Origin of the sequence: Undibacterium sp. TC4M20W (assembly GCF_049340245.1) — a bacterium.
Classification (GTDB): Bacteria; Pseudomonadota; Gammaproteobacteria; order Burkholderiales; family Burkholderiaceae_D; genus Undibacterium.
Window position 1 is genome coordinate 55,429 of sequence record NZ_JBMPPI010000022.1, and the last position, 44,338, is coordinate 99,766.

Sequence of the window (44,338 nt, forward strand, 5' to 3'; positions counted from 1 at the left end):
TCGAATTGCTGGCGTATCTCTGCCGTGCTGATTTCTTCAAACAGACCCAGCTGACCATAGCCCGCATTATTGACCAGCACATCGAGGCTGTCAAACTGTGTGCAGGCTGCCTTGACGGCTGCTTGTGCCTGGGCTTCATCATTGACGTCGAGTGTCAGTGCCAGCACCCTGTCACCATAGCTGGCGAACTGGCTTTGCAGTTTGCTGATATCGCGGCCAGTGACGACGACCTTGTCGCCGGCATCGAGTGCGGCTTTGGCGATGGCTGCGCCTATGCCACGGGTGGCACCAGTAATTAACCAGGTTTTTTGTTTCATGATCTGCCTTTCAAGGATGACCGCTGATTGCGGAATGTAGCCATGATAGGCAGCCTGCGTCATAAGCTAAATGCCGGAAACTTTCTGATTCTTGCCTAATCCTATTTCTGGCAGCAATTCGGCGAGCAAAGTGCCCAGGATTATTGCTATGATGAATGCCTGTTCCTCTCTGGCCATCTTTGAGCACGATATAAGCAAAACATGCAAAACAAGGACGACATCAATCAGCAACTGGCCACCATGGTCGCCACCATGGCGCGGCAGGAAGGTTTTACTGCATCTGCACTCGACTATGTGCATTTCATGCGTAGCGAGCAAGCCTACAGCCGCACGCCGGTGATGTATGAACCCTGCATCTGCATCATCGTGCAGGGGCGCAAGCGTGCCTATCTGGGTGAAGCGATGTACACCTATGATGCGCGGCAATACCTGGTGGTATCTGCCCCCATGCCTTTTGAAGCAGATACTGAGGCGAGCCCCGAGCAACCGATGCTGGGCATACACCTGGGCATACAACAGACGCTGGCTGCCGAACTGGCACTGGCCGTGCAGGAAGCGCAGCAGTTGCAAGCCGATGTGCCTGCCAACGCCACAATTACCCCCACCTTCATGTACGCCACCGAGGTTGACGATACCCTGGCAGCCGCCGTGCTGCGCCTGTTGCGGGCACTGGCATCACCGCTGGAAGCCAGGATACTTGCACCTGCCATCGTGCGGGAAATCTACTTCCGCATCCTCATGGGTGAACAGGGTGCAGCAATGCGGGCGGCACTGAGCCAGGGCAGTCATTTTCAAAAAATCACCCGTGCCTTGCGCAAAATACACGATGGCTTTAGCGACAAGCTTGATGTCGATAGTCTGGCGCGTGAATCGGGCATGAGCCTGCCCGCCTTTCACCTGCATTTCAAGCAGGTCACAAGTACCACGCCTATCCAGTACATCAAGGCCATGCGACTGCACAAGGCGCGCCTGTTGATGATACGTTCAGGCATGAATGCCTATACCGCATCGAATACCGTGGGTTATGAAAGCAGCTCGCAGTTCAGCCGTGAATTCAAGCGCCTGTTTGGCCGCAGCCCGCTGGAAGAAGTCAGGCAAATGCGCAATGTCTTGCGCATGCATGAAGGGGCTGGCTTGTCTTAATCAAAATACAAGGTAAAATAATCCTGTCCCCGAGCCTGTCTATCTTCAGCAAGGAGTTTCCCCATGGCGATTACCATAGTCAACAATACTGGCTACGAAGCGTTTCTCACCATCAACAAAGGCGACCTTGTCATTGCGAACTGGGCGCGTACAGAGAGTGGCCACACGCTGGAGATCCCCACCCATATCATAGGCACCATCCTCGCCAAGGCCAACTTCCAGAACCGGGAATACGTGTCAGACAGGATGCAGTTGAACGACACCGCCGCTTATATCGCCCAGATCGAGCAGGACCTGGAAAACAAATCTTATGTCTTGCGCGTGGTGGAAAGCGGCAGCAGCGCACCACCATTCATGCAGTTGTACAAGACCTGTACACCGCCAGTCAGTTTCATCATCCAGATGCATGGCCTGTTCGAGCAGGAAATCACTCAGTCACGCGGCTTTATTCCCTACAATTTGCGCAGCGGGCCCGCTTATACACTGCAAGCCGTCATCAATGGCATCACCCTGCCGCCCGTGCATTTCAGTGACGAGAATGCGACGATTACAGCAGAGACGGTGCAAAATGGTCCCGCCGCAGGTTTTTACAGGCTGAACGTGGCGCAATCCAAAACTTGAAAACCAGAGGCAAGCCATGAGTACATCCAACGCCTGGTTTTATTGGGCTGCCCTGTCGGCGATGTTTGCAGCGATGACGGCCATTTTTGCCAAGATAGGCATACAGGGCGTGGATTCTGACCTTGCCACCCTGATCCGTACCGCCATCATCATCGTCGTGCTGTCGCTGTTTGTGGTGTATGCCGGTAAATGGGTAAACCCGCTGGAGCTGTCTGGCAAGACCTGGCTGTTTCTGACTTTGTCTGGCCTGGCCACGGGTGCATCATGGGTATGCTATTTCCGCGCTTTGAAGCTTGGTGATGCATCCAAGGTCGCACCTGTCGATAAATTCAGCCTGGTGCTGGTGGCAGTGTTTGCGTTTGCGTTTCTGGATGAACGGCCATCCTTGCGGGAATGGGCAGGTATAGGCATGGTGGCGGGCGGGGTTTTGTTGTTGGCGTTTAAGCGGTGAGGTTGTTGCGAATCTCTGCTTCGTTGCCGGGCATTTGTAGGGTGCGCCGTGCGCACCATTAGCACGTAGGTTGGGCCGAGCCTCGCCAGGCTACGAGGTATCAGCCCAACACTTAGTATTTGCAATACGTGTACGTCATTTGGACGCCGAGTGTTGGGCTGATGAAGCGTAGCCTAGCGAGGCCCGGCCCAACCTAGGTACGATTTTGTAAGGTGCGCCGTGCGCACCATCAGCGCATGTTGCAAGATAAGCGGTGCGCACGGCGCACCCTACAAACCTGGACAAACCATCAAGCTTCTATGAAATGCGAAGCGTCCGGCTCTTACTTCAAACTCGCCTTCAATTCACTACCTGCCTGCAGCATCGCTGAGCGCACTGCCGGTACTTTGGCCAGTACATTCAACAAACCAAAATCATGGATCATGCCCTTGTAGCGCACAGTCGTGACCTTGACGCCGGCGGCATCGAGTTTGCGGCCATAAGCTTCGCCTTCATCGCGCAGGACATCGAATTCTGCGGTTTGTATCAGGGCTGGTGGCAGGCCTGTCAATTGCTCATTAGTCGCACGTAATGGGGATGCATAAATCTCATGGCGTTTGGCTGCGTCGGTCGTGTAATTGTCCCAGAACCATTTCATCATATTGCGTGTCAGGAAATGACCGTCGGCAAACTGCTTATAGGATTCATTATTGAAGTCGGCATCTGTTACCGGCCACAACAGGATTTGTGAACGCAGTTTGGGGCCGCCCTTGTCCTTGGCCATGAGGCTGACCACTGTCGCCATATTGCCGCCTACGCTATTGCCTGCGACAGCCAGTCGGCTGCCATCGACCTGGATTTCCTTGCCGTGTTCAGCGACCCATTTGGTGGCTGCATAAGCCTGTTGAACGGCGACGCCATAACCAGCTTCTGGTGAGGGTGTGTAATTGACGAAGATGGCAACGGCACCGGATTCTGCCACCAGGTCACGCACCAGTCTTTCATGGGTAGGATAATCGCCGAGTACCCAGCCGCCGCCGTGGAAGTACATAAAGCCGGGCAAGGTTTTTTTAACGCCGGCCGGGCGCACGATCGTCAGTTTGATGTCGCCACCATCGACCTTGATGATTTTTTCAGATACATCGGCAGCAGGCAATGTCAGCTTGACGCCAGCCTGTGCACCGACCAGTACGCCACGTGCATCAGCTACTGGCAATTGTTCCAGCGGCTTGCCGCCTCCCGCTTCCAGCGCTTGCAAGAAGGCCTGGGTAGTCAGCTCAACACCGGGGCTGCCTGCTGCAAAGGCATTGCTGATGGAGAGGCTGATGGCTGTTGCAGCGAGCAGGGATTTCAGGTGTGTCATGGTCATTTCCTTTTCATGTTATGGCAGTGTGATTACTGCGTGGTGACTACATTGGGGTGCTACAAACTGGTTTTCTTTCTTCTTGCTAAAATCTTTTTCCAGACTTTTCTAGCCATGAATTTAAATAATTAACTATTAAATAGTGCACTATATATTTACCAAACTGCTGAAGGCGCAACAAATTCCCGGCCATACAAAATCGCCCATGCTTAAAGTGTCAGTAGCCATCTCTTCAACATCAGCCATGTCCCGTAATGTCCCGTAGGAGCGGCTTTAGCCGCGAACATTCAGCCGTGTCGATTATTCATATCGATCAAGCATTCGCTGCTAAAGCCACTCCTACGCCATCAATGCAAATCAGCACAAATAAACATAACAAACTATTAAATAGCACACTATATATTTAATATTCAAAAAATCTCTGAACTACCCTCACACATTCTTCATCAATGCCGCCCTCAGGTTCAATATCTCTTGCTTGAGGTCACGCGCCTCATCGGCTGAACATTCTGTTGCACACAAGACCGAAGTCGGCAAACTGGCTGCCTGCTTGCGCAAATCACTCCCCGCTTTGGTCAGCGAAATGATGACCTGGCGCTCGTCTGCTGCTGATCTGACACGGGTAATCAGTTCCTGCGCTTCCATGCGTTTAAGCAAGGGCGTCAGCGTGGCTGAATCCAGTATCAGGCGCTCGCCTATGTCATTGACGATTTGCTCATCCTGTTCCCACAAGACCATCAGCACCAGGTATTGCGAATAGGTGATCCCCATTTGCTTGAGCAATTTGCGGTACAGCTTATTCATGGCCAGCGAAGTCGAATACAGGGCAAAACAAAGCTGGTCACCGAGTTGCGGCGTTGCGGCTTGCTCTGCTTTTGCTGCTGATTTGACGTTTGCGGTTTTCATGCTTTGCATTTTAAATAGCGCACTACTTATTTGCAAGCTATTTTTAAAAATATTTTTCGATGGAAATCGCAGGACTACATGCAGGCAAGCCTGAGAAATTCTTCTTTCCTCTACGCTAGCCCCGTTGTCTCCACGGCACGGCAGGGGACTCCTGCGGCCAGCGCTGGGTGACATGACACTCGCCGGCGAAACAAACACTGCTTGCAAGAATCAGGGCTCAGGTACGCACGATACGCAAGTCCGGGCGTTTGTGTGACACATGCTCGGTCACCACTGCACTGACCACCTGCAATTGCGACTTCGCCTTGTGTCCTGCGCCAGGTTTGAATCCATTACTCAGGTGCGTCAGATGGCTGGCATGCTGTTCCATTAATTTTGCAGCTGTCATGGCGGTGCCGAGCAGGATAGCGTCCTTGCGGCTGGCATAGTCAAGATCACTGACGGCATGTCTGATCTGCCTGAGGTTTGCTTCCTGTTTTTTGCCTGCACCATCGATTCCTGCCATGAGCTTATTGGCATGCTGCAGGGCGAACAGCAACTTTTCTGCATCGGCATTGTTCTGGCTGGTCAGCCTGCCTGCACGGTCAAGGCTTTCCCATGATTCATTGAGCAGGTTCTTGATTTCATGCACGGCACAGGCAGCGCCTTGTGCAAGGCCGCGCACTTCAGATGCGACGGTGGCAAAGTGCAGATCGCTGCCCTCAACCCGTTCTGCCACCTCAACAGCCTTGCCTTCTACCGTACTCCTGAGCACTGCGGTATCAAGCTGGAAAACAAGTTCATCTATGACCTGGATGTTGGTGTCCAGCTTGTCCCAGGCATGCCGCAATTCTGTCATAGCAGCCATGGCCCCGCTGCCCGCCTGCGCTTTTTTAATGGCAAGTTCGCTGGCCTCGTCAGCAAGCTGCATTGCCTGGCGCGCCTGCTCTGAATTCTGGCGTATGGCTGTACTCAGGTCCCTGGCGGCCAGGCTAATCTGCGTGTGCGAGGCAGACTGCTGATCCATGCGTGAGGACAGTTGCGCATTGCTACTCTGTATTTGCACGGATGTCCTGACAATGCTGCCAGTATGGAGATGCATGTCCTTGCCGATTTTTTCCAGCCCTCTTTGCAGTTGCTGCAGTGAGGCCAGCAAACTGGCATCGTCATGCACATCTGGTGTGATACTGACAGCATAATCACCATCTGCCATTTGTCTGGCTATTTGCGCGGCATACGCAGGCTCACCGCCGAGCTGCTGGTAGATCACATGGATGAGGAAATAAGCCAGTGCTGCTGACAGCGCCAGGCCCAGGACTATGGCGGCCCACATCAGATTGCTTATCCTGGCATAGTCAGCCTCGGCGCTGCCGTATTCTTTATTGAGTGCATCAAGTTGCAGGGTGCGCAAGCTGTCCATGGCGCTGATGACGGGGCCATTGAGTTTGTCTGCAGCCTGGTTGATTTGCCGAAGGCTGGCCATGTCTGCGGCCTGCATGGCCTTGATCGCGGGCAGGGTCACGGCATGCTCAAAGCTGAGCCGTGCTGCACTGAGTTCGTCAGCTTTTTTCCTCGCATCCGTGGACATGGGGAGTGTTGCAACATCCAGCCATAACTGCTCTATGGTACGACTGTCGTGTTCTATGGTATCGGCACCCGTCCTGAGTTTTCCGGCATCCGGCTCTGCCAGCGCTGCCAGGATGGCGTGCCGGTTTGCCAATAATAATTTGTCCATATTGGCGAGTTTATAAAGGCCCAGGCTGCGTTCTTCATGGCTGCTTTTCAAGCTGTCATGCGAGGCTTTCATCGCGTACAGACCTGTCAGCCCCAACAACAGCATGAGTGTACTCATGATACCCATCACCAGCATGAGTCTGGTTTTCAACGTCGTCTTCATTGCCCTGCCCCGGTCGCGAAACTATATAAATAAAATAGCAAAATCAAGTATCAAATGTCCTGCACGCTGAACTCTTGTCATGTTTTCATTTTCTTTAGACACGATGCCCGCCGGAATTTATTTACTGTATTAGACCGAAAGGTATAAGAGAATTGCCTGATGGAAAACCGTATTTAGCAATGTTTGACCGTATGCAATATGAATTCACATTCCTGCAGAATTATCGTCATCAGTATCTGCATAAACTGTGCTCCACGGCTTGTTCTTTCAACAAATTGGCCAGTGAAAGATCAGGTCAAGGACAAGCATGCGAGGATATATTCAAAATTGCTGTCAAAAAGTTCTTCTTATGTGTGCTATCGAACTGTTAAGAATTGCATGAGCGCGCATGCTCTGTTCTCTACTCACCCAGAAGGACAAGATAATGATTGATACTACTTCAAGTACTTACATCCCTAGTGACCCAGCCAATGGTCATAAAGGTCCAGGCCCTGAACTGATGGGTGCCAACACTCTTACGGGTAATAATGTAGTCAATCAGGCCGATGAAAATCTGGGTGACATCAAAGAAATCATGCTTGACATGCGCACTGGCCGTGTTGCCTACGCGGTCGTGGCTTTTGGTGGCATTCTGACCATAGGCGAAAAACTGTTTGCGGTACCGTGGTCAGCACTGACGCTGGACACTATCAACAAACGCTTTGTCCTGAACATAGAAAAGAGCCGTTTTGAAAATGCGCCTGGCTTTGATTCTGATCAATGGCCAGATATGGCAAACCAGGCCTGGGCAGATTCCATACACAGCTATTACGGCATGACAGTTTGACTGCAAGACGAGGCGCTGCATGAACAGATCGCAGGCGTCAGAATGACAACGCTGATGCATGAACAGCAGCATTTCGTTTTTGTGGATGATGAATAGAATAAATGAATAGAATAAATTGGCGCTACAGGCTAAGGCTTTTGTGGCGCCATTTTCGTTAATGAATTACAAATTTTCATTGCAAGACTCATAGATTGTTTCCCACAAGGTCTCTCCTTGCTTATCTCTTTCCGGTAGTTCAAACCGGCGCTAAAAATTTATTTTCTTTGTGCGCTATCGAACTGATCACATCCATTGCCACGCACATACTGAAAGCTCCAATGCTTTGAAGGAAAAGATAATGATTGATATTAATTCCAACATTTACGATACAGGCCAAGGCAACAATGCGCATAAGGGTCCTGGCCCTGGTTTGATGGGCGCACGTACTCTGACAGGTGACAATGTCGTCAACCACGCTGATGAAAATCTGGGTGAAGTCAAAGAAATCATGCTTGATACGCATACCGGAAAGATAGCCTATGTGGTCGTTGCTCACGGCGGCTTACTGGGTATAGGCGAGAAACTGTTTGCCATACCGTGGTCTGCGCTGGCGCTGGATACAGTCAATAAACGCTTCATCTTGAATATAGAGAAAAGCCATTTCGACAGTGCGCCTGGCTTTGATCCCGACCAATGGCCAGACATGGCAGACGAAATTTGGGTGGATTCAGTGCACGCCCATTACAGCACGAAAACATGAAGTGATGATGAGCTAATAAGCTAACAATCAAGAGAACAGGAGAACACCATGGATTACACAGAAATGCAATTTGCCTTCAAGGTATATGAAAAAGCCCTCAACAAGCGCAGCCGTCATCTGATACGCACGCCGGAATCGGTACGCGAAGCAGAAGAAGCAAAATACACGCTGCAAATGGCCGTCAATGATGTGCTGGCCGAGACCCGTGAAGTTGCCAGCATGATCAGGAGCAGCAGGTATTAAATAACTTACTGAAGTAAAGCTGAAGCAAGTTGTTAAAGTAACTTGCTTCCTCCCAAAAAAATAACAGTCTTTTTGCAAAGACTGTTATTTTTTTATATTGATTCCTTGTATTGCAAGCTTAATTCACAGGTTCACTTTTTCGCTGTTTTGAGTAAAGCCTCACAACCGCTGGGCTGATCCGGCCCGGCACTTACCAGGGGCAGTAGCGCGGCAAATGGGGTCAGCAAGGCCAGACCTATGGCACCGCCAGCACGCAAGGCCATCACGCCCTTATCGACCGACACTTGTGGATGCAAGAATGAGCCGCGCACATATAAAGGTGCGCGCAAGGAGAACACACGCAAGCCTTTGCTATTGGGTTTGATGGTCAGGTTCAAGTCTTCCTTTTGCAAATTGACACTGCCGCTGATATCGATCAAGGCTTCGTCCGTATCAATGAGGAAGCTGCGTGCATTCATTTGCCCATCGGTCACGGCAAAATCAGCGAGCATGCAATTCAGTTTGACCTGCTTGTCACCAGACAGGCGGGTCAGGATGATATTGCCTATATTCAGGCCCATTTCTTCCAGCAAGAGTTTGCTGACCGAGCCATGGTCTATCATGCTGCTGAGTTCACCATTCGAAGACCCGAGCAGGACAGCTACGGAATTGCCAGTGGCAGTCAGATTACCGTCAGCATTGATCTCGCCTACTGTTAGCTTCGATGCGGCCAGTGTGGGGATAAATTTTTGCAACTGTATATGCCTGGCAGTGAGCCGCATTTTTGCCCGTATGGCATGCGCCTTGGTCTCTTCACTGTCCTCTTCATTTACTTTGTTCTTGGCACCGCCACTGCCATCAAGGGTAATGAATGCCTGCAATTGGCCACCTGCCAGTTCAAAACTCAGTGGCTGCATGGTGATGACACCATCCTTCAGTATCAACCTGGTTTGCAGTTTGTGTATCGGCAGCTCTTTCTGGCGTATCAGTTTGTTGGCGCTCAGATTGACGTCTGCATCAATACTGCGCCAGCGTTCGGTACGGAAATTTTCTACCGGCAAGATTTTGTCCGTTGGTTGGACCGCAGCCATGCCGCGCTTGGCCTTGCTGGCATTGGAGTCGGCACCGACCAGCGGTCCCAGATCGGCAGATTGCAGTACTTGGGAACTCATATTGCCTTGTAACAGGGGGCGCTGTTTGTCGGCCCTCCTGGTCTGGTAATCAAGACTGCCAGCGAGGTCGCTGGTGCCTACCTTGCCTGTGAATTTTTCATATTTCCAGTGATTGTCGATTTTGCCCAGGGTCGCACTGAGGCGGCCTGCTGTGCTGTATGCCGGGGTCTCAGGCAAGACCAAACCTGTCAGCGGATACAGGCGCGCCATGCTGTTACCGGTGATCTGCAATTGCATATCGACTGCGGCCAGCTCGCTGGGTTTGGTGACACTGCCTTCAACACTAACCTTGGTCTGGCCCATTTGCACTTGCGCCATGATGGGGAAAGGCTGAGTCTGGTGCTGCAGACTCAGGATAGCACCCGCCTTGCCGCTGCCAGTGACGGCTTCACCATATAGCTTACCCTGTAGCTTCCAACTGATACCGTAATTGGCTTCTGTGGCCAGGCTCTCTATATCGACATTGATATCAGCATGGCGGATGGCATCCACATAATGCAGCTTGCCCTTAGCAAGTACCACCCTGCGCAATTCCAGCCGCCATGGAGACGCACTGGTACTTTTTTTGAAGGTCCAGTTATTGCTGCCGTCAGCAAAGCGCTGCAGTGACAGACTGCTGTCCTGAAAGCGCAGCAAGGGTACCTCAAGACGTTTGTCGAGCAGAGCCAATGGGTTCAACGAAAACGAGACCTCATTGATCTGCGCCATGTCTTCTTCTACAGGTGTCACGGCTACGGGTTTTACGTTGTTTTTTTCTGTGACTTTTTCTGTGACTTTTGCCGTGGCCTTTGATGCCGCATCCTTAGCATCCTGGCCATCTGGCGGCTGGCCTATATGGATATCTTGCGCCTGAAGATGTGGCCACGGTATTTTGCCGCGCCAGCCTGTCGCGGTCTCAGGCCCGCTGAGTTGTTTTTCCCAGCTGAGTGCCAGGTTGCCACGTATGCTGAAGGGCCGCCCTAATGCTTCACTGGCGCGCTCATTGAGCCAGGGTTTGGCGCGGTTCCAGTCCATATTGAGCAGGATCACCACGGCAACGGTAAACACGACGACGATGCCAGAAAGTAGCCAGAGGCTTATACGCAATATTTTATTGTTGGATTTCATGGATGATCTTTTTTTTTGCCAGCCTCAAGACTACTGCAAATTGGTATCGCTCTATGTACGCCAGCGTACTGAAATCATCGTGGCACAGGCTTATAAAGTAGGCAAGGCGAAAGAATTTGCTGCAACTAGCTGTCTTTCACATCCTTAATAAACTTAATTCAAGGGTAATTCAAGCTTAATTTAACCGGAAAAACATCATGCATGAAATCAATAGCAATCTACGCAATGGCATGGACACCGCAGCCATCCGCGCAGCAGCCAGGAATCTTGATGACGGTGCAGTGACCGATGGCTATCAAGGCAATCGCGAAGAAGTCATCGCCATGCTCAATGGTGCACTGGCTACCGAACTGGTCTGCGTGCTGCGCTACAAGCGCCATTACTACACGGTGTCTGGCATACACAACGGTCCCGTAAAGGCAGAGTTCCTGGAGCATGCGGCAGAAGAACAGGCACATGCCGATTTGCTGGCAGAACGCATCGTCCAGTTGAATGGCAAACCTGACTTCAACCCGGCTTCACTGACTGAGCGCAGCCATGCCGAATATGATGATACTGAAGACCTGGCATCAATGATCAAAGCCAACCTCATCGCCGAACGGGTCGCCATAGAATCCTATCGCCAGATGCTGGCAAAAATCGGTGACAGCGATCCGACGACGAGGCAGATGCTGGTCGGCATCATGGCAAAGGAAGAAGAACATGCAGATGACATGAGAGATCTGCTGGAGTAAACAGCAACAGGAATATGGCAGCACCCTGGCAACAAAGTGAACAAGCAGTCTCAGAAATTGCATTCCATGCAGTCCAACTTAAGACACTAAACCCTTAATTCCCTCTTAGATAAAGGAAACTATCATGCTCGAATCTGACTTCAAATCTGTCAACAAAGACATCAAAGTATTGCTCAAAGACGCACAAGGCCTGTTTACCGCAGCCGCTGCACTGACCGGCGAAAAAGCCGATGAAATGCGCGCACGCGGCATGAAGATGGTCGATACCGCCATGCAGATGACACAAGATGCACAACAATCCGTGATCGCCGCTGGCAAACAGGTGGCGGTAACCACCGATAATTATGTCAAGGAACATCCATGGGGCACGCTGGGCACAGCCGCCACTGTCGGCCTGCTGATAGGCTTGCTGTGCAGCCGCAAATCCTGAAATCCTGAGTGGGCAAGCTCTGGAGAAATTCCAGAGCCTCTGATCCTGTATTCAAAAGCAGCCAGTTTCAAGGCTGCTTTTTTCTTGTCTGCGCTGCCAGCGTAATCTGTTCTACACAAAATACCCGCAATTGCTGCAAGACCTGAGCTACCGCCTGGTTGCTGGCGAGCACACCGCCATAAGCATCTTCGCTTGTCGTGGCAATGCTGATACTGAATTCACGCCAGGCAATGACCTGTTGACTCTGGCGGTCTGACAAATGCGCACGCAGCTTGAGCTGGACGTGGCTGGGTTTGCTGCTGAAGTCCTGTTGCAGGCTCAACAGCTCCAAATCCAGACGGTAAGTTGTCAGCGTCGCATTGGGGGCCTGCAGAACAGCCTTGAACATGCCGGTCGATTCCAGCGCTGTCGCCACCAGGGGCATGAGCATCGCAGCGGGTGGTTTTTGCCACTGGCTTTGCTGGAATTCTTCTACCTGAAACGGCTGGCGCGTGTAAAGCATGCGGCTCGTGTCAAAGCCAGCTGCCGCACGGATATTGCCAACCAGGATACTGGCCGTGACATTGGCGGGTGCGACTGAGCTGCCGGGTGCGCTTGCCTCAAGTCTATAGACTGCCACAGGCGGCACATTGGCAGGCTGCAGGGCCGAACAGGCAGTCAGGGCGAGCGCCAGGACAGGTACGAGGCTGCTTGCGGGTAAGTGTTTCATGGTGTCGCTCCCTTAGTTTCGCATTTAGTTTTATTTAGCTTCATTTAGTTTCGCCCGGCCCTGCCGGTGGTGCTTGTCGCCCTCTGATCAGGCTGCTGGGATTATGTTCTGTCTGCTCTATGAGACGGGTCATGGAGGCAGACAGTGTAGTCAACTCCGCCATCAATCTTTGCAGGTCTGGCAGGGTATCGCTGCTCAACTGGCGTACGCCGCCACCAAGTTCATCTGCGGCTTTTCTGGTGCTGTCGCTGGCCTGGCCAGCCTTGTCGGCCATGCTGGCAATGGCATCGGCACTCTTGCCTACGCGCTGGAACAAGCCATCGATCTTGGCACTGGCCTGGGCGGTATTGGCGGTGGTGACAGCAGCATTGCTGATGGCCATGCGCATGGCATTTTTTTGCGAAGCCAGGGCATCCATGACGGCTGAGGTGTCATGCAGGATTTTGCCAAAGGCGGCGCGGTTTTCGTCGTTCAGGACAGCATTGACGTTGGCGGCAGTACGGTCAAGATTGGTCAGTACTGCACTCAGGACATTTTCCAGCCTGGCACTCAGGGATGGTTTGGTTGGTATCTGCGGATAAGTCTGGCCTTCCCTGGCCTGCAACAGCGGCGCTGTCGGTGAGCCGCCGCTTAATTCTACATAGGCAATGCCAGTCAGACCCTGGGTTTTGAGCACGGCCAGGGTATCGGTCTTGATAGGAGTACCGGCGATGATGGAGAAAACCAGTTGCACCTGTTGTGGATTACCGGGGTCAAGATTGATATTGCGCACCTTGCCGACATTCACGCCCTGGTATTTGACTGGCGCATCCAGGTTCAGGCCTGCTACCGATTCACTGACGATGGATTGATACAAAACAGTTTGCTGGCGCTTGCCCAGACCGACCGACAGCCACAGCACGGCAGCGATCAGCAACGCGCCCAGGGCCAGGACAAAGGCACCGACGGCGGTATAATTTACTTTGGTTTCCATGGGTTTTCCTGTGTGTGCTGATGTTGATTTTCTTGTTGATTCAGTTGCTTATTTTCCTGTTGAATTCTCTGCTGATTTCCTTCATTCCTGGCATCGTATTTATGGGCAGCTTGCGGTTCACTTTGTTGTTTCGCTTGTGGTTCAGCTTGTGGTTCAGCTTGTTTATCCGCTTGCTGCTGTGCCGCCCGGCCACGGGCGCCATCAAAATAATCGCGTATGACAGGGTGCTGCAATTGCGATAATTCTTCCATGCTGCCTACCGCCAGTACCTTGCCTTCCCCCAGCACGGCCACTCTGTGCGTGACTTGCCATAGTAAATCCAGATCGTGGGTAATCATGACGATGGTGGGCTGGTATAGCTTATGCAAATGACGCAGCAGACTATCAAGCCCGCCGGCACTGGCCGGGTCCAAGCCCGCAGTTGGTTCATCTAGGAACAGGAGTTCAGGGTCCAGCGCCAGTGCCCTGGCCAGTGCCGCCCGCTTCAGCATGCCACCGCTTAATTCAGCGGGATAAAGGCCGGCAGCCTCCGGCTTCAGACCACTAAGTGCCAGCTTCAGGGCGGCGACATCATTGATGCTTTTGTCGTCGAGCTCACTGTGTTCACGCAAAGGCAGACCTATGTTTTCTGCAACGGTGAGGGTGCCGAACAAACCACCTTTTTGAAACATCACGCCGCAGCGCTGTCGTAAAGAACTGGCCTGCTCATCGGTCACACCGGCAAGATCCAGGCCCAGCACTTTGACCGTGCCTGAATCGGGCTTATGCAACAAAATCATTTCACGCAGCAAAGTTGATTTGCCTGATCCGCTACCGCCAACGATAGCGAAAATCTCGCCGCGGCGTATCTGCAGGTCCAGGCCCTGGTGCACGATCTTCTCGCCAAAGCGGGTGCATACCTGCTGCATGTCTATGGCGTATTCATACTCTTGCGCCGGGTTGGTGGACTGGTTTGCGCTCATTAAAGTCCCAGCAGATTAAAGATGACAGAAAACACCGCATCCAGCACGATGACAATAAAAATCGCCTGCACCACACTACGGGTAGTCTGGCGGCCGACGCTGTCGGCATTGCCCTTGGTGCGGAATCCCTGATAACAGCCAATGATGACGATGACAATCGCAAACACCAGCGATTTACCCAGGCCTATGAGCAGGGTCTTGAGCGGGATTTCGGTAGCAAAGCGATCGATAAATTCATGCATGCCGACATCAAGCTGGCTGGCCGCCATCAGCATGCCACCGATGATGCCGATAAGATCAGCAAACAGGGTCAGCAAAGGCAGGGCAAGCATCAGGGCCATCAACTTGGGCAGGACCAGCAATTCCATGGGTTTGATGCCCAGGGTTTGCATAGCATCGATTTCTTCTGTCACAACCATGGTGCCTATTTGTGCCGCATAGGCAGAACCAGAACGCCCGGCGATGATGATGGCAGTGATCAACGGGGCAAATTCGCGCAACATGGCGTAACCCAGCAATTCAACGACAAAGATATTGGCGCCATAATGCTTGAGCTGGTCAGCCCCCTGGTAAGCAATGACTATGCCCAGCAAAAAAGAAGTCACGCCAACGATGGGCAGCGCCTCAAAACCTGCCAGCTGGATATTGTGCAAGATAGCGCGGCCACGCCAGCGCCGCGGGTGCAGCAGCACACCCAGCAGGCTGACAGCAGTTTCACCGATGAAGGCGAGCAGAGCCAGATTGTCCTTGAATACCTCCACCGTGGCCCTGCCGATTTTCTCTAGCCTGCCCGGTGCTTCAACGACGGGACTGGTATCCTGCGGCAGTGGGCCCAGCCCATCCAGCATTTGCTGGTATTGCGCTGGCCAGCCTTGCATGCTGATCTGCACACCGCTGTCACGTAATTTTTTCAAGCGAGCTTGCAAGACCCAGGCCGTGATGCTGTCTATCTTTTGTATTTGTTCTCCGTGCAGCTCGACGCTATCTGGATGCCGCATGAGCAGGCCATCAAGCTGGCGCATGACGTTGCCGAGCTGGCAGACTGTCCAGGTACCAGAAAATTGCAGTACGCCAGGCGCAGTTTGCAGGATGCGTGCAGGCATGCGGGCCGGATCATTGGCAGCCTCACGGCTGATGACTTTGCTTGCCACCTCAGTGACAGGTTGTATGGGACTGGTAGGAGCAGCAGGCATGATGGATTCTTTTTATTTGCACATATCCAAAGCTTGCCGTTTTGCAGCGACTTGATCTGTGCGCTGGCGTACTCAGAGTGAACAGACCATGCACAAACCACGAGCAGGCGATGAACAAACAAGCACTTACCCAAAACCACTCCAGCGACCCATTACAGTATTTGTATGAAGATTTGCATTTTCATGCGCCTACCTTGTGGGCCACCGTTTGTGCTGGAGTGGTCTTGCGTAAATGCTCTTTTTTCATCCAGTTTATTCACTGCGCTTTTTGATCAGACTTTGTCAACAAGCTCATCAGTAAGAATTAACTGACATCATGATGGCAATTTTTCTCCTCTGCGTCCGTGCGCTGGCGAACAGACGTTGAAGTGGCCGTGCATCACGATGCAGATGTGCTTCAGACAAAAAAATAGTGAGCAAATTGTTGAGTGGCAGGAGAATCAAGAACAGCGTCAAGAAGAGCTTAAAAAAGAGCTTCAACACGCTTCAAAACAATTTGTTTATCTGTCTGGATGCAGCATTCTTAAACCCTGTGCCTGAGCATCAAGCTTGCGCACTCTTAAAGGAAAAAATCATGCTCTATACCATCGCTGTTATTTTATTGATCATGTGGCTGCTTGGCATGGTGTCGGCTTACACCATCGGTGGCTTTATTCATATCCTGCTGGTCATCGCTATCGTCATGATACTGGTTCGTGTGATCCGCGGCGAGCGACTCTGAAGCCTTTGCTCTCCACACTCGGGTCGCTGCTGAAACGTGGCATTTCCCTGCCACTGCTATTGCCGGACATCGTCCGTATTCTGCAGCGTACCCTGAGTGAATGGCTACGCCACCGCGCCGCTAGCAAGGGCGCGGCACTGGCTTTCTACACGCTGTTTTCGATGGCGCCTATTCTGATACTGGTACTCGCCATTGCCGGTTTTTTCTATGGCCAGCAAGCAGCACAGGGACAGTTATTCCATCAGTTGCAAGGTCTGGTCGGGCACACCAGTGCTGAAGCCATACAGGCCATGCTGGCGGGTGCACGCAATGAATCCGAAGGACGGTTGGCAACCCTGATCGCCAGTGGATTATTGCTGGTGGGTGCCACCAGTGTCTTTGCCGAACTCAAGGAAAGCCTGGATGAAATCTGGCAAGTGCCACGTAAAACCGACAGCAGCATCTGGAATTTGCTGCGTACCCGCCTGCTCTCATTTGGCCTGGTGCTGGTACTGGCATTTCTGATGCTGGTGTCACTGGTCATCAATGCCGTACTGGCGGCGCTTGAGTATTACTGGAGCGGTAGCCAGATTGCTATTTCCCTGGTGTTCCTGCCCTTGTCTGCGATGACCAGCTTTGCGGTCATTGCCAGCCTGTTTGCGGTCATCTTCAAGATGCTGCCACAGGTGCGGTTGTCGTGGAATGATGTCTGGGTGGGGGCGCTGGGCACGGCCGGCCTGTTCCATGCAGGTAAATATGCGATAGGCCTGTACATAGGCAATAGCGGCGTCGCCAACAGTTTTGGTGCAGCCGGATCAATGATCGCGATTTTGTTGTGGGTATATTACTCGGCCCAGATTTTCTTGCTGGGTGCAGAATTTACCCGTCAGTATGCATATGCGCTGGGCAGTTTGCAGGATCAAAAGCAAACTGCCGCGGCGTAAATATCACACTGAATACCTGCTGTAAGCCTGCCACCTCACTTATTTTGCAGTCACTCGCCAGATGATATTACCGACATCGTCGGCTACGAGCACTGCACCCGCAGTATCCACCGCAACACCAACAGGGCGGCCCCTGGCCTTGCCATCTGCAGTCAGGAAACCTGTCAGCACATCTTGCGGTGTGCCTGCCGGTTTGCCGTTGGCAAATGGCACGAAGATGACTTTATAGCCGCTATGCGGCTGGCGGTTCCATGAACCATGCTGGCCGATGAAAGCACCGCCTGCATAGCGCTCTGGCAGCATTTTCGCGCCATAGAAAGTCAGGCCAAGCGACGCTGTATGCGCACCCAGGGCATAGTCAGGGGCGATGGCTTTGGCAACCAGATCAGGCCTTGGCGGTTTCACACGTACATCCACATGCTGACCAAAATAACTGTAGGGCCAGCCATAGAATGCGCCGTCGGTCACCGAAGTCATATAGTCAGGCACGAGGTCATTGCCAAGTTCATCCCTTTCATTGACTGCTGCCCACAAGGCCCCGCTTTGCGGTTGCCAGGACAGGCCATTGGCATTGCGCAAACCACTGGCAAATACACGCATGCGGCCAGTGGCGATATCAATCTCGTGAATGGCCGCACGGCCTGCTTCTTTGTCCATGCCATTTTCGCCGACATTGCTGTTCGAACCTACCGAGACATACAAGCGCAAGCCGTCGGGGCTGGCAACCAGGTCCTTGGTCCAGTGGTGATTGATTTTACCGGCGGGCAGATCAACCAGCTTGACGCCTTGCGTGGTGATCTGTGTCTGCCCGCGCTGGTAGGGATAACGCATGATGGCATCGGTATTGGCGACATACAGATAGTCAGCCACCAGCGCCATGCCAAAAGGAGAATGCAGGCCTTGCAGGAACACGGTACGGGTCACGGCTTTGCCCTGACCGTCCATGCCGCGCAGCAGTGTGATGCGGTCAGCACTTTTTACCTCGGCCCCGGCAGATCCCTTGACCAGAGATTCTGCCCATTTCTTGACACGCTTGAAGCCGCTGACGGTATCGTGGACTGCTGGTGCATTGCTCTCAGCCACCAGCACATCGCCATTAGGCAAGACATGCAGCATGCGCGGGTGATCCAAGCCATATGCGTAAGCAGAGACAGCCAGGCCATCTGCGGCGACAGGTTTCTCCCCTTCTGCCCAGCCTATGGCCTTGGCAATATTCACAGTGGGCAGCAGTTTTTTATCCGGTTCAGGCAAAGTGGGCTGGCTGCCAAAACCTGGCGCGTCTGCTGCAAACACAGTTGCCAGTACGCAGCTTTGCATACTTAAAAAAACGCAAGTACGAAGGAGATGAGGGTGGTGACGGTGATGCTTCATGGAGTGCTCCTGGACAGAAAACTGTGTTTCAACTATGCCCGGCGATGTTCAACCATGAGCAACTATGAGTAATATAGAAACACCGACCTGTCCTGGATGTCTGTTCGTCATCTCACATTGATGACATGAAGAAAAACTCCTATTGTGTAATCACAAGGCTAGGCGAGCCAGCTACGGCCGAGTCAGGAGAATTTTGCTCATCTCTCATTAAAAGTATAAAAGGAATAACAAATTACCTTTTAGTTATTGAAATTACATTACAGTTGACCAGAATCACAGCTAAATCCCGCCACTATTTGGCTTCCGACATATTTGCTTACAAATGTACATAAAGTGTCACTCAATTAATATTGTTAAACAATGTAAACTTGATAGTATTGCTGCTGGTAAATAGATTTAGAGATGGCGAGCTAGCCAGAAGCTAGGATTTGACCATTTTTTTTGCAAATGAACACAGCATTTCTACACGTAGTAAAAGACCCGGAACTGGCCAGAGATTTGAGCCGGATTGCGGATGATTTTGACATACTCGGTTTTTTCCATCACTTTGGCAGCTCCTGTTTTGGCATGTCAGCCATGCTGGCACAGATACTCACAGCTAAAGGTTATCAAGCCAAAGTACAGGGCTGCTATGGCGAGATCAGGCAGGGTAACGACGTTTTCTACATAGGCTATCAGGGCTTTGCCCATCAGGGACAAAAAGAAGGCCATGCAGTTTGTCTGGTGGAAGATAAATACCTCATCGACTTTGGCCTGGGCTCACTCAAAAAGCACTATGCTGCCAACTTCAAGCCTGCACTGGTCAGCCCGCTGCACAGCAATGCGGGCGGGGCTGGTGTGATTTCCCACCTGTCACTGGACGATGGCAGTGATATGGTCTGGCGCACCGACTGGATTTCCCCCATGGTAGAGACTGAACTGCTGTCGCAGGCGGCGACCGTGCAAAGGGTTGTGGCGGTATTTGATGACTTTCAAAGAAACCGTGTTGCCCATCTTGTCAAAAAGCTGTTTATCGATAAAGATGCTTCTCCGGCAGACCATGAATTGCTGGTCATGCGTCATCCCCATGGAGAAGTCATCAACACACTGACACCACAGCAACGCGTCGCCTGAGCTGCTGTAAATTTCCCTCCGGACTTCCTTTTGAATTGCCAGTGCAACGCAGCACTGACTAAGCACTGACTAAGCACTGACTAAGCACTGGTCAAGCCATGCAGAGATGGCTAAGATGAATACAAAATCATATTCATTAATTCGAATCTTGCCGCAAGTCACCTTTTGAAAAGGATATAGTGACGGCTTCATGTTAAATTATTGATCTCAAACGGTTTTTCATTCCAGACCCTGCAATGTGGAAAGCAAGATGACAGAAACGCGTGAAGACTTACCAGCACCGGCGCAAGCAGCGCCTGCGAGGTCTATACGCAGTTATTTGCTGATGCTGGTACTGGCCATCTCTTTGCCACTGCTGGTGGTGATGGCATTTGGCATTTACTACGATTTCCAGCAATCGACCAATTTCACCAAGACCACCCTGAAGACCATGACCAGTGTCATGATCAAGAATACCCATAACAAACTGGACCAGGCGCACAAGATCATGGCGGGGGTGGCCAGCCTGCCGCTTGTGAAGCAATTGCAGTTACAGGATTGCCCTGAAAAAATGACCAACCTGGCCAGCCTCGACCCCGCCTACTCACGCCTGGCCATCGTCGATCTGCAGGGCACTATCCTGTGTAGTGCCCGCGACATCCCCGCTACCGTGGTCAAGGATATGATCAACGTTGCCGAGTTTGCAGAGACCGTCAAGAGCGGGCACCTGACTATCTCAACACCACACAAGGTACAGGCGTCGTCCCCGTGGAGTACGATCATGAGCCTGCCTGTGCATAATCAGACAGGCCAGATCATCGCCGTAGTGGTCTTGTCGCTGGATGTGAATTTCTATGATCCCGGCATTCCTGACGAGTTCTTGCCAGAAGCCAGCCGCTTTGGCTTTTTCAGGGATGATGGCATTCTGGTCTGGCGCAATTTGGACCCGGATAAGGTCATAGGCACCCGCCCAAATTCTGAAGCCGCCAAGCGTATCGTCGCCACCCGGAAAGGCGAATTCGAGAGCCTGGCAGTAGATGGTGTGACGCGCTTTTTCTCTGTCATGCCCATGCCTGAATATGGCATGATCGCCTTTGTCGGCGTACCGGCAGACACCATCTTTGCCCAGGCCAGGACGCGTGCTGCCGAAGCCATTTTGCTGGCTGTGATGATGATCAGCCTGCTGTGGGCCGTTGCACGCGCTTTCGGTCAGCGCATCACCAGACCCATGACCTCACTGGAAAGGGTTGCCCGTGCGGTGCAACGCGGCAACCTCAGTGCCAGGGCCAGCCTGACAGGGCCTGGCGAATTGCAGGCAGTGGCGAATGAGTTCAACCGCATGCTGGCTGCACAACAGCATAGCGATGAATTATTCCGCGCCTTTCTCGACAATAGCGCCATCGTGGCCTGGATCAAGGATGAAGAGGGCCGCTACCAGTTTGTCAGTGATAATTTCTTACGGCGCTTCTCTTTCCAGGCCAACCAGGTCATCGGCAAGACGGATCACGATATTTTGCCGGCGCAGATTGCCGACAGCTATCGTGCCAGTGACCTGGCCCTGCTCGCCAGTGGCGAACAGAATGAAGCGATCTGGCCGTCAGATAATTCTGATGAAAGCGTCAACTGGTGGCTGGTCAACAAGTTTGTGTTTACTGGCTCGGACGGCAAACGCCAGCTTGGCGGTCTGGCGGTGGATATCACAGAACGCAAGCGCATGACCGACCTTGATGAGCTGATATTGCAAACCGCCATGGATGCCTTCTGGCTGGTCGATAAGAACGGCAATCTGCAAGCTGTCAATGAAACTGCCTGCAGCATGATGGGCTATAGCCGTGAAGAAATGCTGAAACTGAATGTTGATGATGTCGATGTACTCGATGAATATGAGGGCAAACTGGTGCATGACAGACTAGACAGCGTACGCCGCGCCGGTGCCCAGCAATTCGAGGCCAGGCACAGGTGCAAGGATGGACATATCATCGATGTAGAAATCTCGGTGCGCTACCTGCCCGGCCAGGAATTGTTCCCGGCTTTTGTACGTGATATCACGACACGCAAGCAAGCCGAGCAAAGCCTGCACCTGGCAGCCACCGTGTTTGAATCGCATGAAGGCATGTTCGTCACGAGCGCCAACAAGATCATCCAGCAAGTCAACCGCGCCTTCACCGAGATTACCGGCTACAGCCGTGAAGACGCAATAGGACAAAGCCCCAAGATTCTCAATTCTGGCCGCCACGACCAGGATTTTTTTGCCGACATGGATGTGCATCTGGGCATGAGTGGGTCCTGGCAAGGCGAGATATGGAACCGCCACAAGGATGGTCATATCAGCCCGCAATGGCTGGCCATTACCGCCGTGTATGGCCGCAATAATGAATTGCTGCATTATGTCGGCACCCTGGTTGATATCTCCATGCGCAAGGCGGCAGAAGATGAAATCAAGACCCTGGCCTTTTATGACCCGTTGACCCGCCTGCCCAACCGCCGCCTGCTGACCGACCGCCTGCAACAAGCCCTGCTGGCCTGCGCCCGCAGCGACCGCAAGGGCGCGTTGATGTATATCGATCTCGACAATTTCAAAACCCTGAATGACACCCAGGGCCACTACAAGGGCGACCTGCTGTTACAACAGGTATCCGAGCGCCTGACCAATTGCGTACGCGAAGGCGACACGGTGGCGCGCATAGGCGGCGACGAGTTTGTGCTCTTGCTGGAAAACCTTAGCGAATTGTCCCATGAAGCAGCCAGCCAGATAGAAATGGTGGGCAAGAAGATACTCACTGCATTGAACCAACCGTATGACCTCGAAGGCTATGAATGCCATAGCACGCCCAGCATAGGCGCGACCCTGATTGCCGATCACGAGAATGGCTATGAAGAGTTGATGAAGCAGGCTGACCTCGCGATGTATGCAGCCAAGACCGCAGGCCGCAATACCCTGCGCTTTTTTGACCCTGCCATGCAAGCCGTGGTCAGCTCACGTGCCCAGATGGAAAAAGAATTGCGCGATGCCTTGCGCGAACAGCAATTGCGCCTGTTTTACCAACCCCAGGTTGGCCGCGATGGAGAGTTGCTAGGAGCAGAAGCCCTGGTGCGCTGGCAACACCCGCAACGCGGCATGATCTCACCCGCAGAATTCATCCCGCTGGCTGAAGCCACCGGCCTGATCCTGCCACTGGGCCAGTGGGTCTTGCGCACCGCCTGCATGCAATTACTGGATTGGGCCAACGACCCTGCCAGTGCGAAACTGACCATTGCCGTGAATGTCAGTGCCCGCCAGTTCAGGCAGATCGATATCGTTGAACAAATCCTCGGCATATTGCATGAAACCGGGGCCAACCCGCAATTGCTGAAACTGGAATTGACAGAAAGCCTGCTGGTCGATGATGTAGAAGAAACCATCATCAAGATGGAGCAACTGAAAGCCGCAGGCCTGTGCTTCTCTCTTGACGATTTTGGTACTGGCTATTCTTCCCTGACTTACCTGAAACGCCTGCCGTTAGATCAGCTCAAGATAGACCAGTCCTTCGTGCGCGATGTCCTGACTGACCCCAATGATGCTGCCATCGCCAGGACCATCGTCGCCCTGAGCCAGAGCATGGGCCTGTCCGTCATCGCCGAAGGGGTGGAAAGCGCCGAGCAGAGGGATTACCTCGCCAGCCAGGGTTGCTTTGCCTACCAGGGCTATCACTTTGGCAAACCTGTCCCTATTGCTGACTTCACCACGGCCCATCTTGATCAGCCTGGCCTGCCCTGATATTGCGCTAATGGCTTACGTCAATGATAAGTCAGTGAAGTGCGAATGCCACGACTGACGCAGCTGACACGATTTGGCCAGGCTAAGCCGGTTTGCGTAATGCCCGCCCTACTCCAAGGCCCAGCAAAGCAAAATTCAATACAGCAATCAGCGCCGCAAAAAATACAAACACCAGCCAGGGCAAGCCCTGCACGCTGAAGGGTGAAAACAGCGCCGCAAATTCCCGCGCATCTGAATACATGCCATTGCGCAAGGCTTCATACTGGAAGATATAGCTGGTATCACTGAAGGCCGAGTAACACATGACTATGCCCAGACATTGCAAGACCAGCCGCTGCCAGGCGTCTGAGGCACGCATCAGCATGACAGTCATCAGTATCAGGCTGATAGGCAAGATCAGGCCCAGCAAATGCGTGGCATGCCATTGCGCCAGTATGGGATAAGTGCTGCTGCTCATGAATACGGGCTTGATCATGTAATAAGCACCGCAAATAAAGAACAGCAACAGGATCAGGTATGCTATCCGCAACTTCCTGGCCCGGGTCGAGACCATCAGCAAGATGCTGCCAAACACCGCTGGCCCCAATAAACCGCCCAGCAAGACCAGGCTTTGCCAGCCACCGCTGGTAATCGCCGCACCGCCATCGCCATCCATCTGGAACCAGTAAAACGAGCCACCGCTGAGCAAACTGGCCAACCCATGCCCCATTTCATGCACGAATACCCCCAGATAGCGCAGCGGCGCAGTCAGCCAGTACAGTAAATACGCCTGGGCAGGCAATAGCAGCGGTAAGACTATCCACAGCAGAAAAAACACCGCCATCAGTGACAGCAGCATGCGCCTGTGCCCCAGGCCGCGGTTGCTGCCTTCTTGTCGCGGGTCATACGGCGTCTGCTCGGCTGCCATGGGTATTCCTGATGAAAAATATTGGCAATAGTGTAACCGAAGATACTTATTTTCCCAGTGCATCTCCGCCAAGCCATGCATGAAAATGGCAGTAGTTCAGCGAAGACATAATGCTAGGCAATAGAAAAAGCTGCTGAACATAGTAAAATTACGCCATACCTCCTTACTGGAAATTTGCATGCCCAAGAAAAACGAACTTACCCTGCTGATGGCAAAAGTTCTTTTAAAACTCACTTCCGAATCCCCGCAAGCCTGGGATCAGTCGTATTGCCGTTTTTTAGCGCAAGATCAAACCCGGCCCGGCTTTGAGTTCGTCATACGCTGGGGCAGAACCATCTACACCCTGCCGGTACAGCCTGAATACACCGACTTGCTGGCACCGCTGATGCAATCACTGTTTGATGAAATGCAGGTCGAGACCACGCACAGACCCATACTCGCCGTGTTGACGGTAGATTCAGCAAAAGCCTATAAACTCAAACTTGAGTACAACAACCCACAGGCGCATGAAATCAGCGTGCAGGCGCTGGGGACGGCTGCTTCGTATTTTGCAAAAGATGAGGTTGATGTGCCGCCGCGGGATCAATTCAGATTTTAAAATGATGCGTCCTGGTTCAAGGCAGTCATGTAGGGCCGTATTGCAATGCGCCTCCCGTTACGGCTACGAATAATCATTTGCTATCGTCTAAATAAATCAGCTAATGCTAATATGTCATGGCAACACTTTTTATCAAGCCTGACATGCCATGAACAAGAAATTACTGATACTGGATCTGGACGAAACCCTGATCTTCGCAACGAAGAAACAACTCGCGCATGAAGCTGATTTTTGCTTCTTTTCCTATCACGTTTATCTGCGCCCGCATGTCAGGGAATTTCTTGCATTTTGTCTTGAGCATTTTGACTGTGCCGTCTGGACATCTGCATCCGAGAGTTACGCTGCTGTCATCGTCAAGCATCTGTTTGGTGAAGAACCGCCATTAAAATTTGTCTGGGCCAGGCAACGCTGCACGCGTGTGTTCGACCCTGAATACCAGGATTTTGAATGGGTCAAGGATTTGAACAAAGTCAGGCGGCGCGGCTATATGCTGGAGCATGTCATCATGCTGGATGACACACCCAAGAAGCTGCGCCGCAACTATGGCAATCTGGTGCGCATGAACATGTTTGAGGGCGACACTCAAGATGATGAACTGAAGCTGGCCATGGCCTATCTGCAGGAATTGAAGCACGTAGAGAATATCCGCGCCATAGAAAAACGCGGATGGCGCACACGGTTTCTGGAAGCTGATGGGAAGGCGATATCAGGATAGATAAAGCCCTCATCGTCATCTCCGTAACCTAGTGTGCATTGCAAGGCATCCTAGGCTACGGCTATGGTTACGACTACGCCTTTACCATCATCACACCAAATCTCAAGAAAAGCTTACGGCACTATCGTCGTAAACAAATAGACTGCAAAGATCACGCAATGAATAGTGCCCTGCATGATGGTCGTCCGTCCCGTTCCCAAAGATAAAGAAGTAATCATCAGCGACAACAGCAGCAACACCGTCGACTTCGCATCGATGCCAAGGTTCAGTGACCAGCCCGTGGTCAGTGAGATGACGGCAACGACAGGGATGGTCAGGCCTATGCTGGCAAGGGCAGACCCCAGGGCCAGGTTGATACTGGTTTGCAGGCGGTTGGCGCGGGCGGCGCGAAAGGCAGCGACACCCTCAGGCAACAGAACCACGATGGCGATGATAATACCCACCAGCGCCTGCGGTGCGCCGGCAGCAGCAACCGCATTTTCCAGCGTAGGTGCCAGGGCTTTGGCCAGCAACACCACCACGCCCAGGCATAGCATGAGCAGACCAGCGCTGGCCCAGGCCACGCCATTGCTGGGCGGCTCTGCATGTGCCTCTTCATCACCGCTGGATGCAGCGGGCAGGAAATAGTCGCGATGGCGCACGGTTTGCACCAGCACAAAAGTGCCATACAAAACCAGGGACACGACAGCAATAAAAGCCAGCTGGCTGGCGCTATACACTGGCCCCTGTGCAGTCGAAGTAAAGTTGGGCAAGACCAGGGTCAGTATCGCCAGCGCAGCCAGGGTCGCCAGTGAAGTGCTGGCACCGCGCAGGCTGAAGCTTTGTTCCTTGTGCAGGCTGCCTCCGGCCAGCAGGCACAGGCCGATGATGCCATTCAGGATGATCATGATTGCCGCAAACACGGTGTCGCGTGCCAGGCCAGCCGTGACTTCACCACCGGCCAGCATCAAAGAGACGATCAGCGCCACTTCTATGAGGGTTACGGCCAGGGCCAGCAAGAGCGTGCCAAAAGGTTCGCCAATTTTATGCGCGACTACTTCAGCATGATAGACAGCCGTCAGCACACCACCAAACAGGGCGATGGTCAGCAAGATTGCATATAAGGGTGCGGTGATCAGCATGCCGCCGCCAAGGATGACCCAGGCAGCAAAAGGCATGATGATGGACCAGCGTGGCAAGATGTTGGAGATAGTCATGCTTTTCCCTTTGATAATGATTTACTGGCAGTCTAACCCAGGTTTGCCCGTATCTGCTTCGCCATAACGTGTTTGCACTACATGCATGTTCGGTCCCGCAGGCCGTAAAACCAGCATATGACTGAAACTGCTTTCACAAAATTCTTTCATCGCAGGCGCACCCAGCGCAGTGGCAATTGCGGGTACGGTATTGCCATGCCCCACGACCAGCACGGTGCCGCTGCTGGCACGCACGGCATCAGCCACCTCTTTGATATGTTCGGCCCCACGTTTGGCAGACAGCACCTGCGGCGTGATATTCCTGGCCTGCGCCAGCGGCTGTGCCGTTTCGCGGGTGCGCTTGAATTGGGTAGTGAAGATGCTGCTGACACCTGCATGCTGCAAAGCCAGCACCAGTGCCTGCGCACGCGCCTGCCCTGCTGCTGACAGGCTGGGGTCAGCAGGATTTTCTACTGCCTTTTCTGCATGGCGCACGAGGATGATGAGTTCAGGCTCGGCACTGGACATCATGGGGAATAACATCGTACAGAAAAAAGAAAAAGCGATCAGGGATTTTTGCATATAGGTTTCATGAATAAAAGAGGCTCTTCGTCTGCGTCAGTACAGCCATGGGGATTTTACTATGCTGTCATGTTCCGCCAGCGAACAGTACAATAAGCAACAGAATAAGCAGCACAATGCATAGAGTTCATTGCTCAACATATTGAGCAACATGTTGAGCCACCATCCCCATCACCGCTGCCACAGTCTGCTCTACGTTCGCCGCATCATCACCCAGCATTGCCCATAAGTCTGCAAGCACAATTGCTGGCTTGCTGATCTGGACATACGCATCACGGGCGCAAGCGCCTGATCTTGCAATGGGGATGACGAGTGCGCCGTTGCTCAGGGCGATCTGTACTTCATCTGCCGTCGCTGGCCCGCCTTCGATGACGATATACACAGGTGCCATGCGCGCCAGCACGGCGCGGCGTTCCTGCATGTCCTTGCCTGCATGCAAGGTCTGGCCATAATCCCAGGCAGGCATGCCTTGCGGCAGGATGTGGAATACCTGAGGCTGCATTTGCAATTGCAGGCGGCGCTGGTAAAAACTGCGGCCACAGGCCTCGCCTATACCACTGACGCCGCCAGTTAATAACACCAGACCGGGGACAGATGCCAGAGCCTGCCCCAGTAATTGACAAGTCTGTTCACTGTCGGTATGCCAGAAGGCCGTGCTGCCTATGATGGCAATACGCGGGCCAATTGGCAATGTGTGGAGCAGGGTTTGCAGGTTTTGATCTGTTTCGGTTTGCATAAATTTCTTGTCAGCGTTTATTCGGCATGAGCATAATGCTGTATTAAAACACCTCACCGCGCCCCTTGTCCACGCAGTACAAATACATGCGCCTTGCCATCTGCCAGTCTGATATGCGATGCTCTCGCTTTATTCTGCCTGCCTCTCCGTAACACCCATGATCAAGTTCACGCGCATTGCCAATCTGACCCTGATGATATTGCTGGTTCTGATCTCACTGCTTGAGGCAATGGGCAAATTACCTCAGAGACTGGCGGCACTATTTGTCTCCTGGCCCGGATTGCTGGTGCTGGTAGTCATTTCCCTGATCCCCTGGTACGCTCTCCAGGATACGGCTAAACCTCGCTATCTGCGCTTTGCCAGAGGCTTTGCGGCCATCAACCTGATGCTTGCCATCATTTTCTGTACCCGCATAATAATGAGCCCTGAGCTCCTCAAAAACCAGAAAATAATGACGGGTATGTTGCTCATAGCGCTGCCCGCGCTTTTGAATTTCCTGGCATTGAATCAAAAGCAAAAACAACTCCAGCTAGCTGCTGGCGTCCTACCGCAACAGCCTGCCAGGCTGGCGACCTGGGGTGCATACATGATGGCCCACTGGCGTGGTCAGTTGCCGCTAGCGCAATCATTCTGGGTCAATGGCCTTGGCATAGGTCATCTGCTGGCGGCATTGATGGTGACAGGCTTATCGAGATTGCTGGAAGTGACGGATGCCAGTTTGCGCATGCTGTCGGCGATCAGCATAGTGGGTTTCGTGATTTTCGGGATGTTATGGCTGTGGGCCGTCACTGGCATCATACGCTCTGCCGGTAAACATGCTGCACGAGGCGGTTCAGGATGGGTCGCAGGCTTGACAATGCTGATGGTTTTTTTCAGTGTGCTTGCCATGCTGTTCAGCGCCCAGTCGTATTATTTGCCGCAAATAAAAGAGTATGCCTTGCTGGCAACCGGGCATGACAGCATGAAAGCAGTAGAAATCAGCAGCCAGCCAAATGGCCATGTGCTGAACCTGCGCGGTACTCTGGGCGAAGGCAGTATGGCACGCTTTGCCGCTGCCCTGGAAAAAACACCGCAGTTGAAGACAATTTCCCTGAACTCCCCCGGCGGACGATTGCGCGAGGCCAAACAGATGGCAGCCTTGCTCAAATCGCGCCAGCTCAATACCTATGTCGAAGGCGAATGCAGCAGCGCCTGTACTTATGTGTTTTTAGCAGGCAAAGACCGAGCTGCGACACCAAATGCACATATAGGATTTCACCAGCCCAGTTTTCCCGGCATAGGCAGCACTGAGCTGGCGATCGCTGCTTCTGGTATGGAAAAATACTACAGGGCAGCCAATTTGCCGGAAGATTTTATACGAAGAGTCTTGCAGATTCAGCCTGAGGGCATGTGGTACCCAAACCGCGAAGAATTGCTCAAGGCGAATGTCGTTAACCGCGTTTCACTTGGTAATGAAGGCCATACCATGTTTGACCTGGAGTCACGTGAAGAAGTCTTCGCCAGCCTTAATAACAGCGGCATCTGGCGTCATTACGAAAAACGCTCACCAGGCAAGATAGACGAAGTGGCAGATCTGATCTGGAACATGAAACTGCAGGATAAAAGCCGGCCGGAAATACAGGATGCAGTAAAAATGGCGACCAAAGAAGTCTATCTGCGCGCACAAAAAACTGCGCCCGATGATTTGTTAGATGAACACGCACAATTACTCACAGAAATGCTCGAAGCCGCCCGGCAAATCAGCCCGCAAGCCTGTGGTCAGTTGATCAAGGGTACGCTGAACACACATCGCACCATGCCGGAAGAGCTGGTCAAGCGTGATACGGCCCTGATGGAAAAAATACTGGCGAGCAGCCCGCGCAGCGTCAGTCATTACATGGGGTCAAAAGCATTTGCCAGGAGCGCCAGCAAACTGCAGGAGCGCCTGAGCCCACTGCAACGGCAAGTCACTGCCAATCTGGCTGCCTATGACGACCAGCCCATGTTCCAGTGCGATGCCATCCTCAGCATGTACCGTAACATCCTGCGCATGCAAGATACCGACCGGCATATCATCCTGAGCGCACTGATGCAGGCGAAGTAAAGGTGATTTCCGACATACCCCCGACATAACTGCCGGGGCAGATGTTGTGGCAGCTGTTGTGGCAGCTATCAGAGCAGACATCTGGCTTCAGCGCTACAATGTCGGCAGCCATCGCCAAATCTTAGAACTCATTCAGGAGCAGGTGTAAATGAAAACCGATACTACTGTCGCGCAAAGAACAGAGCGCGATACCTTTGGCGAAATCGCCGTCCCCGCTGCCGCCTTGTGGGGCGCGCAAACTCAGCGCTCGCTGCATCACTTTGCCATCTCTACAGAAACCATGCCACCAGAACTGGTGCTGGCGCTGGCACGCGTCAAGCGCAGTGCTGCCCAGGTCAACAGTGACCTCGGCCTGCTCGATGGCAAAGTGGCTGGCGCGATTGCCCAGGCCGTGGAAGAGGTGCTGGCAGGCACGCATGTAGCAGAATTCCCGCTGTCAGTATGGCAGACTGGTTCTGGCACGCAAAGCAATATGAACATGAATGAAGTGCTGGCCAACCGTGCCTCAGAATTTTTGGGTGGCACGCGCGGCATGAGCCGGGTCGTGCATCCGAATGATCATGTCAACATGGGCCAGTCATCGAACGATGTTTTCCCTACGGCCATGCATGTGGCAGCCAGTATTGCCGTCATCAACCAGGTATTGCCATCGCTCGCCAAACTGCGCGCCACGCTGGATGCCAAGGCCAAAGAATTTGCCGACATCATCAAGATAGGCCGCACCCATTTGCAGGATGCCACACCGCTGACACTGGGCCAGGAAATATCTGGCTGGGTCGCACAACTTGATTATGCAGAGCGCGCCATACGCCACACCCTGCCTGCCCTGCAAGAGCTGGCCATCGGTGGCACGGCAGTTGGCACTGGCCTCAACACCCATGCAGACTTTGGCAAACTGGTCGCTGCCAGCCTGACTCTCGATACCGGCATTGCCTTTGACGCTGCACCCAACCGCTTTGCTGCACTGGCCGGGCATGATGCCATGGTCAGCAGCCATGGTGCACTCAAGACCCTGGCTACCGCACTGATGAAGATTGCCAACGACATACGCTGGCTGGCATCCGGCCCGCGCTCTGGCCTCGGTGAATTACAGATACCAGAAAACGAACCGGGTTCATCCATCATGCCGGGCAAGGTCAACCCTACCCAGTGCGAAGCGGTGACCATGCTGTGCTGCCAGGTCATGGGCAATGACGTAGCACTGAGCATAGGTGGTGCCTCCGGCAATTTTGAATTGAATGTTTTCAAACCGCTCATCGTCCACAACTTCCTGCAAAGCTGCCGCTTGCTGGCAAACGGCATGGCCAGCCTGGAAGAACACTGCGCCCGTGGCATGCAGGCCAACCGCACACGCATCAAGGAATTGCTCGACAATTCGCTGATGCTGGTGACCGCGCTCAACCCTTACATAGGTTATGACCGCGCCGCCGCGATTGCCAAGCATGCCCACGCCAAAGGCACGACACTTCGCGAAGCCGCACTGTCTTTGGGTTATGTGACAGCAGAAGAATTTGATGGCTGGGTCAGACCTGAGGATATGGTGTAATCACTGTTTTAAGCATTGTTTTTGATGACCACGCATCGGACTTAAAATCCGATGCGTAATTTTGTAGGGTGCGCCGTGCGCACCGCATTGATTTTCGCATGCCCTAATTTTTGCACACACGACGGTGCGCACGGCGCACCCTACTATCCCCGCCCAACACGAAACACAGAACGGAACCCGCATGTCCGAACAACTCAAACTCGTCATCCTGATACAGACCAAACCAGGCCAGGCTGCCGAACAGATCGCCGCTTTCACCAGACTCGCACCGCTGGTGCGTGCTGAAGCAGGCTGCCTGCAATATGAAATGCATACCGTTGCTGGCGATGAAAACAAATTCGTTCTCATAGAAACCTGGACATCCCAGGCAGCGCTGGATGCACATGACGCCATGCCCTATATGATAGAGGCCGATGCCAACAGCCCCAGCTTTCGCGCCGGGCCAGCAACCGTGCTGTTTTTAGGGCCTGTCATCGCGTAGTAAGACACTGATCTTAAAATGTATCTTGCCACCGCAGGCAAGATACCTTGTGCCAGGCCCCTAGCTATTGTTTATCCCAAGAGTCACCATAATGAAACCATCTTACAAGAAAATCCTGAGCTACGGCTTGCTGAGTCTGACCATCGCTGGTTGCTCTTCCACACAGCGACAATCTGTCAGCAACGCTGAAGACAACTATCATCCCGTCATTCTGGTATCGATAGATGGTTTCAAACCTGACTACTTGACGCGCGGTGTGACGCCAACCCTAAATGCGCTGGCAGCAGACGGTGTGCGTACCGAGGCCATGCGCCCTTCTTTTCCATCGATCACCTTCCCGAATCATTACACCCTGGTCACAGGCCTGCGTCCAGACCATCATGGCATCGTCGGCAACACGATGGAAGACAGCAAAATACCCGGCGTGCGCTTCAAGCTCAGCAATAAAGAAGCCGTGCTTGACAGGCGTTGGTGGGACGGGGCCGAACCTGTCTGGGTTACTGCAGAAAAGAACAAGGTAAAAACCGGCATCATGTTCTGGCCCGGTTCTGAGGCCGCCATACAAGGCGTGCGCCCCAGTGAATACCGTCCTTTTGATGACAAGCTGCCTCCTGCCACACGGGTTGATACCATGCTGAGCTGGCTCGACAAACCTGTGGCAGACCGCCCAGGATTTTTGACCGTGTATTTCGACCAGGTCGATCACGCAGGCCATGATTTTGGCCCGGATACCAAAGAAGTGACGGATGCTGCCGCAGGTGTAGATGCAGCGATTGACCATTTGATGAAAGGCCTGCGCGCCCGCAACATCAAAGCCAATGTCGTGATTGTCTCTGACCACGGCATGGCCGCCACCGGCCCTGAACGCACCATCTTGCTGGACCAGATTGCTGACCCGGCCAGCTATGAAGTCGTCAATTATGGCAGCTATGCAGGCGTCAATCCCAAACCCGGGCAGGAAGAAGTCGTGGCAAAAGCACTGCTGAAAAAGCATGAACACATGCAGTGCTGGAAAAAAGAAAACATACCAGAACGTTTTCACTTCGGCCAAAACGCCCGCGTACAACGCTTTGTCTGTTCAGCCGATGTAGGCTGGCTGGTGGTGCCAGATGCCAAAGCTGCCACCAAGGCCAACAAGGGCTCACACGGCTACGACAACCTCAGCAAGGAAATGCAGGCCCTGTTCATTGCAAATGGCCCGGCCTTCAAAAAAGCCACCGTGTTGCCACCGTTTGATAATGTCAATGTGTATCCGCTACTGATGAAGCTCATCAAGCTGCCTGCACTGGCGTCCGACGGAAATATCGACGCGACCAAAGCAGCCTTGACGGATTGAACATATCGCCTCTGGTATCCATGCTAAAAATTACTAAATGAGGACTTATGTCAAATTGGCCTTGACAGTTCTTTTGTCGGCCATGCATGTATAGCAATGAGCACAATGAGCGCAAGCCATCCTATGCACCCCAAACCGTCATTCCCGCATGCTTTTAGCGGGAATCCATCGTTGATCAACCGCACAGGCTTAAGACAGGTGTGGCCGATCAGACATGGATACCCGCCTGCGCGCACTGCTGTCCGGAATAGTGTGCTTAAAAAAATAATGAGCAGATTCCCTCCATTTCAAGGGGAGGGTCAGGGTGGGGATGGGGTTCGGTCGATAGGCAGTAAATGATTTTGCTACAGAAACCCATCCCCATCCCAACCTTCCCCTTGAAGGGGAAGGAGTTTCAGGCATGACTGCTGGCAGAAAATATTCAATTACAAAATCAAGTCTCCGACACAGAAAAAAGTGCCAAGACGTCGGCTATATATTGATTTCAGAACAAGTCAATATAATTATTCCGGACAGCAGTGCGCCTGCGCGGGTATGACGAATTGAGAAGTACGCTGAGCTGCAAGCTTTGGGGTAGTTTTGCGTAAGTCCAATCAATGAAACTGAACCCCGCCAATGCACTCTTGCTGATTTAGACCGGCAACTTCAGCACGGAGTCGAGATAATTCATCTGAGAATACAAACCACTTTACAAGAGGTCAGATATTTCTCGAAAACTTTCTCGCTTTACTCGAAATCAATTTCAAAAGCTCCATGGTTTCTTTCGATAGCACTTTACATCTCCCTCCTTTCAAAAAAAACCGTTGCTAATTTCCGTCATTGTTGTTTCGTAAACAAACTAAACTGAAAAGCGCAAATAAGCTCTGATTGACTGAATTTTCCAGACAAAGTTAGGATGAGTTATCGCCAGGGTTTGCCTTTCATGATCCTGTTTAGTGAATTTTATCATTAATTATTTATATTATTTACATCATTAATTTTGACATAAATATGCCAGGACTCGATTGAAGCAAAGGGCTTCTCACCTGGCACTGTATCGAGTGTATGCAAAAGGCAGTTTGACACGACGGAAACAACGCGCGCAATGGTATTTGATATTGCTCAAGGCAATGCTGATGCGCTTAAAAAATTGAAATACGGTCGAATACTGGCACTCGCCATATTCAAAGCCTGAAGCTCGCTTGCAAGAGCGATCAGGTGCCGCGTTTGCCAGCCGCGCCGACCTGGTGACGCGAACGATGGCAACACAATTTTGAAGCAGCCGGGCCTGGCATTGGTTGGCGCAAAGGGCGCCATCATTGCGACCTCGTCAAGATTCACGCCTCGTCAAAAAATCACGCATCAAGGAATTGGTCTGGCCATCGTTGCCGAGCGATGGCTGACCTGCATAGGGAGTAAACACGGAGACTCGAATAAACAAAAAAGGAATTGATATGACGAACAAATTGAAGGTATTACCCCAGGCAATTGCAACACTCGTCGCAGCCGGAGCATTTTCCGCTTCGTTCACCGGCATCGCATTTGCACAAGAAGCTGAACCCAAGGCAAGCCCTGTAAATCGCGTCGAGATCACCGGCTCCTACATCCGCCGCGCCGACGCTGAGACCCCCAGTCCGGTACAGGTGATTAATGCAGCGGATCTAAAAAATTCCGGTTACACCTCGGTGTCAGAGGTATTGCAGCATATAACAGCCAACGGGGCGGGAACGCTGAGTCAGACATTTTCTGGTGGTTTCGCAGCGGGTGGCAGCGGCATTTCGCTGCGCGGCTTGAACAACAACGCTACCCTGGTGTTGATCGACGGTCACCGCATGGCGGGCTACCCGCTGGCCGATGATGGCTCGCGTTCGTTTGTCGATATTTCGAATATTCCCTTTGATGCTGTGGAGAGAATTGAAATCCTCAAGGATGGTGCCTCTGCGGTCTATGGTTCTGATGCCATGGCCGGTGTGGTCAACGTTATTCTGAAAAAGAATCTGGTCGGCACTACGCTGTCAGCCGAGACAGGCACTACCAGCCAGGGAGGCGGCAGCACAACTCATGCAACGTTTAGCCACGGCATCGGCAAACTGGACCAGGACGGTTTTAATTCCTATATCAGCGTGGAATATCGCAAGCAGGACCCAATTTACTATACGCAGCGACGTGACGCAGGACTGTGGCAGGCCCTGGATATGTCAGCCTATGGCGGCGCGAACAAGGCGCTGGGTGTCGTGACCCCGCAATCAACGGCACCCACGGTGCTGTCGCCTTATCTGTTGAATCCAAACGTGAAGCGGGTAGCTGGCGCTGACAACAGTGCTGCTTTCGCCTTCTTCCCCGGTACGGTTTGTGGCAGCTATTCCCAACTGGCATCCGGTGGGTGCGCCTATGATGATCCGTTCAAACAGCTACAACCGAAGACGGAAAACATCAATATCCTGGGCAGTTATACCAAAAATCTGGGCCAGGACTGGAAAGTGAATATCAAGGCATCCCTGTTTGAAAGCAAGGCTACCCTGCCACAGGGATTCAGCAACTTCCCGTCGTCCTATGCCACTCAATTGGAAATGGTGTCCGGCGTGGCACCTCATTATGTCGCTGGCACAGCCATTCCCTCCATCCGCGTGCCCGCCGACTATCCGGGAAATCCGTTTGGCGTGCCAGCCATTGTGCGCGGCCCCATCCCGGGTGCGCCGGCACGTAACATCACTACCGATTCCAAGGCTTACCGCCTGGTGGCTGATCTTAGCGGTACCTTTGGTGCGTGGGACATCGACGCGTCGCTCGGCTATACCCGCAACAACCTGAACCGGGTAAGTACAGGTAATGTGAATGTGCCGGCGATGAATGCTGCCTTGAATCGCAGCAGCAATCCATATTCGGTGACGGGAACAAATAGCGCAGCCGATATGGCAAACATCTTCAGGACAGTTTCGTCCTTCGACACTTCAGAGCTCACCTTTGGCGAGCTGCGTGCCGCGCGTGCGCTGACAAAACTTGACGGTGGCGATCTGATGGTAAGTATGGGCCTGCAGTCTTTCCATACCAAGTTGTCGGCACCTTCGATGCCACAAGCAGATGGGTTGACCAACGGCGCGTATGCCTTTGGTTCTGAGACGGCTACGTCTGCCTATGCCGAATTCATCGCGCCGGTGCTGAAGGGTCTGGAAATCGATGGTGCCGTCCGTTTTGATCACTACGGCCTGGCTGGCAATTCGAGTACGCCCAAGCTGGCGTTCAAATGGACGCCAAGCAACGCTTTTGCGCTGCGCGGCACAGTGGCTAAAGGATTCCGTGCACCGGGCCCGGCCGAGAACGGTAATTCGGCAAGCAGCGGCGGCGTCGGTAATGCTAACGATCCGGTGCTGTGCCCTGGCGGCTATCTGGCCAATGGCATGTATCCTAAAGGCACTGTCGTCGCCTCTTGCAACGAGTCGCTGATCGGTTTGACCACGACCAATCCGGCTTTGAAGCCTGAGAAATCGACATCGGCCACCCTGGGCGTGATACTGGAACCAGTCAAAGGCTGGAGCACGGCAATTGATCTTTACCAGATCACCGTCAAGGATCAGATTATTGGTGGCCCGCTTTCTGGCACACCGGTGCGCAACTCCCCTGAACTCAGCGACTGCGCTGACGGTAATGGCGGCACCACTTCGTGTACGCCCCCTGTTGGCCGGATCGCCTACTATCCAGCTACCCCGGTCAATGCCAACAGCACGCGCACCCGCGGTATCGAATTCGACACCCGCTATACATTCAAGCTGGGGGAATATGGCAGCCTGAAGGCCGAGTTTCAATATACGCACGCCTTCAGCTATGCCATGACTATCGACGGCAAGACTTATGAACTGGCAGGCACGCACGGGCCAGCCGGTATTGGCGCCGATACCGCCAACCCCAAAGACCGGGCGCAGGTGGACCTGACATGGAATATGGGCCAGCTGGAGGTTGCTACCAGCCTGCACTGGATATCTGGCTACGACCTGACTGATCCTACCCTGGGACAGACCACATGTAGTGAGGGTGGCAAAATGAATGGTGTATTCCCAGAAGGAAACACACCTGCACGTTTCTGCCGGGTATCACCCTTCCTGGAAACTGATTTGTCGCTTAACTACAAGATGGGCAAGCAATGGACCTTGCATGCATCGGTCTCTAATTTGTTCAATCAGGCCCCACCTGTTGACGTCAGCACCTACGGCAGTGGGCGTCCATACAATCTGTCTTTGCACTCGGCAGGTGCGGTAGGTCGTTTCATCAACATTGGGGCGATTTACAAGTTCTGATTTGATAGAAACTTTGCATGTTGAAGTGGCGTAGATCGTAGCGGGTGTCTCGGATGATCTTGACACCCGTTGCTTAACTTGCGATCTGGAGTTTTTCCTCTCTGTTCTGAAAGTATCAAAATACAACTCCGTGAAGTAATACCAGAAAGCTGGGCGGCAGGTCGCACCCAGTTAATCTGTCCACCAGCCAACCCCTTCCTGCATCCCATTTGTTCAGGTAATTTTTCTGACGAATCTGTCTCATTAATGCAAATTTGACAAAACATTCTGTCTTTGACTATTATCATATAGTAAATTCAAATTATTAATTCATTTGACTTCTGTAGCCGCCGCAAACAGGGGGATGCTTCCTTTTAACTCATGGTACTGCGGGCTGATTCTGTTACGGCCTGCTGCCATGTCCCACCCATAATGTCTGCCGGTTACATGTGGTAAAGGTCAGCCTTGATCGCTCTGGCCTGTTTTGATCATGTTTGCGCATTACCTGTGGCCCACATTTATCTGTCACCTGTATCACCTGCCGCAGGAAAAACCGGAGACTGCCAGCGAGTATGTCATCCATGTATGTTTTCACCATTTCACTTCTTGCCGAGGAGAACCTCCCTATGAATACGCATTTAACGTCTGGCTGTCACGCTGCCTGCAGGGGGCAAGCATGATCTTACTTAAACTTTCGCCCATCACCAGCGTGGCGCAGGCGCAGGCCATGCTGGAGACTGCCATCAACGTAGAATTTGGCACCCTGCCGCCTTATCTGTATGCGCAACTGACGATACTGCCGGGCAGCAATGCACCTGCTGCTGCGCGCCTGCGCTCCATCACGCACCAGGAGATGATCCATCTGTGCCTGGCGGCGAATATCCTCAATGCCCTTGGTGGCAGCCCCAAATTGCAGCCACCGACCTACCCCGGCCCATTGCCCGGTGACATAGGTCACGACGGCAAGGTGCTGACCCTGCACATACTGCCGTTTGGCAAGCCCGCGATGCAGCAAGGCATGAACATAGAAATGCCGGTAGATCCTATCGAATTCCCGCAACTGAAGCTATTGGCTGCGCCTGCGGTCAAGGCTGTCACCATAGGCCAGTTTTATGATGCGCTGGATGCGTATCTCAAAACCCTGCCCGCCACTGCCTGGCAGGCCAATCGCAACCAGATCGATGACAAGCAGTTTTTTGCAGGTCAGCTGTTTGCTGTGAATAACTATGCAGATGCCCACAGGGCGATACAGGTTATCGTCTCTGAAGGTGAAGGTGCCAGTACCAGCCCGCTGGACTTTAGTAATGAACTCGCGCACTTTTATCGCTTTGAAGAAATCTACCGTAACCAGGTATTGACAGCCAGTGATTCGCCGCAGGGTTTTTCCTGGGGTGGGCCGCTGGGTGTGGATTATGCCAAGGTTTTTCCTGCGATTGCTGATCCACAGCTGCATGATTTTTCCAAGGAACCAGCGGCAGCGAGGGCAGCGCAGGATGCCTGCACCAAGGCCTATAGCGCCATGGTTGATGCACTGAACCTGGCCCTGAATGGTGATGCGGCACAACTCGGCATTGCGGTGCGCAAGATGTTTGATTTGCGCATGGCTGCGATTGAAGCCTTGCATACGCCCCTGAACGACAAGCACAAAGTCGCCGGGCCAGCATTCATCTACAAAAAAATCTGAATCGGGAGAGAACAGCATGAGTATCCTGCAAACGCCGCGCATCCATTTCAAGGGGCAGATTTCCTGGGACCCCATCGTCACCAATAACTACCCACGTTTTTATAACGAGAACACTTCCCAGACCGTCATGACACCGGCCGAGACCATGCAACAGTTTCGCCAGAGCGCGATTGAATCGGTCAAGACCGGTGCTGGTGGCGGTAACTGGAACCCGCATGGCACCCACCGTGTGCAATTCTTTAATACCGAAGTCTCCAGTGTCGATCTGGGCAAGGGGCCGGTCACCACAGACAAACTGGTTGGTGCCCCCGCCAAGCTCAGCGCCATGCTGATCGACCTGGAACCCTATGGTGCCTGCACTTCGCAATTATTCTTTGACGGCATCAGCTTTGGCATAGATGGCGGCTGCCGTGTTGCCGCGCCATGCAACCAGCGCTTTACGGCACGCTATATCAACTTTCAGCGCAATGCCGAAGGCATCATCGCTGGCATAGCCTCGGTCAACTGGCAGACATCCTTTTCCAAGCACGGCCTGCAGATTGATGTACACAAGAGTGATGCGCTAGCCGCCCTGCACCATGCACTGCAAGACAGTGATGCACAAGGCATCGTCGTCAGCTTCAATGCCTATTGCACCGTCTATTTTGATGATGCGGACCTGGCTACCGCAGGCGCACCAGCCACGACGGCACAATTCCAGCAACTGCGTGACAAGCTCATCAAAGGCGGCTTCCAGCCTAACCCTGCACGCAGCCAGGTGGTCGGTACCATAGGCGTCTGGCGCAAGGACGAACCCATGCACGAACCAGGTGACCGCGCCCTGTTGCCAGTCGATAATGACAAGGCCTTTGTCGCTGCTGCCCATGCACGCCAGGGCAAAGGCATCATGACGGTGGATTTGTCGAACAGCGTCAGCGAAACCGGCATGGACCTGGCCAAGCAAGACCTGGGTACATTGCAGCTCTATTTGACTGGCAAGGCTGACGCCATCGCCAGCATCAACTACGACAAGTATGACCGCAAGGCCTATGAGGCAGGCGCAGGCATCGTTACTTTTGACATCAGCAAGGTCAACCCTGAGGATATAGAAAAAGGCCAGCTTGAACTGCACAGCTCCAAATACGGCTTGCTGCTGCAAGAAAGCGTCTTGCGCCTGATACCACACACGCCCAACCTGTATCTGGACCAGGGCCCTGCCGGCAATGTCAAGTTCACGCTGTATTCACGCGGCAAGCCGCTGCATCAGGTCAGCGATGTTACCTTGTTCCAGTTGTCGGCCAGCGGCGGCCAGGTGACGGGTACGCAAAACCTCAAGACCGATGCGCAAGGGGTGTTAAACATCACTGCCAGCGCCACCAAGGGCACGGTATATGCCTACCTGCCGGTCCCTGCAAAAAGCGCGCCGCCGCCAACCCAGGGTCTCGATACCCAGACCAATACCTATGCCTACGTACGCGTGCGCCAGGCAGACAGCAATATAGCCGCCATGGCCCCGACCTGGGACAATGTGTATAAATACGTGCTCATCAACTGGAATGCCATGGCACCCTGCATGGACAACTGGCTGGACCTGGCCAATCCGGCCCAGGTGCATCAATATGCGGGCATCCTGCATCGCCTGACAGCCCCTGCTGCATTTGAAAGCTATCTGTTCATGCCGGTAACACGCGACATGACGGCAGGCCAGCGCAGCCTGTTGTACAAGTTCCTCGACAAACCATTGACTGCCCTGACTGCCGCCGAGCAGGCTGACCTTGCAGAAAAAGCACCTGCCATGGCACTCAAGGCAGTGCAGGAAGCCGCGGCACCTACTGGACAATCAGCACAAGCAGCACACGCAGCAGCCGATGCCGAAGAAACCGCCCTGCCTCACTTCACGCAACTCAGCCGCTCATTACGCAATCCCAACAATGAGTAATCCAAACAATGAGTAAAGCGATGGGTATATCGATTAGTAAATAAAAAGGGTGTGGATATCTGCTTGATTATCCACACCCTTTTCAAATCAACCGACCTGCACGTTTACTGCCTGCTGATCTGGTTATCGTTACCCGAACTCTGCACCTGCGGCTTAGCCCCATTCAGTCCCTGCGCCCACTTGACCTGGTTATCGTTACCCACCACTTGCACCTTGCCCAGTTGTTCTATCGTGATCTGGTTTTCATTCCCGTTCACACTGACCTGAGGGCAAACTCCGCTGAGGCTGATCTGGTTGCCATTGCCCTGTATGCTCACAGGCTGGCCATTGCATTGCGTAGATTTGCTCATGTCATTGCCCATGATGCGCCCACCATCGGCGCGTCCAGCCTGCTTGCCAGCGCCATTGCCGTTGCCGTTGCCATTACCATTACCGTTACCGTTACCGTTACCCTGCACTGCATTCACGCTCACACCGGGCATCTGCACATTTGCCTTGCCCCCATTGTCCTGCGCCTTGACGCTGATGCCCGGCATATTGACCGACACATCGCCTGCATGGACAACACATGTGCTGCCTGCCAATAATAAAACTGCCAATACCTGTTTTTGGATAGTCATCATACTGCCTTTATTTATCTCAACGATTGATCATGCTGTCTGTCTCTGCCTTGAAAAACCGGTACCAGCAGACAGGTGGCCTGTGAGTGATATAAAACTCTGCATTTAAACACTGTATTTGCATTTTGCTCACCCTGGCAAAGCAGAATGCTAACATAATGCCAACACCACCCTCAAAAACTGCAAGGACCGAGAAGGAAAAAAGGTCGATGATCGTAGCAAAATCAGGCTGCAGCCAGCGTCTTGTCACCAGCCGCAAAAGCCTGCAAACCTTCACCAGCAAGGCGATAACGCACCCATTCATCCTGCGGCTGCGCACCTATCGATAAATAGAACTGTATCGCCGGTTCATTCCAGTCCAGCACACTCCATTCAAGACGGCCACAGCCACTCTCAACCGCCACCTGGGCCAAATGCCGCAGCAAGGCCTTGCCCGCGCCGCTACCACGCTGGCCGGGTGAAATATACAAGTCTTCAAGATACATGCCCTTGCGCCCCAGCCAGGTTGAATAGCTCAGAAAATAAACTGCATAGCCAACCGGCAAGCCGTCTATGCTGCATATCAGGCCACGCGCCGGGCTGTCAGCCGCAAACAGGCTGTGCCTGACATCCTCGACACTGGCAATGACTTCATGCTCAGCTCGTTCATAAATCGCCAGCTCGGTGATATAGGCATGGATCAGAGCGGCATCTTCAGGTTGGGCTGGGCGTATTTCTATTTTCATGAATATCTCATTCTGTATCCCTCGCTCTCAAAGATCGCGGGAGAAGTTTAGGGTGGGACAGGCTACGCTCAATGAGCGTAACAGCAAAGTAACAGCAAAAATTGGAGGCCATCTACCTCGCATTTGCCACATCCTAACAAGCCTGTTCCGTGAAAATTGATGCTTGCGAAGAAAGCTTAAGCTTACTCCTTTTGAATCACTGTTAAAAAAAACAGATTTTCTGAATGCAGCTGTTCATATCGAACATGAGGCAACCCCCACTATGATGATGTACTCCTACCTTAACAATCAAGGTATTCAAAAAATCAGCAGCAAGCTAATTGAAGAATGTCTTGAGAACATCGCACTCTCAGACTAATCGAATAACACTTACGTATAGTTCATTTTCAATCAGCGCCGTAACGTAGGGCGCATTGCAATGCGCCGCATGTTGCCTCAATTTTCCAGAAAAACATTTCTTCCGCGCGCTAGGCAAGCAAATATGAAAAAGGATTGGGAATTTTCCTGCTGCAGTAGAAGTAACAGCACCTGTCAATTCACCACAGGTATTCTGAATGGAAACACGCCAGAAAAGTAATACGCCATCAGCGAGCAGGCAATCGACATAATCAAAGAAAAGAAGACGAATTTTTTAAGTGCATCTACTTTATTTGATTTCAAAAGTAGATAGACAACAAAAATCTGCAGCGGAGTAAAGATCAGGAAGAGCATCAGAAATAACATCGCATTCTGCGTTTTCTGATAAAACTCAGAATCTACAGCCATACCATTCAATATAACCGATGAACTTTCCGGATTAAAAGAAACGAAGACCAGGAAACAAAATATCAAAAAGAGAAATACCCCTAAAGCTTTGATAAATTTTTTCATTGCATCCTTTTCAGTTGACTCATGTTTCCGGAAAGATATTTTTAAATATAAGGTCTGGACCAGCTATTTACCTTTCCCGATAAAACCAGCCACTGATAACAAGCTTATCTCTATAGACCTTCTCCGCATCAAATGGCTGCCTTATATCAATACCAATGATTGCGTCAATGTACTCGGCCGGGGGAAGATAATGATGCACTTCCATGTAATGCAGGATAAGGACAGGGGACGCAAAAATAATGTCTTCGTATGGTATCCACAATTCAGCATCCCGGATTAACTCACCGCCAGAATTGCAGATTTTGACTGGTCCGCAGACCTCGCAGAATGGAAAGCCTCTACCAGGTTCCACCGTTGGCTGAAAAATTTCATCCTGTCTGGCGACATCTTTGAGTTTTCTTAGAAGCTGTTGCGAAATTAAATTAAAGGTTTAAGAAAGTTCCAGCAAATGAGAGAACAAGCCAACGAAAGAAATGCTTCGTGTGTCATAGCTAGTTTCTCATAACGCATTTTTAGACGACGGTA

The 44,338-nt window shown here is 52.6% G+C and carries 38 protein-coding genes (1 of these 38 cut by a window edge); 21 read left to right on the forward strand and 17 right to left on the reverse strand.

Annotated features, from left to right (window positions below; translation table 11 throughout):
- Positions 1–317: the 5' end (the start) of an oxidoreductase gene (locus tag ACO0LL_RS21995; RefSeq protein WP_422952958.1), read on the reverse strand. 526 nt of this gene lie to the left of the window's left edge; 317 of the gene's 843 nt are visible here — the first part of the coding sequence; it begins with the start codon at positions 315–317; its stop codon lies off the left edge, out of view.
- A 201-nt stretch (positions 318–518) separates the two neighbouring features.
- Between ACO0LL_RS21995 and ACO0LL_RS22000 the strand changes: the two genes are divergently transcribed.
- From ACO0LL_RS22000 to ACO0LL_RS22010, 3 genes are all read left to right on the forward strand, one after another.
- The gene (locus tag ACO0LL_RS22000; RefSeq protein ID WP_422952959.1) at positions 519–1,460 is read left to right on the forward strand and encodes an AraC family transcriptional regulator; all 942 of its coding nucleotides are present in this window, start codon (positions 519–521) and stop codon (positions 1,458–1,460) included.
- Positions 1,461–1,523: 63 nt separating this feature from the next.
- A complete protein-coding gene (locus ACO0LL_RS22005; protein ID WP_422952960.1) occupies positions 1,524–2,081 on the forward strand; it encodes a hypothetical protein in 558 nt (185 codons plus the stop codon).
- 16 nt (positions 2,082–2,097) lie between these two features.
- A complete protein-coding gene (locus ACO0LL_RS22010; RefSeq protein ID WP_422952961.1) occupies positions 2,098–2,532 on the forward strand; it encodes an EamA family transporter in 435 nt (144 codons plus the stop codon).
- A 322-nt stretch (positions 2,533–2,854) separates the two neighbouring features.
- Here ACO0LL_RS22010 and ACO0LL_RS22015 read toward each other — a convergent pair whose 3' ends face one another.
- The 3 genes from ACO0LL_RS22015 to ACO0LL_RS22025 all read right to left on the reverse strand — a co-directional run bounded on the left by ACO0LL_RS22015 (position 2,855) and on the right by ACO0LL_RS22025 (position 6,656).
- Entirely contained in the window at positions 2,855–3,874 is a 1,020-nt protein-coding gene (locus tag ACO0LL_RS22015; protein WP_422952962.1) for an alpha/beta hydrolase, read from the reverse strand.
- Positions 3,875–4,306: 432 nt separating this feature from the next.
- A complete protein-coding gene (locus tag ACO0LL_RS22020) occupies positions 4,307–4,780 on the reverse strand; it encodes a MarR family winged helix-turn-helix transcriptional regulator (RefSeq protein WP_422952963.1) in 474 nt (157 codons plus the stop codon).
- 217 nt (positions 4,781–4,997) lie between these two features.
- Positions 4,998–6,656 carry a Tar ligand binding domain-containing protein gene (locus tag ACO0LL_RS22025; protein ID WP_422952964.1) on the reverse strand — a complete coding sequence of 553 codons (1,659 nt, stop codon included), beginning with the start codon at positions 6,654–6,656 and terminating at the stop codon, positions 4,998–5,000.
- 424 nt (positions 6,657–7,080) lie between these two features.
- Between ACO0LL_RS22025 and ACO0LL_RS22030 the strand changes: the two genes are divergently transcribed.
- The 3 genes from ACO0LL_RS22030 to ACO0LL_RS22040 all read left to right on the forward strand — a co-directional run bounded on the left by ACO0LL_RS22030 (position 7,081) and on the right by ACO0LL_RS22040 (position 8,464).
- Positions 7,081–7,482 (forward strand): PRC-barrel domain-containing protein, encoded by a 402-nt coding sequence (locus ACO0LL_RS22030; protein ID WP_422952965.1) that lies wholly within the window; start codon positions 7,081–7,083, stop codon positions 7,480–7,482.
- A 337-nt stretch (positions 7,483–7,819) separates the two neighbouring features.
- Positions 7,820–8,221 carry a PRC-barrel domain-containing protein gene (locus ACO0LL_RS22035; protein ID WP_422952966.1) on the forward strand — a complete coding sequence of 134 codons (402 nt, stop codon included), beginning with the start codon at positions 7,820–7,822 and terminating at the stop codon, positions 8,219–8,221.
- Between the two features lie 48 nt (positions 8,222–8,269).
- A complete protein-coding gene (locus tag ACO0LL_RS22040) occupies positions 8,270–8,464 on the forward strand; it encodes a hypothetical protein (RefSeq protein ID WP_422952967.1) in 195 nt (64 codons plus the stop codon).
- A 131-nt stretch (positions 8,465–8,595) separates the two neighbouring features.
- Here the strand turns inward: ACO0LL_RS22040 and ACO0LL_RS22045 are convergent, their stop codons facing one another.
- Complete coding sequence (locus tag ACO0LL_RS22045) at positions 8,596–10,722, reverse strand: AsmA family protein (RefSeq protein WP_422952968.1); 2,127 nt, start codon at positions 10,720–10,722, stop codon at positions 8,596–8,598.
- A gap of 197 nt (positions 10,723–10,919) precedes the next feature.
- Between ACO0LL_RS22045 and ACO0LL_RS22050 the strand changes: the two genes are divergently transcribed.
- Positions 10,920–11,456, forward strand: a complete 537-nt coding sequence (locus tag ACO0LL_RS22050) for a ferritin-like domain-containing protein (RefSeq protein ID WP_422952969.1) — start codon at positions 10,920–10,922, stop codon at positions 11,454–11,456.
- Positions 11,457–11,580: 124 nt separating this feature from the next.
- A complete protein-coding gene (locus ACO0LL_RS22055; protein ID WP_422952970.1) occupies positions 11,581–11,886 on the forward strand; it encodes a DUF883 family protein in 306 nt (101 codons plus the stop codon).
- A 67-nt stretch (positions 11,887–11,953) separates the two neighbouring features.
- Here the strand turns inward: ACO0LL_RS22055 and ACO0LL_RS22060 are convergent, their stop codons facing one another.
- Genes ACO0LL_RS22060 through ACO0LL_RS22075 form a run of 4 tightly spaced genes read right to left on the reverse strand, consistent with a single transcriptional unit; the run spans position 11,954 to position 15,723 of the window.
- Positions 11,954–12,595, reverse strand: coding sequence for an ABC-type transport auxiliary lipoprotein family protein (locus ACO0LL_RS22060; protein ID WP_422952971.1), 642 nt, complete (start codon positions 12,593–12,595; stop codon positions 11,954–11,956).
- Positions 12,596–12,635: 40 nt separating this feature from the next.
- On the reverse strand, positions 12,636–13,568 hold the full coding sequence (locus tag ACO0LL_RS22065; protein WP_422952972.1) for an MlaD family protein: 933 nt from the start codon (positions 13,566–13,568) through the stop codon (positions 12,636–12,638).
- Positions 13,553–14,530: an ABC transporter ATP-binding protein gene (locus ACO0LL_RS22070; RefSeq protein ID WP_422952973.1), complete on the reverse strand. Its 978-nt coding sequence runs from the start codon at positions 14,528–14,530 to the stop codon at positions 13,553–13,555. The genes ACO0LL_RS22065 and ACO0LL_RS22070 overlap by 16 nt, the downstream gene beginning before the upstream one ends.
- Complete coding sequence (locus ACO0LL_RS22075; protein ID WP_422952974.1) at positions 14,530–15,723, reverse strand: MlaE family ABC transporter permease; 1,194 nt, start codon at positions 15,721–15,723, stop codon at positions 14,530–14,532. The genes ACO0LL_RS22070 and ACO0LL_RS22075 overlap by 1 nt, the downstream gene beginning before the upstream one ends.
- Before the next feature lie 574 nt (positions 15,724–16,297).
- Here ACO0LL_RS22075 and ACO0LL_RS22080 point away from each other — a divergent pair.
- A complete protein-coding gene (locus ACO0LL_RS22080; protein WP_162043001.1) occupies positions 16,298–16,444 on the forward strand; it encodes a lmo0937 family membrane protein in 147 nt (48 codons plus the stop codon).
- Between the two features lie 77 nt (positions 16,445–16,521).
- Entirely contained in the window at positions 16,522–17,367 is an 846-nt protein-coding gene (locus ACO0LL_RS22085; protein ID WP_422952995.1) for a YihY/virulence factor BrkB family protein, read from the forward strand.
- Positions 17,368–17,406: 39 nt separating this feature from the next.
- On the opposite strand, the gene ACO0LL_RS22090 is transcribed toward ACO0LL_RS22085, so the two are convergent.
- A complete protein-coding gene (locus ACO0LL_RS22090; RefSeq protein ID WP_422952975.1) occupies positions 17,407–18,684 on the reverse strand; it encodes a PQQ-dependent sugar dehydrogenase in 1,278 nt (425 codons plus the stop codon).
- A 501-nt stretch (positions 18,685–19,185) separates the two neighbouring features.
- On the opposite strand from ACO0LL_RS22090, the gene ACO0LL_RS22095 reads away from it, so the two are divergent.
- Both ACO0LL_RS22095 and ACO0LL_RS22100 read left to right on the forward strand, forming a co-directional pair.
- Positions 19,186–19,851, forward strand: a complete 666-nt coding sequence (locus ACO0LL_RS22095) for a hypothetical protein (RefSeq protein ID WP_422952976.1) — start codon at positions 19,186–19,188, stop codon at positions 19,849–19,851.
- 250 nt (positions 19,852–20,101) lie between these two features.
- Positions 20,102–23,587 carry an EAL domain-containing protein gene (locus ACO0LL_RS22100; RefSeq protein WP_422952977.1) on the forward strand — a complete coding sequence of 1,162 codons (3,486 nt, stop codon included), beginning with the start codon at positions 20,102–20,104 and terminating at the stop codon, positions 23,585–23,587.
- An 82-nt stretch (positions 23,588–23,669) separates the two neighbouring features.
- On the opposite strand, the gene ACO0LL_RS22105 is transcribed toward ACO0LL_RS22100, so the two are convergent.
- On the reverse strand, positions 23,670–24,494 hold the full coding sequence (locus ACO0LL_RS22105) for a M50 family metallopeptidase (protein WP_422952978.1): 825 nt from the start codon (positions 24,492–24,494) through the stop codon (positions 23,670–23,672).
- 178 nt (positions 24,495–24,672) lie between these two features.
- Here ACO0LL_RS22105 and ACO0LL_RS22110 point away from each other — a divergent pair, with 178 nt between their 5' ends.
- Together ACO0LL_RS22110 and ACO0LL_RS22115 are read left to right on the forward strand one after the other, a co-directional pair.
- Complete coding sequence (locus ACO0LL_RS22110; protein WP_422952979.1) at positions 24,673–25,092, forward strand: hypothetical protein; 420 nt, start codon at positions 24,673–24,675, stop codon at positions 25,090–25,092.
- Positions 25,093–25,240: 148 nt separating this feature from the next.
- Positions 25,241–25,807: an NIF family HAD-type phosphatase gene (locus ACO0LL_RS22115; RefSeq protein ID WP_422952980.1), complete on the forward strand. Its 567-nt coding sequence runs from the start codon at positions 25,241–25,243 to the stop codon at positions 25,805–25,807.
- 113 nt (positions 25,808–25,920) lie between these two features.
- On the opposite strand, the gene ACO0LL_RS22120 is transcribed toward ACO0LL_RS22115, so the two are convergent.
- The 3 genes from ACO0LL_RS22120 to ACO0LL_RS22130 all read right to left on the reverse strand — a co-directional run bounded on the left by ACO0LL_RS22120 (position 25,921) and on the right by ACO0LL_RS22130 (position 28,300).
- Positions 25,921–27,003: a calcium:proton antiporter gene (locus ACO0LL_RS22120; RefSeq protein WP_422952981.1), complete on the reverse strand. Its 1,083-nt coding sequence runs from the start codon at positions 27,001–27,003 to the stop codon at positions 25,921–25,923.
- A 21-nt stretch (positions 27,004–27,024) separates the two neighbouring features.
- Positions 27,025–27,564: a phosphoglycerate mutase family protein gene (locus tag ACO0LL_RS22125; protein WP_422952982.1), complete on the reverse strand. Its 540-nt coding sequence runs from the start codon at positions 27,562–27,564 to the stop codon at positions 27,025–27,027.
- Between the two features lie 127 nt (positions 27,565–27,691).
- On the reverse strand, positions 27,692–28,300 hold the full coding sequence (locus ACO0LL_RS22130) for a hypothetical protein (protein ID WP_422952983.1): 609 nt from the start codon (positions 28,298–28,300) through the stop codon (positions 27,692–27,694).
- Positions 28,301–28,457: 157 nt separating this feature from the next.
- Between ACO0LL_RS22130 and ACO0LL_RS22135 the strand changes: the two genes are divergently transcribed.
- The 7 genes from ACO0LL_RS22135 (at position 28,458) to ACO0LL_RS22165 (ending at position 41,598) form a co-directional block, all read left to right on the forward strand.
- Entirely contained in the window at positions 28,458–30,383 is a 1,926-nt protein-coding gene (locus tag ACO0LL_RS22135) for an ATP-dependent Clp protease proteolytic subunit (protein WP_422952984.1), read from the forward strand.
- A gap of 148 nt (positions 30,384–30,531) precedes the next feature.
- Positions 30,532–31,929 (forward strand): class II fumarate hydratase, encoded by a 1,398-nt coding sequence (fumC, locus tag ACO0LL_RS22140; RefSeq protein ID WP_422952985.1) that lies wholly within the window; start codon positions 30,532–30,534, stop codon positions 31,927–31,929.
- 181 nt (positions 31,930–32,110) lie between these two features.
- Complete coding sequence (locus ACO0LL_RS22145; RefSeq protein ID WP_422952986.1) at positions 32,111–32,410, forward strand: putative quinol monooxygenase; 300 nt, start codon at positions 32,111–32,113, stop codon at positions 32,408–32,410.
- A 91-nt stretch (positions 32,411–32,501) separates the two neighbouring features.
- Positions 32,502–33,746, forward strand: a complete 1,245-nt coding sequence (locus tag ACO0LL_RS22150; protein WP_422952987.1) for an alkaline phosphatase family protein — start codon at positions 32,502–32,504, stop codon at positions 33,744–33,746.
- A gap of 1,433 nt (positions 33,747–35,179) precedes the next feature.
- On the forward strand, positions 35,180–38,017 hold the full coding sequence (locus ACO0LL_RS22155; RefSeq protein ID WP_422952988.1) for a TonB-dependent receptor plug domain-containing protein: 2,838 nt from the start codon (positions 35,180–35,182) through the stop codon (positions 38,015–38,017).
- 655 nt (positions 38,018–38,672) lie between these two features.
- Positions 38,673–39,680: a ferritin-like domain-containing protein gene (locus ACO0LL_RS22160; protein ID WP_422952989.1), complete on the forward strand. Its 1,008-nt coding sequence runs from the start codon at positions 38,673–38,675 to the stop codon at positions 39,678–39,680.
- A 16-nt stretch (positions 39,681–39,696) separates the two neighbouring features.
- A complete protein-coding gene (locus ACO0LL_RS22165; protein ID WP_422952990.1) occupies positions 39,697–41,598 on the forward strand; it encodes a hypothetical protein in 1,902 nt (633 codons plus the stop codon).
- Between the two features lie 104 nt (positions 41,599–41,702).
- On the opposite strand, the gene ACO0LL_RS22170 is transcribed toward ACO0LL_RS22165, so the two are convergent.
- The 3 genes from ACO0LL_RS22170 to ACO0LL_RS22180 form a co-directional block, all read right to left on the reverse strand.
- Positions 41,703–42,218, reverse strand: a complete 516-nt coding sequence (locus ACO0LL_RS22170; RefSeq protein WP_422952991.1) for a DUF3060 domain-containing protein — start codon at positions 42,216–42,218, stop codon at positions 41,703–41,705.
- A 224-nt stretch (positions 42,219–42,442) separates the two neighbouring features.
- Complete coding sequence (locus ACO0LL_RS22175) at positions 42,443–42,943, reverse strand: GNAT family N-acetyltransferase (protein ID WP_422952992.1); 501 nt, start codon at positions 42,941–42,943, stop codon at positions 42,443–42,445.
- A gap of 531 nt (positions 42,944–43,474) precedes the next feature.
- Positions 43,475–43,813: a hypothetical protein gene (locus tag ACO0LL_RS22180; RefSeq protein WP_422952993.1), complete on the reverse strand. Its 339-nt coding sequence runs from the start codon at positions 43,811–43,813 to the stop codon at positions 43,475–43,477.
- Between the last annotated feature and the right edge of the window lie 525 nt (positions 43,814–44,338).

What these genes read in the sequence shown, in the direction of transcription:
- ACO0LL_RS22000 (WP_422952959.1), top strand. Translation starts at nt 519, where the DNA reads ATGCAAAACAAGGACGACATCAATCAGCAACTGGCCACCATGGTCGCC.
- ACO0LL_RS22005 (WP_422952960.1), top strand. Translation starts at nt 1,524, where the DNA reads ATGGCGATTACCATAGTCAACAATACTGGCTACGAAGCGTTTCTCACC.
- ACO0LL_RS22010 (WP_422952961.1), top strand. Translation starts at nt 2,098, where the DNA reads ATGAGTACATCCAACGCCTGGTTTTATTGGGCTGCCCTGTCGGCGATG.
- ACO0LL_RS22015 (WP_422952962.1), bottom strand. Translation starts at nt 3,874, where the DNA reads ATGACACACCTGAAATCCCTGCTCGCTGCAACAGCCATCAGCCTCTCC.
- ACO0LL_RS22020 (WP_422952963.1), bottom strand. Translation starts at nt 4,780, where the DNA reads ATGAAAACCGCAAACGTCAAATCAGCAGCAAAAGCAGAGCAAGCCGCA.
- ACO0LL_RS22025 (WP_422952964.1), bottom strand. Translation starts at nt 6,656, where the DNA reads ATGAAGACGACGTTGAAAACCAGACTCATGCTGGTGATGGGTATCATG.
- ACO0LL_RS22030 (WP_422952965.1), top strand. Translation starts at nt 7,081, where the DNA reads ATGATTGATACTACTTCAAGTACTTACATCCCTAGTGACCCAGCCAAT.
- ACO0LL_RS22035 (WP_422952966.1), top strand. Translation starts at nt 7,820, where the DNA reads ATGATTGATATTAATTCCAACATTTACGATACAGGCCAAGGCAACAAT.
- ACO0LL_RS22040 (WP_422952967.1), top strand. Translation starts at nt 8,270, where the DNA reads ATGGATTACACAGAAATGCAATTTGCCTTCAAGGTATATGAAAAAGCC.
- ACO0LL_RS22045 (WP_422952968.1), bottom strand. Translation starts at nt 10,722, where the DNA reads ATGAAATCCAACAATAAAATATTGCGTATAAGCCTCTGGCTACTTTCT.
- ACO0LL_RS22050 (WP_422952969.1), top strand. Translation starts at nt 10,920, where the DNA reads ATGCATGAAATCAATAGCAATCTACGCAATGGCATGGACACCGCAGCC.
- ACO0LL_RS22055 (WP_422952970.1), top strand. Translation starts at nt 11,581, where the DNA reads ATGCTCGAATCTGACTTCAAATCTGTCAACAAAGACATCAAAGTATTG.
- ACO0LL_RS22060 (WP_422952971.1), bottom strand. Translation starts at nt 12,595, where the DNA reads ATGAAACACTTACCCGCAAGCAGCCTCGTACCTGTCCTGGCGCTCGCC.
- ACO0LL_RS22065 (WP_422952972.1), bottom strand. Translation starts at nt 13,568, where the DNA reads ATGGAAACCAAAGTAAATTATACCGCCGTCGGTGCCTTTGTCCTGGCC.
- ACO0LL_RS22070 (WP_422952973.1), bottom strand. Translation starts at nt 14,530, where the DNA reads ATGAGCGCAAACCAGTCCACCAACCCGGCGCAAGAGTATGAATACGCC.
- ACO0LL_RS22075 (WP_422952974.1), bottom strand. Translation starts at nt 15,723, where the DNA reads ATGCCTGCTGCTCCTACCAGTCCCATACAACCTGTCACTGAGGTGGCA.
- ACO0LL_RS22080 (WP_162043001.1), top strand. Translation starts at nt 16,298, where the DNA reads ATGCTCTATACCATCGCTGTTATTTTATTGATCATGTGGCTGCTTGGC.
- ACO0LL_RS22090 (WP_422952975.1), bottom strand. Translation starts at nt 18,684, where the DNA reads ATGCAAAGCTGCGTACTGGCAACTGTGTTTGCAGCAGACGCGCCAGGT.
- ACO0LL_RS22095 (WP_422952976.1), top strand. Translation starts at nt 19,186, where the DNA reads ATGAACACAGCATTTCTACACGTAGTAAAAGACCCGGAACTGGCCAGA.
- ACO0LL_RS22100 (WP_422952977.1), top strand. Translation starts at nt 20,102, where the DNA reads ATGACAGAAACGCGTGAAGACTTACCAGCACCGGCGCAAGCAGCGCCT.
- ACO0LL_RS22105 (WP_422952978.1), bottom strand. Translation starts at nt 24,494, where the DNA reads ATGGCAGCCGAGCAGACGCCGTATGACCCGCGACAAGAAGGCAGCAAC.
- ACO0LL_RS22110 (WP_422952979.1), top strand. Translation starts at nt 24,673, where the DNA reads ATGCCCAAGAAAAACGAACTTACCCTGCTGATGGCAAAAGTTCTTTTA.
- ACO0LL_RS22115 (WP_422952980.1), top strand. Translation starts at nt 25,241, where the DNA reads ATGAACAAGAAATTACTGATACTGGATCTGGACGAAACCCTGATCTTC.
- ACO0LL_RS22120 (WP_422952981.1), bottom strand. Translation starts at nt 27,003, where the DNA reads ATGACTATCTCCAACATCTTGCCACGCTGGTCCATCATCATGCCTTTT.
- ACO0LL_RS22125 (WP_422952982.1), bottom strand. Translation starts at nt 27,564, where the DNA reads ATGCAAAAATCCCTGATCGCTTTTTCTTTTTTCTGTACGATGTTATTC.
- ACO0LL_RS22130 (WP_422952983.1), bottom strand. Translation starts at nt 28,300, where the DNA reads ATGCAAACCGAAACAGATCAAAACCTGCAAACCCTGCTCCACACATTG.
- ACO0LL_RS22135 (WP_422952984.1), top strand. Translation starts at nt 28,458, where the DNA reads ATGATCAAGTTCACGCGCATTGCCAATCTGACCCTGATGATATTGCTG.
- fumC (WP_422952985.1), top strand. Translation starts at nt 30,532, where the DNA reads ATGAAAACCGATACTACTGTCGCGCAAAGAACAGAGCGCGATACCTTT.
- ACO0LL_RS22145 (WP_422952986.1), top strand. Translation starts at nt 32,111, where the DNA reads ATGTCCGAACAACTCAAACTCGTCATCCTGATACAGACCAAACCAGGC.
- ACO0LL_RS22150 (WP_422952987.1), top strand. Translation starts at nt 32,502, where the DNA reads ATGAAACCATCTTACAAGAAAATCCTGAGCTACGGCTTGCTGAGTCTG.
- ACO0LL_RS22155 (WP_422952988.1), top strand. Translation starts at nt 35,180, where the DNA reads ATGACGAACAAATTGAAGGTATTACCCCAGGCAATTGCAACACTCGTC.
- ACO0LL_RS22160 (WP_422952989.1), top strand. Translation starts at nt 38,673, where the DNA reads ATGATCTTACTTAAACTTTCGCCCATCACCAGCGTGGCGCAGGCGCAG.
- ACO0LL_RS22165 (WP_422952990.1), top strand. Translation starts at nt 39,697, where the DNA reads ATGAGTATCCTGCAAACGCCGCGCATCCATTTCAAGGGGCAGATTTCC.
- ACO0LL_RS22170 (WP_422952991.1), bottom strand. Translation starts at nt 42,218, where the DNA reads ATGACTATCCAAAAACAGGTATTGGCAGTTTTATTATTGGCAGGCAGC.
- ACO0LL_RS22175 (WP_422952992.1), bottom strand. Translation starts at nt 42,943, where the DNA reads ATGAAAATAGAAATACGCCCAGCCCAACCTGAAGATGCCGCTCTGATC.
- ACO0LL_RS22180 (WP_422952993.1), bottom strand. Translation starts at nt 43,813, where the DNA reads ATGAAAAAATTTATCAAAGCTTTAGGGGTATTTCTCTTTTTGATATTT.